General features: G+C 54.8%; 56 protein-coding genes and 2 pseudogenes (2 of these 58 running past the window's edge). 23 read left to right on the top strand and 35 right to left on the bottom strand.

The window, feature by feature from the left end; genetic code table 11:
• On the bottom strand, positions 1-605 hold the 5' portion of the coding sequence (locus HB631_RS06715; RefSeq protein WP_213990380.1) for a 5-oxoprolinase subunit PxpA. 175 nt of this gene lie to the left of the window's left edge; the window shows 605 of its 780 coding nt (coding positions 1-605); the start codon lies at positions 603-605; the stop codon falls past the left edge of the window.
• A 150-nt stretch (positions 606-755) separates the two neighbouring features.
• Here HB631_RS06715 and pxpB point away from each other — a divergent pair, with 150 nt between their 5' ends.
• The 8 genes from pxpB to HB631_RS06675 all read left to right on the top strand — a co-directional run bounded on the left by pxpB (position 756) and on the right by HB631_RS06675 (position 8,704).
• Positions 756-1,481, top strand: coding sequence for a 5-oxoprolinase subunit PxpB (pxpB, locus tag HB631_RS06710; protein WP_213990379.1), 726 nt, complete (start codon positions 756-758; stop codon positions 1,479-1,481).
• On the top strand, positions 1,478-2,443 hold the full coding sequence (locus tag HB631_RS06705; protein ID WP_213990378.1) for a biotin-dependent carboxyltransferase family protein: 966 nt from the start codon (positions 1,478-1,480) through the stop codon (positions 2,441-2,443). Before pxpB ends, HB631_RS06705 begins: the two co-directional genes overlap by 4 nt.
• A 33-nt stretch (positions 2,444-2,476) precedes the next feature.
• On the top strand, positions 2,477-3,403 hold the full coding sequence (locus tag HB631_RS06700; protein WP_213990377.1) for a dihydrodipicolinate synthase family protein: 927 nt from the start codon (positions 2,477-2,479) through the stop codon (positions 3,401-3,403).
• Between the two features lie 128 nt (positions 3,404-3,531).
• Complete coding sequence (locus HB631_RS06695) at positions 3,532-4,704, top strand: Xaa-Pro peptidase family protein (RefSeq protein WP_213990376.1); 1,173 nt, start codon at positions 3,532-3,534, stop codon at positions 4,702-4,704.
• Positions 4,705-4,745: 41 nt separating this feature from the next.
• Positions 4,746-5,843, top strand: a complete 1,098-nt coding sequence (locus tag HB631_RS06690) for an ABC transporter substrate-binding protein (protein WP_213990375.1) — start codon at positions 4,746-4,748, stop codon at positions 5,841-5,843.
• Positions 5,840-7,000: an ABC transporter ATP-binding protein gene (locus HB631_RS06685; protein ID WP_213990374.1), complete on the top strand. Its 1,161-nt coding sequence runs from the start codon at positions 5,840-5,842 to the stop codon at positions 6,998-7,000. Before HB631_RS06690 ends, HB631_RS06685 begins: the two co-directional genes overlap by 4 nt.
• Complete coding sequence (locus HB631_RS06680) at positions 6,993-7,877, top strand: ABC transporter permease (RefSeq protein ID WP_213990373.1); 885 nt, start codon at positions 6,993-6,995, stop codon at positions 7,875-7,877. The genes HB631_RS06685 and HB631_RS06680 overlap by 8 nt, the downstream gene beginning before the upstream one ends.
• Positions 7,874-8,704, top strand: coding sequence for an ABC transporter permease (locus tag HB631_RS06675; protein ID WP_213990372.1), 831 nt, complete (start codon positions 7,874-7,876; stop codon positions 8,702-8,704). Before HB631_RS06680 ends, HB631_RS06675 begins: the two co-directional genes overlap by 4 nt.
• A 34-nt stretch (positions 8,705-8,738) precedes the next feature.
• Here the strand turns inward: HB631_RS06675 and HB631_RS06670 are convergent, their stop codons facing one another.
• Positions 8,739-9,644: an AraC family transcriptional regulator gene (locus HB631_RS06670; protein ID WP_213990371.1), complete on the bottom strand. Its 906-nt coding sequence runs from the start codon at positions 9,642-9,644 to the stop codon at positions 8,739-8,741.
• A 100-nt stretch (positions 9,645-9,744) separates the two neighbouring features.
• Here HB631_RS06670 and HB631_RS06665 point away from each other — a divergent pair, with 100 nt between their 5' ends.
• Positions 9,745-10,491 (top strand): SDR family oxidoreductase, encoded by a 747-nt coding sequence (locus HB631_RS06665; RefSeq protein WP_213990370.1) that lies wholly within the window; start codon positions 9,745-9,747, stop codon positions 10,489-10,491.
• A gap of 184 nt (positions 10,492-10,675) precedes the next feature.
• On the opposite strand, the gene HB631_RS06660 is transcribed toward HB631_RS06665, so the two are convergent.
• Positions 10,676-15,490 (bottom strand): ATP-dependent helicase, encoded by a 4,815-nt coding sequence (locus tag HB631_RS06660; RefSeq protein ID WP_213990369.1) that lies wholly within the window; start codon positions 15,488-15,490, stop codon positions 10,676-10,678.
• A 319-nt stretch (positions 15,491-15,809) separates the two neighbouring features.
• On the opposite strand from HB631_RS06660, the gene HB631_RS06655 reads away from it, so the two are divergent.
• The 3 genes from HB631_RS06655 (at position 15,810) to HB631_RS06645 (ending at position 18,902) form a co-directional block, all read left to right on the top strand.
• Positions 15,810-16,415, top strand: coding sequence for a TetR/AcrR family transcriptional regulator (locus HB631_RS06655; RefSeq protein ID WP_213990368.1), 606 nt, complete (start codon positions 15,810-15,812; stop codon positions 16,413-16,415).
• A 226-nt stretch (positions 16,416-16,641) separates the two neighbouring features.
• Positions 16,642-17,322 carry a type 1 glutamine amidotransferase domain-containing protein gene (locus HB631_RS06650; RefSeq protein WP_213990367.1) on the top strand — a complete coding sequence of 227 codons (681 nt, stop codon included), beginning with the start codon at positions 16,642-16,644 and terminating at the stop codon, positions 17,320-17,322.
• Between the two features lie 668 nt (positions 17,323-17,990).
• Entirely contained in the window at positions 17,991-18,902 is a 912-nt protein-coding gene (locus HB631_RS06645; RefSeq protein ID WP_213990366.1) for a manganese catalase family protein, read from the top strand.
• A gap of 61 nt (positions 18,903-18,963) precedes the next feature.
• On the opposite strand, the gene HB631_RS06640 is transcribed toward HB631_RS06645, so the two are convergent.
• Positions 18,964-19,290, bottom strand: coding sequence for a hypothetical protein (locus tag HB631_RS06640; protein ID WP_213990365.1), 327 nt, complete (start codon positions 19,288-19,290; stop codon positions 18,964-18,966).
• Positions 19,291-19,344: 54 nt separating this feature from the next.
• A pseudogene (locus HB631_RS06635) lies at positions 19,345-19,770 on the bottom strand (helix-turn-helix domain-containing protein).
• An 84-nt stretch (positions 19,771-19,854) separates the two neighbouring features.
• On the opposite strand from HB631_RS06635, the gene HB631_RS06630 reads away from it, so the two are divergent.
• Positions 19,855-20,796 carry an aromatic alcohol reductase gene (locus HB631_RS06630; protein WP_213990364.1) on the top strand — a complete coding sequence of 314 codons (942 nt, stop codon included), beginning with the start codon at positions 19,855-19,857 and terminating at the stop codon, positions 20,794-20,796.
• A gap of 115 nt (positions 20,797-20,911) precedes the next feature.
• Here the strand turns inward: HB631_RS06630 and HB631_RS06625 are convergent, their stop codons facing one another.
• Positions 20,912-22,150 (bottom strand): MFS transporter, encoded by a 1,239-nt coding sequence (locus tag HB631_RS06625; protein WP_213990363.1) that lies wholly within the window; start codon positions 22,148-22,150, stop codon positions 20,912-20,914.
• Positions 22,151-22,252: 102 nt separating this feature from the next.
• Here HB631_RS06625 and HB631_RS06620 point away from each other — a divergent pair, with 102 nt between their 5' ends.
• Positions 22,253-23,116, top strand: coding sequence for a LysR family transcriptional regulator (locus HB631_RS06620; RefSeq protein ID WP_213990362.1), 864 nt, complete (start codon positions 22,253-22,255; stop codon positions 23,114-23,116).
• Positions 23,117-23,140: 24 nt separating this feature from the next.
• Here the strand turns inward: HB631_RS06620 and HB631_RS06615 are convergent, their stop codons facing one another.
• The 5 genes from HB631_RS06615 to hpxD form a co-directional block, all read right to left on the bottom strand.
• Positions 23,141-23,527, bottom strand: a complete 387-nt coding sequence (locus HB631_RS06615; RefSeq protein WP_213990361.1) for a type II toxin-antitoxin system VapC family toxin — start codon at positions 23,525-23,527, stop codon at positions 23,141-23,143.
• Between the two features lie 136 nt (positions 23,528-23,663).
• Positions 23,664-23,825 carry a type II toxin-antitoxin system prevent-host-death family antitoxin gene (locus tag HB631_RS06610; protein WP_255556846.1) on the bottom strand — a complete coding sequence of 54 codons (162 nt, stop codon included), beginning with the start codon at positions 23,823-23,825 and terminating at the stop codon, positions 23,664-23,666.
• 177 nt (positions 23,826-24,002) lie between these two features.
• Complete coding sequence (locus tag HB631_RS06605; RefSeq protein WP_213990360.1) at positions 24,003-24,563, bottom strand: GNAT family N-acetyltransferase; 561 nt, start codon at positions 24,561-24,563, stop codon at positions 24,003-24,005.
• A gap of 190 nt (positions 24,564-24,753) precedes the next feature.
• The gene (locus HB631_RS06600) at positions 24,754-25,725 is read right to left on the bottom strand and encodes a PDR/VanB family oxidoreductase (RefSeq protein ID WP_213990359.1); all 972 of its coding nucleotides are present in this window, start codon (positions 25,723-25,725) and stop codon (positions 24,754-24,756) included.
• A gap of 16 nt (positions 25,726-25,741) precedes the next feature.
• Positions 25,742-26,776 carry an aromatic ring-hydroxylating dioxygenase subunit alpha gene (gene hpxD, locus HB631_RS06595; protein WP_213990358.1) on the bottom strand — a complete coding sequence of 345 codons (1,035 nt, stop codon included), beginning with the start codon at positions 26,774-26,776 and terminating at the stop codon, positions 25,742-25,744.
• 139 nt (positions 26,777-26,915) lie between these two features.
• On the opposite strand from hpxD, the gene HB631_RS06590 reads away from it, so the two are divergent.
• Positions 26,916-27,818 (top strand): LysR family transcriptional regulator, encoded by a 903-nt coding sequence (locus HB631_RS06590; protein ID WP_213990357.1) that lies wholly within the window; start codon positions 26,916-26,918, stop codon positions 27,816-27,818.
• A gap of 121 nt (positions 27,819-27,939) precedes the next feature.
• Complete coding sequence (locus HB631_RS06585; protein WP_213990356.1) at positions 27,940-28,434, top strand: DUF1198 family protein; 495 nt, start codon at positions 27,940-27,942, stop codon at positions 28,432-28,434.
• Between the two features lie 79 nt (positions 28,435-28,513).
• On the opposite strand, the gene HB631_RS06580 is transcribed toward HB631_RS06585, so the two are convergent.
• Positions 28,514-29,155 (bottom strand): glutathione S-transferase, encoded by a 642-nt coding sequence (locus HB631_RS06580; protein ID WP_213990355.1) that lies wholly within the window; start codon positions 29,153-29,155, stop codon positions 28,514-28,516.
• Between the two features lie 172 nt (positions 29,156-29,327).
• Between HB631_RS06580 and HB631_RS06575 the strand changes: the two genes are divergently transcribed.
• Positions 29,328-29,864 (top strand): TetR/AcrR family transcriptional regulator, encoded by a 537-nt coding sequence (locus HB631_RS06575; protein ID WP_213990354.1) that lies wholly within the window; start codon positions 29,328-29,330, stop codon positions 29,862-29,864.
• A 111-nt stretch (positions 29,865-29,975) separates the two neighbouring features.
• Here the strand turns inward: HB631_RS06575 and HB631_RS06570 are convergent, their stop codons facing one another.
• Positions 29,976-30,491, bottom strand: a complete 516-nt coding sequence (locus tag HB631_RS06570) for a cupin domain-containing protein (RefSeq protein WP_213990353.1) — start codon at positions 30,489-30,491, stop codon at positions 29,976-29,978.
• 303 nt (positions 30,492-30,794) lie between these two features.
• Here HB631_RS06570 and HB631_RS06565 point away from each other — a divergent pair, with 303 nt between their 5' ends.
• The 4 genes and pseudogenes from HB631_RS06565 to HB631_RS06550 all read left to right on the top strand — a co-directional run.
• Complete coding sequence (locus tag HB631_RS06565) at positions 30,795-31,559, top strand: alpha/beta hydrolase (protein WP_213990352.1); 765 nt, start codon at positions 30,795-30,797, stop codon at positions 31,557-31,559.
• A 30-nt stretch (positions 31,560-31,589) separates the two neighbouring features.
• A complete protein-coding gene (locus HB631_RS06560; protein WP_213990351.1) occupies positions 31,590-32,270 on the top strand; it encodes a heavy metal response regulator transcription factor in 681 nt (226 codons plus the stop codon).
• The gene (locus HB631_RS06555) at positions 32,267-33,676 is read left to right on the top strand and encodes a heavy metal sensor histidine kinase (RefSeq protein WP_213990350.1); all 1,410 of its coding nucleotides are present in this window, start codon (positions 32,267-32,269) and stop codon (positions 33,674-33,676) included. Before HB631_RS06560 ends, HB631_RS06555 begins: the two co-directional genes overlap by 4 nt.
• A 153-nt stretch (positions 33,677-33,829) precedes the next feature.
• Positions 33,830-33,946 (top strand): annotated as a pseudogene (locus tag HB631_RS06550) (hypothetical protein); the annotation flags it as partial.
• Positions 33,947-34,006: 60 nt separating this feature from the next.
• Here HB631_RS06550 and HB631_RS27225 read toward each other — a convergent pair.
• Positions 34,007-34,597, bottom strand: a complete 591-nt coding sequence (locus HB631_RS27225) for a TetR/AcrR family transcriptional regulator (RefSeq protein WP_213990349.1) — start codon at positions 34,595-34,597, stop codon at positions 34,007-34,009.
• Between the two features lie 111 nt (positions 34,598-34,708).
• Here HB631_RS27225 and HB631_RS06540 point away from each other — a divergent pair, with 111 nt between their 5' ends.
• Positions 34,709-35,449: a 3-oxoacyl-ACP reductase family protein gene (locus HB631_RS06540; protein ID WP_213990348.1), complete on the top strand. Its 741-nt coding sequence runs from the start codon at positions 34,709-34,711 to the stop codon at positions 35,447-35,449.
• Between the two features lie 133 nt (positions 35,450-35,582).
• Here HB631_RS06540 and HB631_RS06535 read toward each other — a convergent pair whose 3' ends face one another.
• Together HB631_RS06535 and HB631_RS06530 are read right to left on the bottom strand one after the other, a co-directional pair.
• Positions 35,583-36,668 carry a beta-propeller fold lactonase family protein gene (locus tag HB631_RS06535; protein WP_213990347.1) on the bottom strand — a complete coding sequence of 362 codons (1,086 nt, stop codon included), beginning with the start codon at positions 36,666-36,668 and terminating at the stop codon, positions 35,583-35,585.
• 289 nt (positions 36,669-36,957) lie between these two features.
• Positions 36,958-37,506, bottom strand: coding sequence for a DedA family protein (locus HB631_RS06530; protein ID WP_213990553.1), 549 nt, complete (start codon positions 37,504-37,506; stop codon positions 36,958-36,960).
• Between the two features lie 227 nt (positions 37,507-37,733).
• Between HB631_RS06530 and yajD the strand changes: the two genes are divergently transcribed.
• Positions 37,734-38,084, top strand: coding sequence for a YajD family HNH nuclease (gene yajD, locus HB631_RS06525; protein ID WP_213990346.1), 351 nt, complete (start codon positions 37,734-37,736; stop codon positions 38,082-38,084).
• On the opposite strand, the gene HB631_RS06520 is transcribed toward yajD, so the two are convergent.
• The 19 genes from HB631_RS06520 to sctT form a co-directional block, all read right to left on the bottom strand.
• Positions 38,085-38,771, bottom strand: coding sequence for a GntR family transcriptional regulator (locus tag HB631_RS06520; RefSeq protein ID WP_213990345.1), 687 nt, complete (start codon positions 38,769-38,771; stop codon positions 38,085-38,087).
• Between the two features lie 110 nt (positions 38,772-38,881).
• Positions 38,882-40,285 (bottom strand): glucuronate isomerase, encoded by a 1,404-nt coding sequence (gene uxaC / locus HB631_RS06515; RefSeq protein WP_213990344.1) that lies wholly within the window; start codon positions 40,283-40,285, stop codon positions 38,882-38,884.
• A gap of 102 nt (positions 40,286-40,387) precedes the next feature.
• Complete coding sequence (locus tag HB631_RS06510; protein WP_213990343.1) at positions 40,388-41,878, bottom strand: fructuronate reductase; 1,491 nt, start codon at positions 41,876-41,878, stop codon at positions 40,388-40,390.
• Between the two features lie 250 nt (positions 41,879-42,128).
• Complete coding sequence (locus HB631_RS06505) at positions 42,129-42,695, bottom strand: hypothetical protein (RefSeq protein WP_213990342.1); 567 nt, start codon at positions 42,693-42,695, stop codon at positions 42,129-42,131.
• Positions 42,696-42,726: 31 nt separating this feature from the next.
• Positions 42,727-42,981: a hypothetical protein gene (locus HB631_RS06500; RefSeq protein ID WP_213990341.1), complete on the bottom strand. Its 255-nt coding sequence runs from the start codon at positions 42,979-42,981 to the stop codon at positions 42,727-42,729.
• Positions 42,981-43,628: an HrpE/YscL family type III secretion apparatus protein gene (locus HB631_RS06495; RefSeq protein WP_213990340.1), complete on the bottom strand. Its 648-nt coding sequence runs from the start codon at positions 43,626-43,628 to the stop codon at positions 42,981-42,983. The genes HB631_RS06500 and HB631_RS06495 overlap by 1 nt, the downstream gene beginning before the upstream one ends.
• Positions 43,573-44,211 carry a type III secretion apparatus protein OrgA/MxiK gene (locus tag HB631_RS06490; RefSeq protein ID WP_213990339.1) on the bottom strand — a complete coding sequence of 213 codons (639 nt, stop codon included), beginning with the start codon at positions 44,209-44,211 and terminating at the stop codon, positions 43,573-43,575. The genes HB631_RS06495 and HB631_RS06490 overlap by 56 nt, the downstream gene beginning before the upstream one ends.
• Positions 44,192-44,950 carry an EscJ/YscJ/HrcJ family type III secretion inner membrane ring protein gene (locus tag HB631_RS06485; protein ID WP_213990338.1) on the bottom strand — a complete coding sequence of 253 codons (759 nt, stop codon included), beginning with the start codon at positions 44,948-44,950 and terminating at the stop codon, positions 44,192-44,194. Before HB631_RS06485 ends, HB631_RS06490 begins: the two co-directional genes overlap by 20 nt.
• The gene (gene sctI, locus HB631_RS06480) at positions 44,947-45,246 is read right to left on the bottom strand and encodes a type III secretion system inner rod subunit SctI (protein ID WP_213990337.1); all 300 of its coding nucleotides are present in this window, start codon (positions 45,244-45,246) and stop codon (positions 44,947-44,949) included. The genes HB631_RS06485 and sctI overlap by 4 nt, the downstream gene beginning before the upstream one ends.
• A gap of 110 nt (positions 45,247-45,356) precedes the next feature.
• Positions 45,357-45,581 carry a type III secretion system needle filament subunit SctF gene (gene sctF / locus HB631_RS06475; RefSeq protein ID WP_213990336.1) on the bottom strand — a complete coding sequence of 75 codons (225 nt, stop codon included), beginning with the start codon at positions 45,579-45,581 and terminating at the stop codon, positions 45,357-45,359.
• 22 nt (positions 45,582-45,603) lie between these two features.
• Positions 45,604-46,791, bottom strand: a complete 1,188-nt coding sequence (locus HB631_RS06470; RefSeq protein WP_213990335.1) for a PrgH/EprH family type III secretion apparatus protein — start codon at positions 46,789-46,791, stop codon at positions 45,604-45,606.
• A 488-nt stretch (positions 46,792-47,279) separates the two neighbouring features.
• The gene (locus HB631_RS06465; RefSeq protein ID WP_213990334.1) at positions 47,280-47,579 is read right to left on the bottom strand and encodes a phosphopantetheine-binding protein; all 300 of its coding nucleotides are present in this window, start codon (positions 47,577-47,579) and stop codon (positions 47,280-47,282) included.
• A gap of 67 nt (positions 47,580-47,646) precedes the next feature.
• Positions 47,647-50,595: a hypothetical protein gene (locus tag HB631_RS06460; RefSeq protein WP_213990333.1), complete on the bottom strand. Its 2,949-nt coding sequence runs from the start codon at positions 50,593-50,595 to the stop codon at positions 47,647-47,649.
• Between the two features lie 16 nt (positions 50,596-50,611).
• The gene (locus HB631_RS06455; RefSeq protein ID WP_213990332.1) at positions 50,612-51,649 is read right to left on the bottom strand and encodes an IpaD/SipD/SspD family type III secretion system needle tip protein; all 1,038 of its coding nucleotides are present in this window, start codon (positions 51,647-51,649) and stop codon (positions 50,612-50,614) included.
• Between the two features lie 45 nt (positions 51,650-51,694).
• A complete protein-coding gene (locus tag HB631_RS06450) occupies positions 51,695-52,834 on the bottom strand; it encodes an IpaC/SipC family type III secretion system effector (RefSeq protein WP_213990331.1) in 1,140 nt (379 codons plus the stop codon).
• Between the two features lie 12 nt (positions 52,835-52,846).
• Complete coding sequence (gene sctE / locus HB631_RS06445; RefSeq protein WP_213990330.1) at positions 52,847-54,463, bottom strand: type III secretion system translocon subunit SctE; 1,617 nt, start codon at positions 54,461-54,463, stop codon at positions 52,847-52,849.
• A gap of 170 nt (positions 54,464-54,633) precedes the next feature.
• Positions 54,634-55,188, bottom strand: a complete 555-nt coding sequence (gene sicA, locus HB631_RS06440) for a type III secretion system translocator chaperone SicA (protein ID WP_213990329.1) — start codon at positions 55,186-55,188, stop codon at positions 54,634-54,636.
• Positions 55,189-55,383: 195 nt separating this feature from the next.
• A complete protein-coding gene (locus HB631_RS06435; protein ID WP_213990328.1) occupies positions 55,384-56,430 on the bottom strand; it encodes an EscU/YscU/HrcU family type III secretion system export apparatus switch protein in 1,047 nt (348 codons plus the stop codon).
• A 35-nt stretch (positions 56,431-56,465) separates the two neighbouring features.
• A protein-coding gene (gene sctT, locus HB631_RS06430) for a type III secretion system export apparatus subunit SctT (RefSeq protein ID WP_213990327.1) crosses the window boundary here: on the bottom strand, positions 56,466-57,049 show its 3' portion. Its footprint extends 208 nt past the window's final position; 584 of the gene's 792 nt are visible here — the last part of the coding sequence; its start codon lies off the right edge, out of view; the stop codon is at positions 56,466-56,468.

The following is a 57,049-nucleotide window of genomic DNA, read 5'->3' as shown; positions in this document are numbered from 1 at the left end:
TCAATCATCCGCAATATCCGTTCACTGGCCATTACCGGATCGTGAAGCACGGCGCCAGGTAATTTCCGCGACAGCAGATTGCCGTTTTCAGCATACGCACGGTCAACATAGATCTCTCTTATCACCGGCAGGCCCACATTAAGCGCTGCCGTTTCCGTACACATGCCCGGCATGACAACCATGATTAAATCCTTGTCAACGAGATAAATCGCCTTGGCGACCGCCATGGCGAGATCGTCGTCTTCAGCCGCCATATTCCCTAACGCCCCGTGGGTTTTAACATGCCTCAGCCGCATACCCTGGCTTTCGGCCAGCGCTTTCAAAGCGCCTATCTGATATATCACCTGACGCTGTATCTGGAGAGGGCTGTCGCCGATTATCTGACGGCGGCCAAAACCAGGCAGATCAAAAAAACCCGGATGGGCCCCGACGCACACCCGCTTCTGAGAAGCATTGTTGAGCGTTATCGCCATGACATCGGGATCGCCGGCATGGAAACCGCAGGCAATATTGGCGGAAGTGACAATGTCAAGCATCAGCTCATCAGACCCCATATGCCAGGCCCCGTAACTTTCACCCAAGTCGCAGTTCAAATCGATTAACATCTGGCATTCACCTCAACTGTATAATTTTCATATCTATTTTTTCTAAGATAAGTTTTTTGTCTTGCACAATTATTGACAGCATGCCAATGGTATGCCAAATGTATTCCGACTACAAATAGCTTTATTCTATGTTGGGAACGTAAAGTGAAAATGGCCGACAATCCTGTTCGCTGGGAATTTCAGCCGGTCGCGGATCAGGCTGTTAATATTGATTTCGGCGAGCTGATAGATGAAGAAATCAATCTTCGAATAACGTCTCTGGCAGCCCAAATTAATAATAAACGGCTTAAGGGCGTGACGGCTTGTATTCCCACTTATCGTTCACTGACGGTGGCATATGACTCAGCGTTAGTCAGGCAGTCCCATTTAATTGAACGTTTGAAAGAACTGATAACGACAGTTAAGAGCGTGACAAAAACGCGTAAATGCTGGCATCTGCCGGTCTGTTATGGCGGCAAATACGGTGTTGACCTGCTGTCGTCGGCCCAAACCCTTGCGTTGGATCCCGATGAGCTTATCCGATTGCATACGGCAGCCTGCTACCGAATTTATATGATCGGATTTATGCCCGGTTTTGCCTACCTGGGCGGGCTTGATGCCAGACTTCACCTACCGAGGCGAACCATCCCAAGGCAAATCGTCCCGGCCGGCAGCATAAGCATCGGCGGCATACAGACAGCAGTGGGATCCGTGGCGGCGCCCAGCGGCTGGCATTTGCTTGGCCAAACCCCGGTCAAGAGTTTCGACCCGTTACGGGAACATCCTTTTCTTTTTACCGCCGGAGAATATATCGAGTTCTTTCCGATTAAAGAAACCGAGTATGTAAAACTCGTTGACGACAAAGGTTATATCCCCGACTGGCGCCAGCGGGCATGACGTACTTTGACGTTATCTCACCGGGACTGTTATCCACCCTTCAGGATGGCGGCCGTTTCGGATATGAAGATAAAGGCGTCCCGCCGTCGGGCGTGCTGGACGAGCTGAGTTTCGCTATTGCAAACGCTCTGGTGGGAAATCACCCCGGAACAGGGGCTATCGAATTCACCCTTACCGGCCCAACTCTGCGGCTCAGCGGTGACGCACACTGTTTCTTTTCGGTCACCGGCGATTTTAGCGTCACATTGAACGGCGCACCCTGCGCAACTTACCAAAATCACCGGATGCAGCCTGGGGATATTTTGTCGATTCCGCGCGTGATTTCCGGCGCCAGAGGCTATCTGTCCATTTCCGGCGGCTTTGATGTGCCGCCAGTTCTGGGCAGCGTTTCCACTCTTATGCGGGCGCAGTTGGGCGGTTTCGACGGGCAACCGCTGCACAAGGGCGACCGCCTTCCCATTGCCGCACAGCGGCATTTGATATGCCATGACGTCCGGGCTGAGCGGATTTTACCCCAAATGGAAAAGCGGGCCGTGAGAGTGGTGTGGGGACCTCAGGACGATTACTTCGGCGACGAAGCGCGGGCGTCCTTCCTCACCCAGACCTATAGCCTCTCACCACAATGCGATCGAATGGGATACCGCCTGAAAGGCACTCCATTGGTCCATGCAAAAGGCTTTAACATCATCTCCGATGCGATATGCGCCGGAAGCATTCAGATTCCGGGAGACGGCCAGCCCATTGTGGCCATGAACGATCGCCAGACCACCGGCGGCTACCCGAAGATTGCCACGGTGATCCGCGCGGATCTGGCCAGAATGGGTCAAATGAAACCGGGCGACCCCGTTCGATTTGAAGCGGTATCGGTAGAAAAAGCCGAGGATTTATGGCAGGGAAGGCAGAAGATTCTCGTACAAAAGCTGGCGGCGCTTAATAAAAAAGTCTTGGCGGCATGCCCGTAAACAGCGTGCGGGAGCACGAACGAGGAATGGCAAATGTCTGTAATCACAACTAAAACAAAGGGCGTTTTTGTTATTGCCGTGACGCCGTTTCAGCATGATGGAACGATCGATCCCGGCAGCATTGACAGTATGGTGGATTTCTATTTTGAAAAGGGCGCCGACGGGCTGACCATTCTCGGCATGATGGGAGAAGCGCCCAAGCTGACATTGGAAGAATCCTTGGCGGTCACCAGACTGACGTTGCGACGCGCGTCGGCCAAACCGGTTATCGTTGGCGTTTCCGCCCCCGGCCTGGCCGCCCTCGGAGAACTGTCCGGGAAAGTCATGGACATGGGCGCGGCGGGGATTATGGTCGCCCCGCCTTCCTCCCTGCGCACCGATGAACAGATCATCAATTATTACCGTAGCGTGATCGACACGGTCGGCACAGAGACTCCCGTGGTGCTGCAGGATTTTCCTCTTTCCACCGGCGTGCAGATTTCAACCAAAACCCTGGGGGTCATTTTTGACGCCCACCCGAACATTGTCATGCTAAAACACGAGGACTGGCCGGGCCTGCAAAAAATCAGCGACATCCGCCGGGCCGAAGCGCAGGGACAGCGTCCCGTATCGATTTTGTGCGGCAATGCCGGGGTTTTTCTGCCCGAAGAAATGCAGCGCGGAGCGGATGGCGCCATGACCGGTTTCGCCTATCCGGAAATGATGGTTGATGTGGTCCGGCTGATGAACGAGGGCAGGGTTGAAGAGGCCCATGATATTTTTGACGCTTACCTGCCGTTAATACGCTATGAACAGCAACCCGGCCTTGGCCTGGCGGTAAGAAAATACCTGCTGGCAAAACGTGGCGCTATTTCCAGCGCCGCACAGCGTCGACCGGAAATCATGCTGGGCGAGTCGGCTATTAACGAGATCGAGCGTCTGGTCTCCCGTCAGAATCGAAAGCTTACATTCCCGGCGTAAGGCGCATAAGCAATAAGCAGTCAGCAAGAAGCAGTCCTGAATGGTGGGTTATCCACGCCATGGTCAATAACACATCTACGCCGTTTCTATCTTATGTGGACAGGCTCGACGTTGCGGGAGAATGAACATTGAAAGACCGAATATTGCGTTTTGACCGTGAGGAATTCGACACTCGACAAAACAGACTCAGACAGCAAATGGAAAAGCAAAAGCTGGATGCCATTATTGTTTCGGCGCCGGAGAATATTTATTACCTGTCGGGGTATCAGACCAAGGCTGTATTTACCTTCCAGTTTCTTTTATTCCCGGTAAAAGGTCCGCTGGTATTGTTCACCAGGCAGATGGAAATAGCCAACGCTATCGCCGTCCATGCTGAAGGGGGCGTTTCCGATTATGAAGTTTATCAGGACGATCAGGATCCCATGGAAGCCGCTATCGGTTTTCTGCACCGGCATCTCTCTTCGGACGCCAGGGTCGGCCTGGAGCTGGCAAGCTGGTGCATGCCGGCCCAGCGCGCGCAGGCAATTACCCGCGGTTTTACCGCGGCGGAATGGGTTGATGTCTCGACGCTTATCGATAGGCTGCGCTTGGTTAAGTCACCTATTGAACTCATGGCGCTTGCAGAAGCCGGGCGTATTGGCGATGCCATCGCCGACCGAACGCTTGCGGCTATTGCCCCCGGCCGTACGGAGAATGATCTTGCCGCGGTGCTGTTGAGCGAAATGGTCAACCAAGGGTCGGAATACCCCGGCAGCTGGCCCAACGTGATGGTTGGCCAGCGTACCGGAAGAATTCATGCCGCCTGGGAGGGTATCGCCATTGGCCGTGACGATCATGTGATGGCTGAAATCACCGGAGTAAAGCTGCGCTATCACGCGCCGTCCTGTCGAACAATCCTAGTGGGCAATCCGTTACCGGCTGTTCGCCACGCGGCTGAAGTGCTCGAAAAGGCACAAAAAGCAGCCGTTGCAGCCGTTGAGGCCGGACGTCCCGCCCGAGTCATCAATCAGGCGGTGGAAGCGACGCTGGCGGCCCACGATCCCGGTTGTGTCGTTGCGCGCCGCTGCGGTTATTCACTGGGCATCGGCTTTCCCCCCTCCTGGGGCGCGCAATGGCAGTTGGGGCTGAACTCACTGGTGGAAGAGACATTGGAGGTGGGTATGGCATTCCATATCGTTCTGGTGGGGCATCTGCCGGAAGGGCGCGCCGTCAGTATCGGCTGTACGGTTGCGTTAGGAGAAAACGGCCCTGAGCGTCTCACCCGCGGCGGCGTGTTCTGGGCTGACGGCTCAATACACTAGTGAATCCCTGACATCATCACTGAATGAAGGATCCGTAAAAAATGAGTAAAAACAGTCGCTCTTCTCAGCGGGCCGGCGGACTCACCCGCCGCTCTTTCATTCTGGCTTCGGCGGCCATCCTGCCTGTCGCCGCCGGTCTTTCCCGCGTATCGCTGGCCGCGTCCGCCGGCGATACCCTGGTTGTCCGCACGAGCTCCGGCGGCAGCTATGGCGAGGCGATGGATCGCGCCATTTTTGCGCCTTTTACCAAAACCACCGGCATACGCATCATCAAGACCGCCAGTGATATGGCGCCGCTGATTGCTTCAGCTAAACAAGGCAAGCCCCTGGTTGACATTGTTGACACATCGGAAGGGCTGCTGCAAACCCTGGCCGCCAATGGCGTACTCAGTACTATTGACTATGGCAAATGTAAGCTTTTCACTGTCGAAGACATTGGCAAAGACGCAGCCAATCAATATATGGTGCGTCGAATGGTCTATGCGCGCGTGCTGGGTTATCGCAAAAACGCTTTTACCGGCGCCGTTCCCGCCAATTGGCCGGAGTTCTGGAACACAGAAAAGTTTCCCGGCGCCCGCGCCTTGCCCGGACTCGGCCTCGACATGCCTGACCTTGAATTTGCCCTGCTGGCCGACGGTGTACCGATTAACGAGATATACCCGATCAATATTGATCGTGCCTTAGCGGCCTATAGCCGGATTCGCGGCAAGATCCAGAGTTTTTATAATACCGACGCCATCTCGGCGAATTTGCTGTCCACCGGTGAAGTCGATATTGAACCCATCGCCAACGGCCGCATTCAATCGATGATTGATGAAGGAGGGGGTTACGCCATCGAATGGAACCAGCATATGAAGGTGCCCAGCGCCTACGCCATCCTTAAGGGAGCTGCAAATCTTGAGAACGCCTACCGTTTCCTCGATTTTGCCCTCTCGCCGCAGGTGCAGGCGGATTTTGCCAAAAAAATTCCTTATGGTCCGGTCAACAAAAAGGCATTTGATCTTATACCTGCCGATATCGCTGCAAAATTGCCGACCAATCCCGCCTGGAGCGACAAAGGGTTCATGCAGGACGTCAAATGGTGGGGAGAAAATAGTCAGCTTGTGACGAATAAATGGAATCAATGGGCATCGCAATGAGGGTAATAACCTCCGCCGCGGCAGTCCGGGCCGACGCGACCCGAGTGACCAAATCCGCCTCGGTACGTGTCGAAGGATTGAAAAAAGCCATTGGCGACGCCACCCTCCTCGCTAACGTCGATTTATATGTCAACGCCGGGGAGTTTGTGACGTTGCTTGGCGCATCCGGATCGGGTAAGACCTCAACATTAATGGCCATAGCCGGATTCCTGATGCCCGATGCCGGACGGATTACCGTCGGCGATCGCGATGTTACCCACGTCCCGCCCGGCCGAGAAAGGGATATGGGCATTGTCTTCCAGAATTATGCTTTATTCCCTCATATGACCGTGGCGCAAAATGTCGCCTATCCGCTGAAGGTTCGTCATCTGCCACGACAGCAAATCAAAGCGCGCGTCGCCAGGGTATTGGATCTGGTGCAGCTTACGCCCCTGGCCGATCGCAAGCCCGCTCGGCTTTCCGGCGGGCAGCAACAGCGGGTAGCGCTGGCGCGGGCGCTGGTTTTTGAGCCTTCAGTTCTGCTGATGGATGAACCCATGGGGGCACTGGATGTGCGCCTTAAAGAGGAACTGCAATGGGAAATTCGGCGACTGCAACGGGAAATCGGCGCGACGGTCATTTATGTCACTCATGATCAACATGAAGCCATGCTGCTTTCCGATCGCGTTGCCTTGATGCGCGACGGGCGGATTGAGCAGTATTCCACCGCCCAGGAACTCTATCAGCGTCCTGAAACCGTGTTCGCAGCCCGGTTTTTGGGAGATTCGAACCTGCTGAAAGGCCGCGTGAGCCATACCGGCGGCCCTGCGCTAGAAGTGGCAGGAAGACGCCTTCAGCTCCTGGCGGAACAGGTTGAGGGGAAAAACGATGGGACGTTATGTGCCGCGCTGCTGCGCCCGGAAGTTCTGTCCATACAGCCCGCGGATCTTCGCCAGGCGCTGCGACAGGGGTGTGGTATTGAAGGCACGGTCAAAGATTTGGCCTTTGTCGGCCAGTCAATACGCTATGAATTTGAATGCGAACTCATGGACGAGACGATGCTGATCCAGCAAGTCGCGCGTTCTGGCCATACCCGGCTTTCACCCGGCAGCCGTGCCGTCGTATCCTGGGATCCCAGGGATATTCATCTGATTAGAATGGACGGCAGCCGTGGCTGAGGTGAATATCGAGACAGCGCAAACGCCTCGCAAACGTTTAACGGCGCCGGATTTGCAATGGCTGGCACTAACGGTTGTTCTTCTGTTCATGCTGGTGACGTTCATTGCGCCGCTTTTGCAGGTGTTGTTTCTTAGCATAACCGATGATGGCGGGAATTTTACCTCTGCCATTTTGAAAGAAGTGGTTAAAAATAGCAGCTTGCGCCACATCATACTGCAGACGGTATGCACCGCCGCGGAGGTATCGGTCTGCTGCCTCGTCATCGGTTATCCGGCGGCGTATTACCTGTCACAGTTGAAAGGAAGAATGGCAACCCTGACCGGCATCGCCATCCTTTTCCCTTTTCTCACCAGCAGCCTGGTGCGCACCTTTGTTTTTATGGTCATCCTCGGCCGCACCGGTCTGCTGAATAGCCTGGTCAAGGCCCTGGGCATACCGGGGGCCCCCTTCAGACTCCTGTTTAACCAGACGGGTGTGGTCATCGGCATGACCTATGTCTTATTGCCCTATATGCTGCTGTCGCTCATCGGGACAATGCGCAAAATCGACCCTGTGCTGCTGAATGCGGCACGTAGCCTCGGCGCCGGCCCCACGACCATTTTCTTGAGCGTCTACCTGCCGCTCAGCCTGCCGGGGGTGGCTGCGGGAACGATTATTACCACCATTCTCGGTTTCGGCTACTTTGTGACGCCGGCGCTGATGGGCGGCCCGTCTGAAACCATGATTGCCCAACTTGTCGAGCAGCGCATCGCTGTCATGTACGATATGCACGGTGCGGCGGCTCTGTCCCTCATTATGCTGGCGATCGTGCTCGCGGTGTATGCCATTGGCGCCCGCTGGCTTGGCTTATCCAGGATGATGAGGCCGCACGGATGAAAACACGGCTCTCTCTTTCGAAAAGCGTCCTTTCAATCTATGCCTACGGCCTCATTATTCTGATGCTGATTCCGATGGCTGCGCTGGTACCCATATCATTTGGCGACAGCGCCACCATGTCGGCCCTGCCGGAACATTTCTCTTTGCGTTGGTATCGCGAGGTACTGGGTGGAAGCCAGTGGCGAGAGGCTTTCTCATGGAGTTTGATTACCTCCTGCCTGGCCACCCTGATGTCGACCGTTATCGGCTATTTGGGCGCCTATCTGCTGGTGCATTCCTCCAGCAAAATGAAAGGCGTGCTTGAGATAATCCTGTTGATGCCGGTTATGGTGCCCACCGTAATTGTTGCCTTTTCCACCTATATTCTTTCAAACTGGCTACCCGCTGAAAGCAACTGGTTATTGATCGCGGTGGGACAAGCGCTGCTGGGCCTGCCGATTGCCACGTTAATCATCGCCGCCGGCCTGCGCGATATTGACATCTCAATCATCAGGGCGGCTATAAGCCTCGGCGGCAAGCGACATCAGATTTTTCTATGGATTATTTTGCCAATGGCTCGTCACGGGATTGTCTCCGCTGCCGCCCTCAGCTTTCTTATCGCCTTCGATGAACTGCTGGTGGCGTTATTTTTGACAAAACCCGGCCTGGAAACGCTACCCTTGCGCATTTATGATGCCGTGACCTATGAACTGACCCCCGCCATTGCGGTTGTCAGCGTATTTCTGATGGCGTTGATTGCGCTGGCGCTGATTGTCGGGAATTGCCTGAAAAGCCGGGGGACAAGGGGCGTTCCGCCCGATGCTCAATTTATCGCGAGAGGCAAGTAAGCATCGCGCCCGTACCGTCTGTTAATCTGGCGGTTCAGGTCGCGGCCCGTCGCGACCGCACATACCTTGTAGGCGCCATCCCGACGTGGCGCGTGAACGCCACGCTGAAGGTACTGGCAGAACTGTAGCCGACGCGCTCCGCAATTTCGGCAATGCTACTCTCGTCGCGCCGTAGTAGATCCTTGGCCATCGCCATGCGCCAGGTGAGCAGGTAGTCCATGGGCGTCATGCCCACGGCGCGGCTGAAGCGCTCAAAGAACGCCGAGCGTGAAAGGGCCGCCTCCTTCGCCAGCTCCGCCACCGTCCAGGCGTGCGTCGGGCGCGCGTGCATTGCCCGGATCGAGGCCGCGAGCCGGCAATCAGCCAGCCCGTGCACCAGGCCGGGTGATGACGACGTTCCCGCCGTCGACCGCAGCGCTTCGATGAGCAGTACCTCCATCAGGCGCGCCAGCACGATCTCGCGCGCGGGCCGCTGCTCGCGCGTCTCTTCATCCACAAGCTGTACTAAAGTGGTCAGCCGGGGCTCGCCGCGAACATGCATGAGCTGTGGCAGCAGCGAGACCAGCAAAGCCGCGTCCGGAGAGCCGAAGCTGCAGTGACCCGCCAGCATACGGAAATCGGTCGGCCCCTCCTGGCGTCCGATTCTGAATTGGCCGGCGCCCAGCGCCGCGTGCAGCGTTTCGGCGTCCGCCGACGGGGGCTCAAGGCTGGACATCGCAACACCATAGACCGATGGGATGAGGGCGAAGTCCCCCGACCTGAGCCGGATGAGTTCATGTCCATCCACCGCGAGGCAGCACGCGCCCTCAAGGATCACGCAATAAAAAGGCTCGCCGGGATCAGAACGGCTGATGGCCCAAAGGCCTGCGCCGACCACCACTTTCGTGAACCCGGCGCCCGGCTGCAATAGTGTGACTACCTCCGCGAGGGGATCGATCATGCCGGACTCCTGCAAATGAAATATGGACTTTTGATTGTAGCGAGTACAAGACCTACCGTCTATCATCTGAATAACGTCAAACACAACGCAAGGAGTTTTCATGAAGACAGTCTTGATCACCGGTTGCTCGTCCGGTTTTGGCCTCGAAATCGCCCGTCATTTCCTTGAGCGCGGCTGGCAGGTTGTGGCCACCATGCGCGTACCCCACGATGATATTCTGCCGCCTTCCGAGCACCTTCGCGTGCTGGCCCTCGACGTGACCGATCCGGAGAGCATCCGCCGGGCCGTGGAGGCAGCGGGTCCCCTTGACGTGCTGGTGAACAATGCGGGCTTCGGCGCGGCGGCGCCCTTCGAATGCATGCCGATAGCGACAATGCGCGAACTGTTCGAGACCAATACCTTCGGCACCATGGCCTTGACCCAGGCGGTGCTGCCTCAATTCAGGCAGCGCAAGGCCGGCGTCGTGGTGAACGTCACGTCGAGCGTAACCTATAAGGCGCTGCCGCTGGTGGGTGTTTACCGGGCCAGCAAAGCGGCGGTGAACGCGTTCACCGAGTCGCTGGCCGCGGAGGTTGAGCAGTTCGGCGTACGGGTGCGACTGGTGCTGCCGGGGCGCTCGCCCGAGACACGCTTCGGCGACAACGCACGGCCGCATATGAAGGGCATCGATCACGAAGCCTATGCCGAGCTGGTGAAAAGCGTGTTTGCATCCATAGAAGGGCCAGGCCCGGTCACCCATTCAGAGGATGTGGCCAGGGCAGTCTGGCGGGCAGCCACCGACCCGGCCAGCCCGTTACATATTCCGGCCGGCGAGGACGCCGAGGCCTGGGCCGCCGAACATCGGTGAGTTGCCCGGACAAATGGCCATCCATCTTTTCCATAACGGCTCTCGTGAGCACCCGTTGCCGAAGAGCCGCACAGCAGCCACCGGATTGAGTGTTACAGAACTTGATGCCCGGACGGGCGACATCCCATAAAGACGGGATCGCCTGGCCCATCCTTACCAAACGCACCACCGGGGAACGCCCACCTCAACCATACCAGGCGTAGCCCTTGGGAACCCGGGAAAAGCCGGCCGCGGACAAGAACTCCGCCGCCGGGCTGGCGCCCGCCAGCTGGCCGTCCACATCCTCCAGTGTAAATCCCCGCCGACCCTCGCGCTTCAGCGCGCCGGCCAATGCGCGCAATCCGGCCGCAAGCCACCCGGCGGAGGCCGCATCATTTTTATCAAACGCCTCTTTTTTATCGAAAAAAGTCAGCAGCTGACGACCGCTCTGTCCCAGATAACCTATCAGTCTGCCGTTGCAAATGACCACCATGGCGCCGCTGCGCCGGGCAGGACGAATGCCGGAGCGGTGGGAGGGCCAGGGCGACAGCCAGCCGAAGGGATTGGCCGGATCGTAGGCTGACAGCGCCACCGCCACCGGTTCGTCGGGTGACGCCTGCGCCAATTCGCGCAGTCGCTCGATACAATCCTTATCGGCAAACTGCGCGGCGCCCAATCCGGCGATGAATCTCCCGCGCAGTACGCGACCCGCCTCTTCCATCCGCCGCAGCACCGGCGTGAGCGAGGGAAAGCCCCCCGGCACCTGTTCCGCCACGGCCACGCCGCGGCTTACCACGCCATAGCGGTCGAAGAGATTCTCCACCTGGGTCAGCGTTCTGACGGTGGGGTTGACCGGCTCGCCGGCCAGCAATGACCAGCGGCCGGCCAGGGCCGCATCGCCAAAGCGGGCACTCCTCGCCGACACGGATTTGGCCGGCTGCCACACCGGCACCCACCCCACCACCTGACGCCGATGGCGCAGGGGCCGGGCCGGACGAGAACGGGCGGGCGGGCGGGCGCCGGTCAGCATGCGCAGCGGCGACCAGGTGTCGCTGGTGACGCGGCCTTGCCAGGCGAGATCCCACAATGTCTCAGCCACATCTGTTGACGAGACCTCCGCCGTGATAGCCGGTTCCGTGCTCTCCCGTTCGAGAGCGTCCGCCAAACGCCCTTGGGCAAGGGCCGCCAGCTGACGGACAAAATAGGCGCCCCCATCCGCCAGCACGTCGAGCAAGGCATTTTGCAAGGCGGATGCGATTGGCTCGCCGGTTTCGTCATCCGCTATGTTGTCCATGATGGGCAGCGTTTCGCCGGCCAGCTCGCGCAGATGGAAGGAGACCAGCCCGTCATCGTCTCCCAGCGCGCCATGACCGGCCCAAAGCACTTCGCCGGTAGCGATAAGTTCATCCAGCATGGCCGGTCGATAGTCGTGCACACGGCCGGGCAAAATCTGGCGCTCCCATAAGGAAGCCGGTAAAACTACCCCCGCCAATTGCTCAATCACCCTGGCTACACCCTCGACGCCTTCAAATGCGCCCTGCCCCGTAAGCGGATCTTGAACCATCGCCGGCGCGGCGGCGTTAGCCAGTATGCCCTGCCGCTCCAGCACCAGCCGCACAAAAACCTCGTGTGACACCGGCCGGGTCGCTTCGCGCGCCGCCTGTAGAGAACGCGCCCGCAAACGACGGAATACCTCATCCCATACCCACCGGTGCCCGGCGCCGATCAACGCGCCGGGTTCTGTTTCCCGCCCTTCCTCTTCCCGGTCCCATTCCCTCGCGATATTGCAGGGCAAAATCCTGCCCTGATCCCTCAGGCGCTCCAGTTGCTCATTGACCACGGCCACGCCCAGCCCAAAACGGGCAGCCATCTGCGCCGAGGTAAAAGGTGCGTGGGTACGGGCATAACGGCTGAGCAGCTCGCGCAAAGGAGCGTCCGCTGCCTGCAAAAATGCGGCCGGAATGCCCGGGGGCAACGCTACCCCCAGCGCGTCGCGCAAGCGGGCGGCATCTTCTATGCCGGCCCAACGCCATTCATCGGCTATGCGTAAGGGAATGATCCGCGCGGACGCTTCCAGCTGCGCCAGATAATCACCGGGTTCCTCGCCGGCCAGACGTGCCGCGATCTCCGATGACGACAACGGACCCAGCTCACGCAGCAGATCCACCAGCCCCTCCGCGCCCTTCACCCGGCTGCCCGAGGCGATGCGCTGCAACTCTTGTTCCACCCGTTCCATCACCAGGGGATCGAGCAACTCGCCTAAATCCACCTGTCCCAAGAGTTCGCCCAGCAAACCGCTGTCCAGCGAGAACACCGATGCCCGGCGTTCAGCCAAGGGCACATCCCCCTGATACATGAATTCCCCCACGTAGCCGAACAGCAAATCGGCCGCAAACGGCGACGGGATCTCGGTGGTAACCTCCAGCAGCCGCACCCCGCCGTCATTCAGCCGTTGCATCAGCGCCTGCAATGCGGTGAGGTCGTAAACATCCTGCAAACACTCCCTGGCGGTCTCGATAATAAGCGGAAAATCGTCATGCTCCCGGGCAATCTCCAGCAGCTGACCGGCGCGCAGGCGCTGTTGCCACAGGGGCGAGCGCTTGCCGGGGCGGCGGCGCGGCAACAGCAAGGCGCGCGCCGCGCATTCGCGAAAGCGGGCGACAAACAGCGACGACTGCCCTACCGCATCGGTGACGATTTGCGGCAGCGCCAACGAATCGAAAACAAACAGTTCCGCGCCGGGAAGGCGGCCGACGCCGTCCGGTATGCGAATAATGATACCGTCATCGCTGGCGACGACGGAGGGGTCGATTTTCAAACGCCGGTAGATGCGCGCGGCGATAGCCAGCGCCCAGGGCGCATGGACGCGCTGTCCGTAGGAAGAATGCAGCATCACTCGCCAGTCGCCGTTCTCATCGCGGCAGCGTTCAATCACCAGTGTCTGGTCGGTGGGCAGCACATCGGTGGCTTCCCGCTGCTCAGCCACCAGCTGCACCAGATTATTGATGGCGTTTTCGTCCAACCCGGCGGCCATGAGACGCGCCGCCAACGGGCTGCTCCCATTGAGCGGGTCCCGCTTGCCCCCCGTAGCCGCCTCAACCTCGCGCAGGAAAACGCCGATGGCTTCCCCCAGCTCCGCCGGCCGGCCGGCGTTGTCGCCATGCCAAAACGGCAGCCGGGCCGAGCGTCCCGGCGCCGGGATCACCACCACCTGATCGTGGGTGATCTGCTGGATTCGCCAAGAGGTGGCGCCCAGCGTAATCACGTCGTTGACCCGCGACTCGTAAACCATCTCCTCGTCGAGCTCGCCCACCCGGCGCGCGCCCCGTTGCTCCTCACCTTCGGGCAAGACCACGCTGAACATACCGCGATCCGGTATCGTACCGCCGCTGATGACCGCCAACTGCTGCGCACCCGGACGGGCGGTCAGCGTGCCGCTCGTGCGATCCCACACCAGGCGCGGGCGGAATTCGCCAAACGCTTCCGACGGGTAGCGGCCCGCCAGCATATCCAGGGTTGCATCGAAAGCGCTGCGGGGCAAAGCGCGAAACGGATCCGCCCGGCGCACCCTGGCATACCAATCATCGATATTAAGCGGTTCCATCGCCACGGCGGCAACGGTTTGCTGCGCCAGCACGTCAAGGGGATTGCGCGGCGGCGCCACCGATTCCAACCGCCCTGCCAGCATGCGTTCCACCGTCACGGCGGCGTCGATCAAATCGCGCCGGGTACGGGGATAAAACACCCCGGTGGAAACGCCGCCCACCTGATGGCCGGCCCGCCCCACCCGCTGCAACGCGCTCGCCACTGAGGGCGGCGCGCCAACCTGGATGACCTGATCCACCAACCCCATGTCGATGCCGAGTTCAAGGCTGGAAGTGGCCACCACGCAGCGCAGTTCCCCTGATTTAAGCGCGATTTCAATCTCCGCCCGCTGCTCTTTCGACACCGAGCCATGGTGGGAGCGGGCAACGGTGGGCGGCTCGCCGGTGGAGCGCTTTTCGGTGCTGCCCGAGGAGGAGAGATAATGCGTGGGCGGTTCTTCCGGCCGGGGCGAGGCGGCGCAACATTCGGCATAGCGTTCATTGAGGCGCGCCGTCAGCCTTTCCGCCAGCCCGCGGGAATTGGTAAATACGATGGTTGACCGGCAGGCGAGAATCTGTTCAAGGATGCTGGCCTCCACATGAGGCCAAATCGACCCCGGGCGCCCGGGTGCTTTGGTCTCCGGCGAGATATCTCCCTGAGCCGGTATATCGGTCATATCCTCCACCGGCACGACGATCTTCACCTCGAGAGGCCGGCTCGCCGCGGGGTTAACCACCGTAACCGGAAGCGCGCCGCCCAAAAAACGGGCTACGCGCTCTACCGGGCGCACCGTTGCCGACAGGCCGATGCGCGCAGCGGGCCCGGGCAGCAATGCGTCCAGCCGCTCCAGGCTCAGCGTCAGGTGCGAACCGCGTTTGGAACCGGCCACCGCATGAATCTCGTCGATAATTACCGTGGTCACGCCGCGTAAAGTTTCGCGCGCCTTGGAGGTCAACATCAGATACAGCGACTCGGGCGTGGTGATCAGAATATCCGGCGGTCGTCTCAGCAGGCCGGCGCGTTCAGCGGCGGGCGTATCACCGGTGCGCATACCCACCGTCAGCTCCACTCTGGGATCGCCACGCTGCCTTCTTATAGCGTTGACGCCATCCAGCGGCACGCTCAGATTGCGCCGCACATCGGCGCCCAGCGCCTTGATGGGCGAGATGTAAACCACCCGGGTGGCGGTTTGGCGCGGGCGGTCAGGATTGCGTTCGCGTTCCCGGAACAGCCCGTCGATGGCGTGCAAAAAGGCCGCCAGCGTCTTGCCCGAACCGGTGGGCGCGATGACCAGCGTACAGTCGCCTGCCCCGATCGCCGCCCAGGCGGCCTGTTGCGCGGGCGTTGGGGCCGCGAACGTCGAAGCGAACCAGTCCCGGGTGGCGGGCTGGAACCGACTAAGGGGATTCGGAGGAGCCTGTTCTGGCTTTCCCATCGATTATGAGTACCTGATGGCGCTGTATTGAACGCATGTCGGGGCGTAATGCGCGCAGGGCGACTCTTGTTCAAACGACGGCGAACCGATATTTTTCATGGCGACGGGATCCTTATTAAGGCCGAAGAGCCAACCGTGCCGGTGACTTGCCTTCAGGGGCCGGCAGGCAGCGGTCAACGCCGGCGAGCAATGAATAATAGCTTAGCACCATTGCCGCCCTGGCGTTTTTCCGCCGTCAGGCGATCCTTCCTAAGAAAGGCTATGGAAAAGATCTTTAAACACACTAGACGACTGGTCTATTCGCTGCTAAATTAGCGCTATGACGACTGTAAACACTACCGAGACTTCCGATGTCCGCGAAAAGATTCTTGCCACAGGCCGGCAAATCATGGCCGGTAAGGGATTTTCGGCCGTCGGTTTGAACGAAATCCTGGCCACTGCCGGTGTCCCGAAGGGATCTTTTTACCATTACTTTAGCTCGAAGGATGCCTTCGGCGAGGCGATGCTGGAGGACTATTTCGCGGATTATCTGGCTGACCTGGATGCTACGCTTGGCCAGTCCGGCCTGACCATGGCGCAGCGTCTGATGAATTATTGGCAAAGCTGGCAGGAGACGCAGTCTTTTTTCGACTGCCAGGGCAAATGCCTCGCGGTAAAGCTTGGCGCGGAAGTGGCGGATTTATCGGAAGCCATGCGACTGGCGCTTAAGCGCGGCACAGCGGGTATTATCTCCCGCCTGGCACTGGCTATTGAAGCCGGCGTGGCGGAAGGATCGCTTTCTATTGACGATACTCCTGAACGCGTGGCGCAGAGTCTTTATCAGTTATGGTTGGGGACCAGCGTGATGGTCAAGATTGTCCGCGGCAGACAGCCCTTTGAGGCAACCATGACGACGACTCGGCAACTTCTCCATCTTTCCCCATAACGATGAGGAATTGACAACGGCGCCATCTTTCTCAAGATCCATGGGAAATCGACAACGGCTCGGTCTTTCACCTGATCCAGGGGAATTGGCAACGGCTTTATCGTTCCCTTGACCCAGGGGAACGTTTGCCGCACACACTTCCCTGGAAGTGCTTTTTTGTAGCGCACACAGAGACGACCGGTCTACTCAGACTAAACTTACCACTCGCGCCTTAGAGGAAAACGACATGAAAATCCTGATGGTTCTGACTTCCCATGACCAACTTGGCAACACCGGCCGTAAGACGGGCTTCTGGCTGGAAGAGCTGGCCGCCCCCTACTATGCGTTTAAAGATGCCGGCGCGGAAATCGTGCTGGCCTCGCCCAAGGGCGGCCAGCCGCCCCTTGATCCCAAGAGCAACGAGCCGTCCTTCCAGACCGATCTTACCCGCCGCTTCGAGTCCGATGCAGCGGCGAATGCGCAACTCGCCGCCACCGTGCGCCTGGACAGCGTCACCCAGGCGGATTTCGACACGGTGTTCTATCCTGGCGGTCACGGTCCGCTGTGGGATCTCGCCGAAGATCCGCATTCCATTGAACTTATACAGTCCTTTGTCGCGGCAGGTAAGCCCATTGCCCTGGTCTGCCACGCGCCGGGCGTTCTTCGTCACGCCAAGACACCAGCCGACAAGCCGCTGGTGGAGGGCAAGAAAGTCACAGGGTTCACCAACACCGAAGAAGCCGCCGTCGGTCTCACCGATATCGTGCCGTTCCTGGTGGAAGACGAACTCAAGGCCAAAGGCGGCATCTATTTCAAGTCCGATGATTGGGCATCCTATGTCGTCAGGGACGGTCTTCTGATCACCGGCCAAAACCCCGGCTCCTCGGCCGCCGCCGCGGCCCTCTTGCTGACACAGCTTGTTGATTAGCATTCGGGAAGCACGGGCGGGAGGATTCCCGCCCTTGCGGTGAACAACATTACATCGCCACGCTTTTAATGCGAAAATACAAGGTGATAAGGAAACTATAAAATTTGCCGGCAGTTATATATGAAACCAGAATGTCGCGTCATGGAATGTTTTTAATAAACGGATTTTTCCCGCTTCGCTTTAATATCCCGACTCTTTATTTCTACTGTGGCAGAGGTATTTACCATCGCTAGCTGAACAGTTAAAATATGTCAATTCCGGGTTTAAATGTGGCTTATTAGCGAGATAAATTGCCCGAAAAAATATCGTTGAAAAGAAGGCTTAATGAGTTTGCAATTATTTTATGATGAGCTAACTTTAGTTAAGCAACAGACGCATTAAGGGCATAGCAGCCTTGACAATGAAAATAAAGGAACGACATTCTTATTTCCTTCTGAAGATTAATCTTATCAATTGTTTAATAGCATTAACTTAATAAAAATATTAATACTCTTTAATGGGAGCATGCATACCTTTAAATCGTTAAACCCCTACCAAATTTCGACGTTAAAATTATTTTGTCGGGCAATACGTCGCGACGCTTTGTCGAACGTCAGAGAATAAGTAAAAAGTCAGGATAAAACGGCACGCAATTGCCGAACCAGTCATTTTTCATTTTGGAGATAGCAATGTTTAGACATGTAAAACAGCTGCAGTATACCGTCCGCGTCGCGCATCCCAACCCAGGGCTGGCGAATCTTCTCCTTGAGCAATTTGGCGGTCCTCAAGGTGAACTGGCGGCTGCATGCCGTTATTTTACCCAAGGTCTCGCGGATGAGGATGCGGGCCGCAAGGACCTGCTGATGGATATCGCCACCGAAGAGCTGAGCCATCTTGAAATTATCGGTACCCTGGTGGGGATGTTGAATAAAGGCGCCAAAGGCGATCTTGCCGAAGGCACTGAACAGGAAGGCGAGCTGTACCGTTCATTAACCGGGCATGGCAATAGCAGCCATACCACGGCGCTATTATACGGCGGCGGGCCGGCATTGACCAATTCCGCCGGCGCACCCTGGACCGCCGCCTATATTGATACCATCGGCGAGGTGACCGCGGATTTACGATCCAATATCGCGGCGGAAGCCCGTGCCAAGATTATCTATGAACGCCTGATTAACCTGACGGATGACCCCGGGGTTAAAGACGCGCTGGGATTTCTTATGACCCGTGAAGTCGCTCATCAGATTTCGTTTGAGAAGGCGCTTTATTCCATTCGCAACAATTTCCCCCCCGGCAAGCTGCCGCCGATTGAGAAATATGCCACCACCTACTTCAATATGTCCGAAGGCGGCGAGGTCAGAGGCAGTTGGAACTCCGACGAGAACTTCAACTACGTGGCTGAACCGGCGCCGGCGGTTGATGGCGGCGACGGCGGCGCCAGCGTGACGTTACCAAAAAAACAGCAGGCCAACCTGGATAATCTCGCGCTTCGCACGGCATCCGATCCGACGGTAAATCCCATCACCGGCGCGGAAATCGGTGCGGTACCGCCCATTGAAAATGAAGCGGCTGAGAAGGGTAAAGCAGCGAAGAAGAAATAACGCAATGGCCGGTTTACCCTTTGCGATTTATTGCTTTGGGTAAACCCTTGTCCGATCTCAGCTATGTGCTTTTACGGATCACCTCAGCTTTTTGAGTCGCCTCATAAGCAAGGCGGTACTCCTCGATCCCTTCGACGAATGTCGATTTACGCTCCCTCCATCCCGTAAGCGCACGTAATTTGTCCGACGAGACCCATTGCCAGAAGTTGGCAAGAGCGTGCACCGAATACATCGGCAGTTCCTCACTCGTGGGAACGAACTCCACCGTCAGTCCGTAGGACTTCGCTAAGGCTTCGCCAATCTCTTGCGCAGTCTCGTACATTATGTTGGAAATATTGAATGCCTGTTGGGCCACCTCGGCTCGCTTCGGATGCTCGGCAAGCGCCACATAAGCCTCGGCGCAGTCATCGACATGCAGACAATAACCTTTGAGACCGGCTCCTTATTCATCCTCCTTTCCGAGCCGCTTGGCCGTGAAACCATCGCGGGACTGGCGAAAAGCAGCCGAATTTTCAATGATCCAGTTCCAAAGCGGCAGCATATTCAGCAACATACCTTCTCCCAGCCGGGTCAGCCCGTATTCTACCCGTGGATGAGGTTTTTTTTGCTGGTAATCATGGCGACTGATAAGGCCATCCCGTTCAAGATGGCGCAGCGTCAGGGTCAGCATTCTCTGCGTAACATCGGGTAATGCCCGTAACAGCTCAGCATGACGTAACGTCCCACGTGTTCCCAAGGCATATAGCACGCCCAGCGACCAGCGGTTACCGGCATGGGCAAGAATTTCCCGTTTCAGATGGTCATCTTAATCGCTAAGCGCATCACAAATAGCGGAAAATTGTGCTATTTGCGCCTCACTCATCTTCATTCACCCTCCCGGTATCATGTGTGTACCTAATTGCTGCCTTCGTTTCCTGCTGGCAGGATGTGGCCACATCTACAGGAGGATACTATGAACGGTACCATTACGCGTCAATGGCGAAATATTCTGGTTCTCGGTGCCGGAGAACTGGGTATGGCAATGATTGACGCTTTTGTAAAAGAGCGGGAACAGCATCCCGATATCAGTTTAACCGTATTGTTGCGCCCGGCATCGTTAAAAGATGACGGCCCGGCAAATCAGGCCCGTCTGCAACGGCTGGCGGCCTGGGGCGTAGAGGTCATTAACGCGGATTTCAGTCAGCAAACCGCTGAAGAACTGGCTCAACGCTTCACCCCCTATGACGCCATCATTAATTGCAGTGGTTTTGTCGGCGGAGCCGGGACTCAGCTTAAAATTACCCAGGCGGTGCTCGCCGCCGGCGTGGACCGTTATTTTCCCTGGCAGTTTGGCGTGGATTACGATCGGATCGGTTTGGGAAGCGGACAGCCCGTATGGGATGAACAGCTGGCCGTACGTGAAATGTTACGCGCCCAGCGCCAAACCCACTGGGTCATCGTTTCCACGGGCATGTTCACCAGCTACCTTTTTGAACCCGGCTTCGGGCTGGTGGATATGCCCCGGCATAAGGTTCATGCCCCGGGTGATGCCGACTTTTCGCTGACGCTTACCACGCCGGGGGATATCGGCATCCTGACGGCGAAGATATTTTTCCATCAGCCCGTTATCGAAGATGAAGTGGTGTATATCGCAGGGGACACCATTACTTACCACGGGCTGACCACATTGCTGGCCCAGCATTATCAGCGTCCATTCACCCTTGAGGTGCATAGCCATGCTGACCTGCGGCAGGCGACGAAAGCCGCGCCAAGCGATGTGGCGGCGGCCTACCGGCTCGCCTTTGCGCGGCCGGACGGCGTGGCCTGGCGAAAAGAAGAGAGTTATAACGCCCGCCACGGGTTTCGGGTTACCGATGTAAAGCAATGGCTGGAAAACAACAAACCGGCAGATTGATATGCGGCTATCGGCTTGCCGGTAGCCCGATGAAAAGCCCGCGCCGTAAATCCATTGTGATTCCTCGCGCCGTCTTTTACTGGATTGATAGTGTTTAGTACTGATTGGCGCCGGGTTAATGGATTTTGGGCAAGGTTGTCGCCACATAAAACGACGCGAAAGCCGCCACGGTAAACATCAATAGGGTAAAGAGGACAGCCCCAGCCGCGAGACCGGTCACGTCAATCAGATAACCGGTAGCTACCGGCAGTATGCCCGCCGGAATATAGCCGCCGATATTCAGCAAAGAATTGGCTTTAGCACGGTGCTTGTTTTCGATTTTTGTCGCTATGAGTGTCAGTCCGGCCAACTGCCCCAATCCTTGGCCCACACCGGCCATCAGCGCCGCTAGTATGAGCAGGGACGCGATGGATTCATACACGGCAACACCCATGGCGATCATCGATAGTCCGGTTCCCGCCAACCCAAATAGGAAAATGGTCCTGATGGAGAGCCGCTTGACGGCAAACTGAACCCCCGCAGCGGTGAAAAACATGAGGCACGCCGCGCCGCCTGAAATAAGCGGACTTTGAACATGCAACAGACCGGACAATAACGAAGGGCCGAGGGAAAGGACAAAGGACGTGGCGGTAATGCCCGGCCCGAATACGGCGATGCCCAGAAAAATATCCCGGCGGTGCTCCCGTTTCACTGACGGTAAACGCAGCCGCACTTCCCGCAACTCTTCCCGCGTGTGATGCAACGACGGTAAAGGCATCAAGACCAGAATTAATAATGCAGTGGACAACAGTATGAATTCCACGCTGAAAACAATGATTATCGGACTCTTCGTCAACGTTGCCGTCAAGCCGGACAGCATGGGTCCCAATCCGGCGCCCAGAACCATAGCAACCGAAGCCGCCAGAGAAGCCTGCCGTTTGCGCGCCGCACCCCCCACGTCAACCACCATCGCCATGCCCGCCGAGACGATGGTTCCCACGGCTACGCCGGTTAAAAAGCGGGCGAGGATCAGAACGGATATAGACGTCGCGGCGGCAAATAACATACAGGCGGACATCGCCACCAGAATACCAGGAACAAGAATCGGTTTCCTGCCCCAGCGATCCGACAACTGACCGGCAACCAGCAGCGCGATTAAGAGGCCTGCAATGTAGGCGGCAAAAATAACGCTGAGCGTTCCGGATGAGAAGGCTAATTCCTTCTGCCAGCTTACATAGAGCGGTGTGGCTGAATTGGAAAGGATAAAAACCGCGGTCACCATCCAAGCGGCCAAAGGTATTTTCCAGGCGCCGATCGTCTTGATAAGGGGACGTTCGATTTCAACACTGGCGGAAATTCTATTAGATGAATTCATTTCATTCCTCTGGTAGGGTGATTTTCAGTGTTTGTTATTTTCTCATCAGAAGAACTTATGCAATACTTCCCAATAGCTCACATCACATGGGAGAAAACGCACATGTTCAATTGGGAAGATCTTCGTTATTTCGCCGTTTTCGCCAGGGAGAAATCCCTATCCGCCGCGGCGCGCAGGCTGGGTGTGGATCACGCCACCATTGCGAGAAGGATCACTTCCATTGAAGAGGCGTTACAGCTAAAGCTGGTAGAGAGGCGGCCTCGGGCCTATTACCTGACTGAGGAGGGAGAGCGCATCGCGGAGTTGGGGGCCCGCATGGAGACCGAATCATTTTCAGTGCAACGGGCCGCCTTGGCGGGGCAAAAAAGCATCAGCGGCGATGTGCATGTTAGTGCGCCGCCGCTGATGGCGGCAGTGCTTATCGCCCCCCATTTAGCGCAGTTGCGTACCTGCTACCCGGACCTGAGGCTGCATCTTTCCGGCGACACGCGCAACGTGTCGTTGTTAAGGCGTGAGGCCGATATCGCCATTCGGTTAAGCCGGCCGGTGGATGATGAGGTCGTGGTCCGCAAGCTCGGCACCATCACCTTCTCCCTCTATGCGGCCAAAAGTGTGCTCGTTGCGCAAGACACTGAAACAGCAGGCTTTATCGTCTATGACGACAGCATGGAGGGATCGCCCCAGCAGGACTGGCTGAACATACAAAGCGGGGGATCGCGTATCATTATGCGCAGCAATGATTTGACCATCCAGGCCGCCGCCGCCCGTGCGGGATTGGGAATAGCAGCCTTACCGGACTACCTGGCCGGCCAGGATGAACAGCTCGTCCGGGTAGCGCACAAGGGAAAAAAGTTGGAAAGGGAAGTATGGATTGCCTTACACAGTGATTTACGTAAGACGCCGAGGATCCAGGCCGCAACGAAATTTTTGGTGGGATGCCTGACTGAACGACTGAAATCTGAATAAAAAATAAAAAGCATGAGCCCCTTTTTAGACACACTCAACAATGTTGATATAATTTGAGCAGTGTTTAATGATGATGCCATCGTTAGTGATAAAGTTCAGATTTTCCGCCTTAGCCTGGGCGACCAGAAGACGATCGAACGGATTTTTATGCATGTCCGGCAAGCAGCTGATACCGCAAGCATGTCTAGAATTCATCGCCAGTTCGATATAACCCGCTGCCAGCAAGCCCTCTGCCAATGCTTCGGCATCAATGTTGAAATCGGGTTTATTCAAATCGGTTTTGATGGCGATTTCCTGGATAGATACCGGGGAGAAGTACAAACGGTTCTTTTCATTCGATAGGATATCTATAACCTTGCTGTTCAATCGCTCAGGCTCTCCCGCCGCCCAAATCAAGGCATGGGTATCCAAGAGGTAATCCGCAAAAAACGACTTTTTTGATCATCCTTTTTTGTCGTTTGTCGGCATTCTTACTTCCCATAAAACATGTCAGAAATATCGTCACTGTTCAGATCGTTAAAATTGTCAGGAATCGAGATTTTCCCCTTCATAAAGCCAAGCCTGGGCGTTTTTCCGCAGTCGACAATGGGACAATTTTGGCCATAGGCTTACCGTTGCGAGCTATCACATAGGTTTCCCCCGTTTCTTGTACCTTAGAGATAATCTTGGAAAGATGCGTTTTTGCATCATGGAGATTTACCTTTCGCATCACTACCCCCTTGAAATTGATGGCAAATCAGCGTCATGAAAAAAGTTGGTCAACTTATGTTAATCTAATTGGTCGAATTTTATTAGCCAATACAAAACGGACTTGATACGGTCCCCAGAGCGGATGATTGTAAACAGCCCTTGGATGGTCAGCGTATTGAATATCTTTCCTATGGTGTCATAACGCCGTATAAAGATAGATATGGGTGTCATCCATAAGGCCATGGCCGTCGAGGCGCTCATTGGACAGAATGGCTTCGCGCTTGAAACCGCAACGCAGCGCCACGGCGGCGCTACGAATATTCTTTCCCGCGGTTCTAATTTCCAACCGGTTCGCTTTAAAAACACTAAGGGCCAGGTTTCGAACCAATATGCACGCTTGAGTCATCAATCCTCTGCCCAATACGTCGGTTGCAAGCCAATACCCTATTTCATAATAGGGGATTTGCGGATTACGAATAAAGAGACTGATACAGCCCAATAGCTTTTGACTTTCGAGACTAATGATGAGGAATTTGTATTCATTACTATCGTTTGCAAAATTTTCTATCGCTTCCCGCATATTTTCCCGAACGTTATTAAGGCTATTTTTTCTTGATGTCCATAAAAGGAAATCATGATGCAGTTCATTGAAATGACTTATCAATATGTGCATTTGTTCAACTCTGCCCATTGAAGGTTCAATGAGTTGAACGGCGTCATTACGAAGAGACTCAATCGGCAAATCCGTGATTTTCATAACAATAGCCGTCCTGTTTACAAACCTATCAACGCAAAATAGTCCATTCAAAGGCACAAGAAAAGTAAAAAAACGGCAAAAGGGATGGGTAACAGGACTCCGGGCTTCAGGGAAGTCACTATAACCCCCGGCGGCAAGCTGGCTTTCAGAAAATGTTCAACATAACCCTTCAACTCTGCTCTGGCTCTATTCACAAATCAATAACCAGGTTGCCGGTCAGGCTGCGGGAACAGCAGAGCGTTATCTGCTGCCTGTCGCCGGTCTTTTCCGTCTCCGTCTGCACGGTATCGCGATGATCCGCTTTCCCTTCCAGGACCGGCGTCAGGCAAGAGCCGCAAATGCCCATTTCGCAGGACAGGGGCACCTCGACGCCATTCTCTTGCAGCACGGCTGCTATGGTTTTGTGTGGGGGAATGTTAAAAGACATCCCGCTGGATTTCAGCGTGACGGTAAAATCACTCTCTATCTGGGTGCAAGGTATATTATTACACGCAAGGGGGTGGAATGATTCAGAGTGAATGTCGTCAGCCTGCCAGCCGCTATCCAGCGCAGCCTGGCGTATATGCGACATAAACGTCTCAGGGCCGCACACATAAAGTTTTCTCCCTGCCGCAGGCTGCGTCAACCCTTCAGGCAACGTTGTCCGGGGTGATATGCCCTCCCGGCCCGACCCGATATGGCAATGGCCATAGGCGAAATTATTCCCCAGCCTTTCCCGGAATATTACGTGGCTCCGTTGTTTTACATAGTAGTGCAGTTCAAAGGGTTTCTTAAGGCGCTCCAGCTCTTCCGCCATCGCCAGCAGAGGCGTCAAACCGATCCCGCCGGCGATGAGCAGGAAGCTGTCAGCGGGAGCCAGGGGAAAGAGATTTCTGGGTGGTGAAATCTCCATCTTTTGTCCTAACCGGAGTTCCTTATGCAAATAACGCGAGCCTCCGCGTGAATCGCGCTCATTTTTGACGCATATCAGATAGTGATCCGTTCCGCCCGGACGCCCCGTCAGGGAATATTGCCGTATCAGCCCATTAGCCAGATGAAGATCGATATGAGCTCCCGCTTCCCAGGCGGGCAGAGTTTTACCCTCTTCCGGGGTAAGCCTGATAGCGATACAGTGCTCACCCTGGCGTGAGAGCGCATCAACGAAAACGGTAAGCCTTTCCATTCAATTTCCTTTTAAATCAAACCAGGAAAAATTCGCCGAAACCGAGTTTTTTAAGCCCGCGCCGGTAGGCGATGGAGCTTCTGTCCGCGGGGATATGCGCCTCGAGCGCCAGGTCGAGAGGCAGGCGCTCCGGCCGTTGGGTCTCCACCATCAGCCGATCTTCTTCGAAAACCCGATGGTTAAACGCATGCACATCTTCCACCGGCACATGAAGATCGAAGTTACGGGCGATGGGAGCGAACATTCGGGTCTTTCTGGCTGAAACCGGCGAGGCCGCGTTCATAATGACCAGCCTTGACTCGCCGGGAAAATGTATGGTCAGCGTGGCGGTGAACGGCAGATGCATGTCAAAATGACGCAGCCATTGGAAGCCCTCGGGTCCGCGATGATCGGCGCTGGCGGGGTAATTCCCCACCGTACTCCAGTAATCAACGGAGAAACCGTATGGGGTTTCAACAGGGGCATAATCCGGGACTTCCTGATTGTTCGGGTCGGCAAAGGTGTCGGTATGGATCCAGGCAAAGTGGGCGACATCCAAAAAGCCTTCTACCTGTCGTCCGGCAAAACCCGCCACATCGAAAGGGGGACAGACGATTTGCTGAAAACCGGCGTCCTCCCAATGGGGCATGGACGGCAAGGCGGCATCACCGGTTTCCGCCGACGCTAAGCAGGTCCATATCAGCCCGTAACGCTCCTGAACCGGGAAGGTGGCAAGGTGGAGTTTTGCCGGAATAGTTTGGCCGGGACTGGAGGGGATTCGGTTGCAGCGGCCGTCTTCACCAAAACGCAGCCCATGATAGGGGCAAATAATGCCTTCATCATCGTTAAATCCCAGCGTCAGCGGCACGCCGCGGTGCGGGCAGACGTCCCTGGCGACAACGCATTGCCCTTTTATGCGGTATATGACCAATTGCTCATCCAGCAAGGTCGCCTTTTGCGGCGCATTTCCGACATCGCAGGCGCGCGCCACGGGATACCAATAGCCGGCAAGCCGCAGCCAGTCGTCAGGGTCGAAGCTGCAGTGAGGAGGGGGCGCTATTTTATTCATCATCCGGTTCCTCTAAGACGCTCACAAAAATTCACTGATAATGCATTGCCCTTGCATTTACATTGTGGATACACTCGGGTGTTGCAGTCCATAACAGATTTTTAACCTTTGCTCTGCAAAAAACAGAACAGGAGCGATGCCATTGGATCCATTCTCCCGATTTGCTCTCTATTTTGCGGAGGTCGCCCGCAGCGGCAGCTTGCGTAATGCCTCTGAAAAACTTCACGTTTCCGCCTCGGCGATCAATCGACAGATCCTTAACGCCGAGGAAGAAATGGGCGTGTTGCTGTTTGAACGATTGCATTCCGGCTTGCGATTGACATCCGCCGGGGAACTGCTTTGCGATGATCTAGCCCGCTGGCGGCGTGAATATAAACGTACCCGCGAACGTTTCGATGAGCTACAGGGGCTCAAGCGGGGCCATGTTTCCCTTGCGCTGATACAGGCGCTCAGTGAAGGAATAATCGCCAGAAAACTGGCGGAGATTGCACTGGAATATCCGTGGCTGACGATGGATATCAGCGTAAATGACAGCCGGGACATCAGCCGGCGCGTGGCGGATGCGGAAGTGGATTTCGCCATTATGCTGGATCCGGTGGAACATCATGGGCTGGAGGTGAAAGCTTTTATTGAGATACCCATCGGCATCGTGATCTCGCCAAACCATCCCCTGGCTTCCCACAAAACGCTGTCAATCAGCCAAATGTCGGAATACCGGCATATCATGCCGGCCGCCCCGCTGACCGTGCACGACCGAATACACCTCCTCTACAAAAGGCACAGCATCACGCCCGAGGCGGGGATCATGTGTAACGATATCCGGTTGATTAAATCTTTTATTCGCGAGTCGTCGGGTATCGGCGTCCTCAGCAGATTGGATGTAATAACCGAGGTTGAAAGTGGCGATCTGTTGTTTATTCCCATCCAGGGAAAACCAGTGCGTCCCTTGACCCTGGCGCTTTGCGTCGCCCCGCAGCGTCAGCTGTCGCGTGCCGCGCAAATGATGATCCAGAAGTTGGCGATGACGCTGGATGAGATGGCGTGAATAAAGTTGACAATGACGCTGGAACAGATGGTGCGATTAAAGACAACCTTCTCTTAACGCCGCTGTTTTCTCTTCTATGGTTTACCCTTATGATAGGGTTTGGTTTGTTTAAGGACGCCTCATGATCTGGCTAATACTGGCGACATTGGTTGTCGTTTTTCTTATCGGCTTTCGCATAGTGAATTCCGACTCGCGCCGGGCGTCGCAGGCGTTGACCAAGCGGCTGAACATTGAGCCGGTCTATGTGGAATCCATGATAAGCCAAATGGGAAAAACCGCCGGCGGCGAGTTCGTCAGCTATTTGCTGCAAAACAGCGAAGCCCATATCGGCAACGCGGCGGGCGTACTGCTGATTTACCAAACCTGTATTGTCGATGAGTCCGAGGAGAGCCTGGTGTTCTGGCACTCAGTGCTGGGCAAAGCACGGCTGCCCACCGAGCTGACCCATAAGCACGTGCGTTTGGCGCTCTCTTTTTTGCGTGAGCTGGAGCCTGAAGCCAATGAATTCGCCGCTTTTCGCCAACGCTATAACGCGCGTTTTACCGCCATTTCCGACATGGGCCCTGCCGCCAACAGCAATGTGTTTTATATGGACGGGGCATCCCCCAAGCATTGAGTTGCTGCATGGGAATGGGCGAGCGATCCCATATCGGCTCGCATAACGTCATAATAACGCCGTTCACCTCTCTACAGGTTCAGGCGTTGGCCACGCTTGGACGTTGATACATGCGCTCCTTCCATTCCAACAGCGCACCGTACTCCTCCGGTACCGGAATATCGGCATAGCGGGCAAACAACAACCCCCCCAAGACGGTGGTGTCGGCCATGGAAAAAGTGTCTCCGGCAATGAACGGTTGCGTCCGCAGTACCCTATCGAAATAGCGCAACCCGGCCTCCGCCTGCTCGCGATACATCCGGCCCCAGTGATTACGGCCCTCCCATTCAGGACGCTTATAGGCTTGCAAGACGGTGCCAAGACCGGGCGTGGCATGGTGGAAATAGATGCCGATGGCATCGATAAGTTCGGATTCGGCGCGCTTTTGCATCATGTGTATGACCGCCTTCTCCCGCGCCGTCCTGCCGGTGAGGGTCGGATTCCCCTCAAGATTGTCCAGATACTCGGTGATGGCGGTGCATTCAGAAATAGTCGTGCCGTCATCCAATTCAAGCACCGGCACCGTACCTGTGGGGTTGATGGCGAGAAACGCAGGCTGTTTATGCTCGGCGGCGATAAGGTCTATCTTGATAAACTCTACCCGTGAAAGCAGATCTTTCTCGCCGAGCACAATGCGGACGCGCAGTGGATTGGGGAAACCCGGGGTGTCGTAAATTTTCATGTTGTTCATCCTGTAAAGAAACGCAAGGAAGGAATTAAAGACGATAGCGCATATGAATCTATCGATAGATAGACAATAGGGCTTGCTATTATTTCCGTCAACATTTATTAATCGTTGCATGAATCAAAGGGAGAGCACAGACATGGGCAATGCGGACACAAGGGGAAAGATCATGGCGATTGCGCGCTTGATGGTTCAGGCCAACGGTTATACCGCCTTGAGCTTTCGCGACATTGCCGGCGCCGTGGGGGTGAAAAGTTCAAGCGTTCACTATCACTTCCCCACCAAGGGGTCGCTGGGGGCGGAACTTGCGCGGCGATATACGCAGGAAATGAATGATTATCTTGAACAGGCTCTCACTGAAAGTCTGGACGCGGGAGCCTTTATGGCCCGTTATACGGACGTGTTCCGCGCCGCGCTGGCCAACGAAAATCGGATGTGCATGTGCGGCATTATGGCCGCGGAGCATGATGAGCTGCCGCCGGAAGTACAACATGAAGTCGCGCGGTTTTCCGAGATCAATGTGTTATGGCTGGCCCGCGCGTTGGCGCTTTTTCGCAAGGAAGAACCAACGGCAAAGCTTCAGTCCCATGCCCTTGCCATCTACGCCGCCGTGGAAGGCGCACAGCTTGTCGCCCGCAGCCGCAGCGACATCAAGGTCTATGACCAAACCATTGACGCCTTCCGTGCCGGCGGACTGCTGCCTTGATATGCCGGCCAGGCCGGGCATTAAGGCTAACCTCTCCTGGCCATGATTTCATTATCAGGCAGGCCCCTTATCCGGATGTCCGGCGGCCGGCATAGCTATACAGTCTTATCATCATGATGCAGGCAGATCGCCATACTCTCCGGGTTGAACATCCGGCAAGCCATCGTGCTCGCCAAACGCCTGCTCCGGCGGCGATAGCCAGCGATCTTTGCGCGTCAGTTCATACTGCGGATTTTTCGGGTAATGAATTTTGTTTTCCGGCTTGGACGCTTCACCCACCACCAATAAGTGCACCTCACGGTCGCTGTTATTAATAAAGGTATGACAGATACCGGTCCCGGCGGGGAGCCCCACCGCATCGCCCGGCGAGAGTTGATGCATATAGCCGTTAATCCAGACATGGGGTAACCCTTCCAGCACATAGATAAACTCCTCCTCCGCGCTTTCAGCATGAGGATAGCTGGTTCGGTGTCCCGGCGGCAGCCGTTCATGATTAATGCCGATGCGGGTCAATCCCAACGCACGGCCCAGCGGGGCTTCAATGCACATCGGCTCATCGCTGTCCTCATAGGATTTTGCGTCTTTAGCCTCTAGTTCGGTCCAGTGTTTGATAAATTCAGGGCGCATCAGTTCGTGCTCCTTTGCTCTTAGGCCACGGATGTGACGATGTGGATGGATAAAATCGCTCATGCCTGCCCATAAAAATAGTCGCGCCGGAAGATAAATGCTATGCAGCGTTGGCTCCATCGCCATGCCCATGGCCTATAAAATACTGGGTTCAAGGAGATACAACGATGAAGTCTGAGTGCGCCTCGGCCCGGGTCTGTCATTTTTTTGTAATAACCTGGTCATGGTCCTGTTGGAGGCCCGCCCGTAATCTGAGTAACGTGTTCGAGACTATTCATTAACGTTACCCACTAAGGATTCGCCATGACCATCAAACGTACCGCCTTATCCCTGATATGCTCCGCCCTGCTGCTAGGGGCGGGAACCGCATCCGCCCTGGCCGCGCCCATTAAAAATATCGTGCTGGTGCACGGCGCTTTTGTTGACGGCGCCGGCTGGCAGCCGGTCTATAACCGCCTCACCAAGGACGGCTATCACGTTACCCTGGTGCAGGAACCGCTGACCTCGTTTACCGATGACGTGGCGGCCACCAAACGCATCCTCGACCAGCAGGACGGCCCGACGGTGCTGGTGGGCCATAGCTATGGCGGCGCCATCATTACCGAGGCAGGCAATGACCCCCATGTCGCCGCCCTGGTGTATATCGCCGCCCATGCCCTGGATGCCGGGGAAACGGAAGCCAGCAACGGCAAAAAGCTGCCGAACACCGCGCATCCGTTTGTCAAAACGCCGGACGGCTATTTATATATTGACCGCAAGAATTTCCCGGCGGATTTTGCCGCCGACCTGCCGCCGGCGGTGGCGCGTTTTGAAGCCGACTCGCAAATACTCACCTCCGCCTCGGTATTTACCGCCAACATCCCCGACCCGGCGTGGAAAGTGAAGCCCAGCTGGTATATGGTGGCCCAGGCCGACAAAATAATCAGTCCTGATCTGGAACGCATGTATGCCAAGCGGGCCCACAGCACCACGGTGGAAGTGAAAGGCGCCAGCCATTCGGTCTATCGCTCCCACCCGGCGGAAGTAGCCCGCCTGATTGAAAACGCGGCGCAGAATGCCCTAAAATAATTATTCCCTCCCCTCACAGGTGGCCGGCCCATGCAAAGGATCCTGATCATTGAAGACGAGCCCAAGGCCGGCGAGTATATGCGTTCCGGCTTAACCGAGGCCGGTTACGTTGCCGACGTGGCCGCCGACGGTATCACCGGACTGCATATGGCCCGTGAATTTGAATTCGACCTGATTTTACTGGATGTCATGCTGCCGGATATGGACGGCTGGCAAGTGATGGCCGCGCTGAAAAATCATGATGTCGCCACGCCAGTGCTGTTTTTGACGGCGCGCGGCACGCTGGAGGACCGGCTCAAGGGCCTTGCCTCCGGCGCGGAGGATTATCTGGTCAAACCCTTTTCGTTTGCCGAACTGCTTGCCCGTGTCCGTATCGTGCTGCGGCGCGGCGGGAGGGAACCCCAGCCCGACCTGCTGGAACTGGCCGGCCTGCGGATGGACGTGCCTAAACGCCGCGTGGAGCGCGACGGCGTGCGTCTGGCGCTGACCAATAAGGAGTTTAATCTGCTGCATCTGTTTTTGACCCATCGGGGGCAGGTTCTGTCCCGCGCGCTCATCGCCTCCAGGGTATGGGACATGAATTTCGACAGCGACACCAACGTGGTGGATGTGGCGGTGCGCCGCCTGCGGCAAAAAATCGATGAGCCTTTTGCCCAACGCTTGCTCCATACCGTCCACGGCGTGGGCTACCGCTGCGATGACGAAGCATGAGGCGCCTTTCGCTCACCGCCGATTTAGCCATTATCCTGGCGCTGCTGACGCTGACGGTCATGACCGCCGTGGGCCTTATCATGTACCGCACGCTGGAGCGGCAACTGATCGTGCGCGACGACGGCGCGCTGATTACCCGCGTCGATCAGATTCGCACATTGCTGCACGATGAGGATGTGCTGGATCTTATCCATAACAAGCCGCAGCTGTTCGCCAATATGCTGGGCAATACCGAATCGCTGCTGGTGCTGCGCTTCCCCGGCAAGACGCCGCTTATCGAAGTCAATCCCGGCCATTCACCGGTGCCGGATATCGCCGCCGTGCCCGCCGACGGCAAACTTTCCCTGGCCGCGGTGCATCATCGGCTTGAGGGCGATATTCCCTTTATTTATACCGCCGCCCAGGCCGAGACCACCCGTCCGCCATACCGGCTTGAAATCATCACCGGCCGCCTGATGATGGAACGCACGCATATGCTGGCGTCGTATCGCCGTCAGATTTTCGCCGTGGTGGCCGGCGCGTCGTTGCTGACGATGCTGCTGGCGGGGCTGGTGGCTCGTCGCGGACTGCTGCCGCTCCATCGCCTCGCCGCCCAGACCGGGCGTATCGGCAGTAAGAATCTGTCGATACGCATTGATAGCGAGGACGCGCCCCCTGAACTCAAGGCGCTGATAGACGCCTTCAATCTGATGCTGGACCGGCTGGAGCTGAGCTTCACACAGCTCAGCCAGGTATCGGCGGATATGGCCCACGACCTGCGCACCCCCATCGCCACCCTGATGGGCCAGACAGAAGTGGCCCTTAGCCGTCCGCGCCCGGCGGAACAGTATACCCAGCTGCTGGGCTCCAATTTTGAGGAGTTGGGGCGCCTGTCGAAAATGATCGAGAATATGCTGTTCCTGGCTCGCGCCGAACAGGCCGGACATGCCATCGATCGCGCCTGGCTGGATATCAGTGACGAGTTCGCCACCCTGAACGACTATTTCGACGGACCGGCACAGGAACGCGATTTGCGGCTGGCATTCAGCGGCGACGGACAAATCTATGCCGATCCCCAATTGCTGCGCCGGGCGCTGGCCAATCTGCTGGCGAACGCCATACAGTATGCCGATGCGGGCACCACGGTGACCATCAGCGCGGAACGCCGTGCCGAGGATATCGTTTTAAGCGTCGGCAACCGTGGGCCGGATATCGCGACGGAGCACCTGGAACGCCTGTTCGAGCGTTTTTACCGCGCCGAGGCCTCCCGCACCACCGCCACCCAGGCCAGCGGTCTGGGGCTTGCCATCGTGCGCGGCATCATGACCCTGCATCAGGGCGGTTGGCGGGCCATCAGCGCGGCGGGACAGACCTGTTTCCAATTGACGTTCCCCCACGGCGGACGGCGGCGCCTTGACGATAAATAGTTACCACCCGCCCTACCGGCCGTGGGATAAGCAAGCAGCATAAAATAAGAGATAATCCCTGAAAAGACATTTTCCAGGCTCTATAGACCGCTGTTCCAGGATTCGTTTTAAAAATAAATTAAGTATAATAATTCAACAGACCGGATTGCGAGATCTCAAAAAAACCTGTTTTATAACCTGCTTACCGAGCATCTGGAAGAGATGCTTCCCATCATCTATACACCGGTGGTCGGTGAAGCGTGCGAGCAATTTTCCGATATTTATCGCCGGACCAGCCCGGCTTGGGTACCGGTGATAAAGTTTGATGACATAGTGCCCGGTCACCCCCGATTAAGCCGGCCACAGGGCCATGGCCATGTCCGCCACCGCATCCAGGGTCTCAAAGCCGGCGCCGTCGCGGGCCTGAATCGACAATCCCTGCTGAATGCCGACATACATCCGCGCCAGCGCGGACGTATCGATTCCCTCCGGCAGTTCGCCCTCCCGCACCCCCTGCTCCAGGCGGGCGGCCAGCTTATCAATGCCCTGCTGGCGCAGACGCATCACCCTCTGTCCCAACCGGGCATTACCTTCGCTGGCGACGGTTGACAGCGTCACCATACAGCCCAAGGGGGCATCTTCGCGCGTCAGGACCTTTGCGGAGCATTTTAGCCACTGCCGCACCCCTTCGCGCGCGCTGGGGGCGCTGTCCAGCGGCGACCATAACAGCGGCGCGATATGCTCTTCGTAATAAGCGACCGCCTCCAGATAGAGATCCTCTTTATTGCCGAAGGCGGCATACAAACTCGGCGAGTTGATCCCCATCGCCAGGTAAAGATCCGCCATCGATGTGGCGGTATATCCTTTTTGCCAAAACAGCTCCATCGCCGTGACCAATGCCCGCTGCCTGTCGAAACTTCGTGGACGTCCTCTTACAACCATGGACCCGCTCTCATTAATTTTGTGCCAATCGATATAATAATCCTGTTGACCCCGGGAGACAATTACGTTTACTGTAATTGTGTATCGATCAACACACAAATAGGAAACACTATGAATTCTCTAAAAGATAAGCGTGCGCTGGTGACCGGCGCCAGCCGCGGATTGGGCAAGGCCATGGCGTTGTCCCTGGCGCGGGCCGGCGCCGATGTGGCGATAACCTATGAAAAATCCGCTGATAAAGCCCGACAGGTGGTAGAGGAAATCGAGGCGCTGGGCCATAAGGCAGTGGCCATCCAGGCCGACAGCGCGTCCCCCGAGGCGGTGCGCGGCGCGGTAAGCCAAACCGTTGCCGCACTGGGGGGCCTTGATATTCTGGTGAATAACGCAGGCATCGCTCGCGGCGGTATGCTGGAAGAGTTGTCGCTGGAAGACCTCGACGCAATGATTAACGTCAATATACGCGGATTGGTAATCGCTACCCAGGCCGCTCTGCCCCATCTCGGCACCGGCGGTCGCATCATCAATATCGGCAGTTGCCTGGCGGAACGCGTTCCCATGGCGGGCATCAGCGTTTATGCCATGACCAAATCGGCGCTGCTGGCATTAACTCGCGGACTGGCGCGGGATTTGGGTCCCAAAGGCATTACCGTCAATCTGGTGCATCCCGGCCCCACCGACAGCGATATGAACCCCGCTGACGGTGAAGGCGCCGAAACCCAGCGCCAGTTTATCGCCCTGGGCCACTACGGCAAACCCGACGACGTCGCGGCCGCCGTGACGTTCCTGGCCGGCCCCGCGGCGCAGCATATCACCGGTACCGGCATCAACGTCGACGGCGGCATCAACGCCTGAAACACGTCGCGAAAAAGGCCGTCCACCCGGCCCCTTCCTCGCGATCCAGCGACATCTGTCCGGCTCAGCGGCCCGGTGATGTCCGCTGTGAAAGGGCATAACGTTTCAAAACGGATAAAATCCGGCCTTGATATCAGTTAAACGTCACCGTCTCTATCCAATTGGGGCCTTTCCCCACCGGATATTGGCCGATGGCGCTAAGATTCCCCGTGGCTTTATCGATCCGATAGACGCTCATTTGCGTGGATAGCTGCCCCACCGCCAGCAAATAACGCCCCGAGGGATCGATGGCGAAGCCCCGCGGCTGTTTCTCGGTAGGCCAGGTCCCGCTGCGCGTAAGTTTGCCGCTGGCCTGGTCTACGCGAAATTGCGCCAGGGTGCTGGAGGTACGCTCCGAGGCAAAAAGGTAACGTCCGTCGGGAGTAAGATGCACATCCGCGCCCCAGGGTTTATCCCCCTTAAAATCCGCCGGCACGATGGAGACGGTTTGCACCGGTTTGACGGTATCGCTGTGTCGATTGAACGCCAGCACATGTAATTTACCGTCCAGCTCGTCAATCAAATAGACAAACCGATGGCCGGGAGAAAAGACAAAATGACGGGGACCGGATTTTTCCGGCAGCTTATACGCCGGGGCCTTATCCTCCGTTAAACGGCCGCTTTTGGCATCAAACTTTAGCCGTAACCAGGCATCGGAGCCGAGGACCGAGGCAAAAACATAACGATTATCCGGCGCGTTTCTGATGGCGTGTGCCATGGGACCGGTGGGTATCACCTGCTGTACGTTCCCTACCAGGCCATCCGGCCCGATGGGGTTCACCGCCAGGAGATTGCCGCCATAAGACGCGGAAAACAGATAGCGCCCGGTGGCATCCGTCGAGATATACGCCATGCTCTCCGCCAAAGGGGAGGCTTTGACCTGCGTCAGGTGGCCGTCGGCGGGATCAATGCTGAAGCTCAGCACCTGATAGGGCTTGGAGCGCAGCGCGGCATAGAGGTGATGTTTATCCGGCGAGAGCGCCATGGGCATCACGGTTGCTCCCGCCGGCTGAGTCGCCTCTTTTGTCAGTGAGCCGCTTTTTTCATCGAGCCGATAGACCGAAATATCGCCGCTGTCCGCATTGGATATATAGGCGAATGTCGCCGCCTGCGCCGTACCGCCCAGGGCCGCTAAAACGATCAGGCCGATACGGCTGTAATGATAAAAAGAATTTCGCATATTTTTGGTCATCCCCGGCAATTAGCGTTATAAGGCGAATGGGAATACATGCCAGAATCCGTGAGTTCAAATCCATTGATGATATTCGGAAAAACGTGTAAGGCGTTTTACAGGAAGTAAGGCAGCAGTATAAGAAACGGCAATGGTGCGGGCAGCGGTCAAAAGCCCAGAATTGTATCCATTGCTTACGGTATTTTTGGGCGAGTGTATAGACCGGTGAGAATTGAATCACAAAAAAAACCAGTGACTGCTTCCCGCCCTGATTTGGCTGGGTTTAAAGCGGCTTTTGCTAAGACCGGCGCTGCTTGAGATAGTAGCGAATTGTTCTGGGGAGCAGCCAGACCACGACCACCACCGCCAACAGGAAAAAGGCGTATTTCAGGTGATGATCGACCTTGGCCAGCCACGGCGCGACCATTTGGCCCCCAAGGTAGCCCAGGGTGACAAAAATCAGGGCCCACAGCACGGCGCCGATAACATTAAAGATAATGAACTTGAGGGGCGAAAGTCTGCTGGCGCCAATCATCAGCGGGCCCACCAGGCGAAACCCATACATAAACCGCACCCCCATCACAAACAATAACGGATGCCGCAGAATCAGCCTATTGGCGCGCTGGATATTGGGCTGGGCCTTTTTGAAGCGCTTTAATAAACCCGTACCGTACCGGCGGCCGATAAAATAGAGCAGCATATCCCCGGTGGTTCCCCCCAGGGCGGCGACCGCCGCGACATACCAAAAATGAAGCAGCCCGTCGTGGGCCAACAGACCGCCGAGCAACGTCACCGTCTCTCCCTCGGCCAGGCAACCGATGAATAACGCCCAATAGCCGTAGAGCATGATAAAATGAGTAATATGCAAGGTATTCGATTTCCTGTAAATCCGCTACTGCCAGCCGGCATTCCTACCGGAAGAGTACTGTTATTACAGCATAGTTCCTGTCGCCGGGCTTACCAGATTCCACGAGGATTTCATCGCGGCGCCACGGGTTAAAACATGGTAATTCGCCCTGTTTTGGCGTTAGTATAACTCTATATCCTTTGTACTTGGCTTAGAACAGGTTCCGTATGGCATATATACCCAAAAACTACGCGCGGCTCGAGAATGACTACCGTGAAAAGGCGCTGAAGCTTTTTCCCTGGGTTTGCGGACGCTGCACCCGTGAATTCGTCTACTCCAATCTGCGCGAACTCACCGTGCATCATATCGATCACGATCATAGCAACAATCCGGCGGACGGGAGTAATTGGGAACTGTTATGCCTCTATTGCCATGATCACGAACATTCGAAATATACCGAGGCGGATCAGTACGGTACCACGGTGGTGGCCGGAGAGGATGCGCAAAAGGATATAGGGGTGGCCACCCATAACCCTTTCGCTGATTTGAAAACGCTGCTGGACAAGAAAAACCGTTAACTACTTATCTTCGAACCAATCGCTGTTTTGTTGGGCGATGGGGGTGATGGTATAGATAATCGCTTGTAAGTGATCGCCCATGGCCTTTTCCGCCCTATCGGGGTCCCGGTCCCGGATGCCGTTGAAAATCTGATAATGCTGATCAATCAGGCTCTGGGGCGGCGAAATCGCACCGAGGCTTAAAAAGCGGACCCGATCCATGGTGGCCTTAATGGACTCAATGATTTCCCAGGCCAGAGCGCAATCGGTTATTTCCGTCAGCAGCCGGTGAAAATCGTCGTCCAGGTCGAAAAATTCACCCATTTGCCGATTCTGCGCCGCCAGCTCCTGGCGGTGTAAATTATGCTCCAGCATCATCACATGTTCTTCCGTCCGATCGGATGCCGCCCGGCGCACAATGCCGCACTCCAGCGCCTGGCGGATAAAACGGGCGTCCGCCACCCGTTTAGCGGATATACGCATGACAAAGGTCCCGCGCTGCGGCAAAATTTGCACCAGTCCGGCTTCCGCCAGCTTGATAAAAGCTTCCCGCACCGGCTGGCGGGAGACATCAAAACGGGTGGCCGTCTCTTTTTCGGACAAAAGCTTGCCCGGAGGAATAACGCACTCGACGATATCCTTGCGCAGCAGCCGATAAATTTGCTGATTTACCGGCTCGTTATTATTGAATGGAATTAATGTATCCATGCGAGCGTTTTCTTCTCCTGCAAAACTCACCAACGTTATCCGATATAATACCTGCTCCCGGTAGATTAGTCTCTTGCTTGCCGCAGCTCTATTCTAATAGGTAAATTCTGCTAAAATTGGAAATAGTCCCGGGCATTGTTATAACAAACATTTTCCGTGAGTCGTTTGAGTAATTTCATATCATGGGGAATTTCCCCGTCGGTAACCCAAAGCCCGATCAAATTACAGAAAATTCGCCGGAAATAATCATGACGGGGATAAGAAACAAAGCTGCGTGAATCCGTCAACATGCCGACGAAATTCATCAGCAACCCCTGATCCGCCAGGGTGGTCAATTGCCTGACCATACCCCTGCGGGTATCGTTGAACCACCAGCCGGACCCGAACTGCATGGGCGATCTTACCGTCCCGGGCCTTTGGAAATTTGCCAATGCCGAAGCGACCACGTCGTTTTGCGCCGGATCCAAATTATAAAGGATGGTTTTCGGTAAACTTTCCCGCTGATCCATGGCATCCAACAAAGCATTGAGCTGCTGTGCAATATCTGACTGCGAACAAAGGGAATCACAGCCAATATTGGCCCCCAGCTCTTTGAAGCGACGGGTGTTATTATTGCGCAAGGCGCCAAAATGAATTTGCATGGCCCAATGGCGTCTGGTATATGCCCCGGCCAACGCCAGCAATACCGCGGATTGAAATTGGATTTTCTCGGTTGGGGTCAACGACAGACCGCGGCATTTTTTAGCCAATAATGCGTCCAGGGTCTTTTCATCGGCGGCAAGATAGTTCACCTCCGTCAAGCCATGATCCGCAAGGCGACCGCCGTGTTGATGGAAATACTCCACCCGGTTTTCCAGCGCCGTGGTGAAATCGCTGAATCGGCTGATATCCTTACCGGTGAGTTGTTCCATCGCCGCGACAAAATGAATAAAGGCTTCGCCCTCGGCGTCCAAAGCCGCATCGGGCCGGAAGGTGGGCAGGACTTTACAAGGGAACGCGTCGTCGGCGCGGATGGCGTCATGGTATTCCAGCGTATCGGTGGGTGCATCCGTGGTGCAAATCACCGCGACGTTGGATTGACGGATAAGACCCTTGGGGGAAAATTCCGGCCGTTGCAATAACAGATTGCACTGATCCCAGATACGCCGCCAATTATCGCCGTTCAAGGTTTCAGTGATGCCGAAATAACACTTCAGCTCCAGATGCGTCCAATGATAAAGCGGATTACCGATGCAGGAATCCAGGGTTTCCGCCCAGGCCTGGAATTTTTCCACCGCCGGCGCGTTACCGGTTATTTTCTCTTCCGCTACGCCATTGGCCCGCATGGCGCGCCATTTGTAATGATCCCCTTCCAGCCATAAATCCGTGATGGTGGCAAAAGGTTTGTTTTCGGCAATCGTCCGCGGATCCAGATGGCAGTGGTAGTCGATAATAGGCTGATGGGCGGCGTACTGATGATAGATCTCGCGCGCGACCTCGTTGGTTAACATGAAATCTTTACCAATGAATTCCATAACGCCTTCTCATGAAAGGAGTGCAAATCAACATCAAAGAGGAGTGGCCCGACAAAAAGGCGTTGGCCGTTTCGTCGGGTCGTTGGTGGGGTAAGGGGCCGATTAAGCTTTATCGCCGCCGCCCGCAACGTTGCTTACCGCCTGTTTTGCGCCGTGGGTTTTAATCAGCGCATAGGCATCACAAACGCTTTTGACGAAAAGTTCATTGGCCGGCAGCTCGTCGCCGAACACGCTGGATAAAGAGAGCAGCGCCTTGACCCGCTCATTGCCGTCGGCGGAAGACTTCACCAGTTGAGCCAGCTTGTCCTTTTGGGGATCGCTGATATCGATGGCATTGCCCTGGTCGTCCACGCCGCCGACATACCGCATCCAGCCCGCAACCCCCAGCGCCAGCAGCGGGAAAGGCGTGCCTTGCGACAAATGAAAGCGGATGGAGTCCAACATGCGCTGCGGCAGTTTCAGGGTGCCGTCCATGGCGATTTGCCAGGTGCGGTGTTTCAGGCCGGTGTTGCGATAACGGGCCAGCAACGACTCGGCATAGGCGTTCAAATCCACGCCCTCGGTATGCAGGGTCGGCGCCTGTTCGTTAAGCATTAGCTGACGCGCGGCGCGGACATAATGTTCATCCTCCATACAGGCGTCGATGTACTGATAACCCGCCAGATAACCCAAATAGGCCAAAAAGGAGTGGCTGCCGTTGAGCATGCGAAGCTTCATTTCCTCATAGGGCAACACATCGGCCACCAGCTCCGCCCCGGCCTTTTCCCATTCCGGCCGGCCGGCAACAAAATTATCCTCTATAACCCATTGCCTGAACGGCTCGCAGGCAATCCCGGCCGCATCCGTCATGCCGCCCAGCAGGTCGGTAATTTTTTCCTGGCTGGCGGGGGTCATGGCCGGCACGATCCGGTCCACCATGGTGCACGGGAAACTGACGTTCTGTTCAATCCACGCCGCCAGTCCGGCATCGCCGGCTTTTGCCAACGCCAGCACCACATTGCGGGTTACATGGCCGTTATTCGGCATATTGTCGCAGGACATGACGGAAAACGGCGGCAATCCCTTTTCACGGCGAATACGCAGCGCCTCGATAATCACGCCCGGGGCCGATTGAGGCTGCCGGGGATGATTGATGTCATGCTGTATCAGCGGGTTTTCTTTATCAATGGAGGCGGTGGACGGCAGGTAGCAGTAGCCTTTTTCGGTCACGGTTAATGAAACAATGGCGATATCCGGCTGCGCCATGGCCTCCAGCACCCGATCGATGCCGTCCACGGTACCGTGCAGCGCCTGGCGCACAACGCCCACCACCCGACCGTTCCAATGGTCGGCATTCATTTCGCATACGGAATACAGTAAATCTTGCTGCTTGATCGCCGCGATTTGCTGCTCGCCGCCGATGAGGTTAACCTCGCAGTATCCCCAGTCGCTGCCGTGCTCGGACGCCAGCAGATCGGCGAACACCGCCTGATGGGCCCGATGGAAGGCGCCGAATCCCAGATGAAGGATACGGATTTTCAGTTTGTCGCGATCGTAGGTCGGGATGGTTACCCGGCCGGCCAGGTGTTTTAACGTATTGGTTGTCAGTTGCACTTTATTGTCCTGCGTAGTCAGATTGATAACCCATTAATGTCTACTACCATACAAGTATCGATGTTAGCATTATTTGAGGCAAGTCACAGTTTTCGCTCATTAAGCGATTTTTACCACTGTGAGAGTATCATGGGAGGCACAAACGGCGCACCTGACAACAGTTTAACGGAAAGTATAGACAACCCCGGCGTCTAAGCCGCTATTCGCTGATAAACCGGGGTTGTGGAACTGGGTATTTGTATTGAGGGAATTATCTGATATTAAGAACATCGGTGGCGCAATGCAGATAACCGTTCAGCGCGCGGTTCCATAACTGCATGTCCCCTGCCCCGGCGCTGCCCTGCGATGTCAAAACATAAGCCGGGTTATAGACCGGCTTGCCGATATCCTGTACCTGACCGCACAGCGCGGCCAATTGTTGTTTATTGCTGAAGCGCCCGTTAATCGCCCGCCAAAACGCCTGCTGCTGATCGTTATTAATGGATTTCAGCGCTTCTCCCAGCATCGAGGAGTGCGCCTGCCTGGCCTGGTCCGTATCCACGCGCAGCGCGTCGAAATAGGAATAGGTCCCCGCCAGGGCGAAGAGCAGCACCCCGTCATTCAGGTTATTGGCCTTGATGCAGCTGACCATGCCCTGATACAGCACCGGCGGGGTAAGGGTGTTGTTCACAGAGGCTCGAGGCAAGCACCCCGGATTGGCGACCTGGTTTAAATAGGTGCCGCGGGGGGTTTCTTTTTGAGTGGATTTCAAGGGCGAAGACGCACAGCCGGTCAGGATCAACATCACCGCTATTGTCGCCAGGGCACGGACATTCATTGCTTGCCCTCCTTTTTATATATTGCCGATATTAAAACCATTCTTTCTTCCACTCGTCCCACATGTCGTCTTTTTTCATCACCATATCCCTCGTGATTTGTTTCATTAATAACCCCCTGCATAATTCGAGATTATCCGATTCATCGACATTATCCTGTGTGACCGCGCTCCCGGCTTCGAGTTTTCGCATCTCGGCCTGGACGCGCTGTTCGAGGCTGACCACCGCAGACTCATCCGCCGCTGAATTCAGCGGACGGTTTCCCACCTGTTGAACCGATACCGTCATTATTTGTCTTCCCCTTGGTCCCGGTTATCGCCGGGCGAAAATTGTAAAAAAATCTGGTTAAGCTTGAACAGGGCCGATTCGCTAAGCTCCCGACATTGTTCCGGCAATGTATCCATTAAAACAAGGCGCTGCATACCGGCAGCCATAAACGCATCGGCGTCGAACTCAGCCAATTGATCGCCATATTTCATCACAAACCGGCAATCGTCATGGTAGGCCAGGGCGAATTTACCCGGCCACACCGAGGCCAGCTTCTGCTTAAGGGCGACATGGGATTTACGGGCCGCCTCCGGAATCAGCAGTTCGAGGACGTCTGGAGAGGACGTTTCGGGTAATGCCGCCAGCCACTCCTCCACCAATTCAAGCAAAATGTCCGGATGGTTTAACGCGGAGGACAGCAGTTGCCGGGCATGTTCGTTGATACGGTGCTGCAAATCCACGGCCAGTTGCCGCTCCTGCGCCAAAAAGCGGGCGACCAAGGCGGCCGAGGCCAATAAGCCTTCCTGATAACCTTCGCTGAATGCCTGATGACCTATAGCGTCCGCTTCTTCCTGTGCTTGTTTCACCAGTTTACTGGCTTGGCGGCGCGCGTCATGTAAAACATCGAGGCTTTGGCGTTGCCGCTTTAGCTGCGCCCGCGTGATCACAATACCGCCTAAACTCGGCGGCATCCGGCGTATCGGGATTTCTCTTGGCATATTGAAAGGCAAGCTTAATTAATAACGGATTGGGGGATAATCGCACCCAGGCATTATCATCCCGGTCCGGATCGGGTGGAAATAACAGGGAAATACGCTGCCGGATTGCTTCCGGCAACGGCTGTCCGCAGACGGCAAGCTCGTATTTTCCCCAGGCTAATAAGGTTTGCAGCTCCCATGACGATGTGGTTATGGCGGCGGCGGAATTCACAATGTTCAGTTGCGCAAAACGCCGTAGCCAAACCGGCAGGGACAGTAATCGGCCTTGCCGGGTCAGCGCCGCCCGATGACGTTGGCAGGCTGTCAATAACGCGACCTGGGGCAATAAACGCCACTGGTGAACAAAATGCGAGACCAAACCGATCTCCGGCAAAACCGGACGCTCGGTAGACCAGCCATGGGCCTCGATGATCATGTCGTTGATAATGGAACGCTGGCGGACGTCGGTAAATCCCGGTTTCAGCGCCAAACGTTGCGGATGCATCCACGACAGCGGATCAAATAATATCGTATCAAGGGGCGTTGTTTTCATCAGCGGCGATCCGATTCGGTTGCGGTGTGTTTGCCTTGCGCCAGTAAACCAGGCCAAAAGCCAGGACAATCAACAACAATACGCCCCCCGCTATAGAGATTATGCCGCTGAATCCCCCGCTCTTGCCCCCCCGGTTTTCCATGGGCGGCTGGTGCTGCAAGGCAGGCGGTTTGGAAAGCACCACGGAAATATTGTCGTACTCCACCTGATTAAAACTGTTTTTCAGAAAACGTTTAATGTCGCTTATCAGCAGCGAGGGATCGGCATCGGCCCGATAGCTTACCAGCGCCGACAGATGTATCGGCGCCGAGGCCCGGCCGGTCTCACCGGAGTCAATATCGTAGCTGACGTGCACCCTGCCGGACAGCACGCCGTCCATGGTCTGGAGAGATTGCTCCAACCGCTGTTCTATGGCCGAATAGAGCCGGGCTTTTTCGGCCCGCGGCGACGATACCAGCGAGTCGCTGGGAAACAGCTGCGCGATTTCCATGCGCGGACGCGACGGAAGGCCGTGAATTTTCAGCAAATCCACCGCCGCGGGAATATCCCCTTTCTGAACGCTGATGCTATAGCCGGTTTTTCCTTTATCGGACTTGGCCGCTTCAATATTATTCCGTTGCAAGGTGGCGATAATTTCGTTGGCCTGCTGCTGATCCAGCTCTTTGAGCAAGGGTTCATCTTTACAGGCTGTCAGGGCCAAAACCAGCAGCGGGGCAAGCAATAACGGCACATTTCTCATGATGAACGAAGCAGCGTTTCCGCTGTGGCGACTATTTTACGGGCCGCGGTGCCGATAAAAGCCACGGTATTGCTGTATATCAGCATCGACTTTTGAATTAATCCTATGGCCGCGGGATCGGCCAGATTTTCAGGGCTCATCATTTTGGTGATATTCCGCTTTTCGGCGTTAATGTCGGCGGTGGTTGTGGCCAAGCTCTCCTTCATAATATCGTTGAGGGAGGTCACTTCGCCGATCCCCGGGCTGATATCCACGGAATGGCTGGGATTGACCTTGGTGATGCTGTTCAAAGACATACTCTTTCCTTACTATTTGATACTGTTTCAACTACCGCCGGACAATTACCGCTGGGAAATACGGAATGCGTGTCCCACGCTCAGGCTATAATCAATGAGAGTGAATAGAGCTAAAATTTCGATAATATTAATGAATCGAGATCGGCTATCTTCTTGATGGCGGTTGCGCTCAAACTCTGGACGATGCTGTATTCATTGAGAACAGCCTGATATTGCGCCAGGGCCGTCGGGTTGGACGGGTCTCCCGTAGCCACCGCCAGCGCGTCCTGAACGGCTATATTCGCATCCCTGACCCTAGGCTCCAGCGCATCATAAATTTGTGTTATTGAACCCATAATAAATCCCTCGTTAAGTTGATTACGGTTTAGGAAAATACCAGTGACCGGGCGTCATTTTGACGTAGCCAAGATGCCCGTATTTAAACGATTTCCCTTTCAGCCAATCATCCTTCAGCTCCACGGCGAATTGCACATAATGCCCATTCCAGCGGCGCTCATACTCTTCAACAAAAGAACGCACTCGTTGGCGTTCGCCGTCGTTTAAAGCGCCGGTAATGACAAACGTCACGCTATCGGCGTTATCTATGCGCGTATAGGGCACGGCGAGTTTTTTAATGCCTTCTTCCGCCGCGGTGGCGACCGCCCGATCGTCGATATTGCCGAGTTGAACATCCTGCGCATAAGGTAATTGCTTCATTAATTCCTCATGCAAAACACTCTTTTCCGATTCTTCCAGCGAATTTCTTTGCCGGCTTATCAACAATACCGGTTGTCCAGGTTGTTCGAGACTGAACTGGTGAAGCTTCAGGAAAGGGTAATTCATTCCAAGCCAACGCTCGATGCGCTGCGCCTCCTCCTGATAACTGGCGACATTCACCGATTGAGACGATTTGCCCCGTGCCATGGATTGACGTCCCCAGGAGGCGTCCCGTTCATCCGTCGCCAGCACATACATCGTGCCGTCGCGTCCGGGAAGTATCCGGTACTTTTCCGGCTCATTGCTCAGTTGATCCGTCAGCGCCGTGATTTCACGCTGCTGGACATCCCATTTTCCCAGAAATACCACCAGGAAAAACGCAATGATTGCTGTGCTGGCCACGGCGGCTATAATCCAACGGGTGCGATTTGCACCACGCAAGGGAACGGGTTCGGGTGTCTTTTCGGCCTGAAAATTCAGGATTTCCTCCGACCAGTTTTCATTCCCTTTCCGTATGGCCAGCATCAGGCTGCCAACCGTATAGGCCCGATTGGTTTCCATTATGAGATCCCGCGCCTCGGAATTGTCCAATACGCGTAAAATCGCGACCTCGCCGGTAGCCGGCGCGGTGATGATTTCAAAATTGACGCGTTCACCCTCCACCAGTAACAGCACGCTGTCCTCGGGAAATGAGGGTAACGAGCCGGAATCCAGCTCATCCCCCCCCGCCGCGATAAACAAGGTTTTACCGGCGGAAAGATGATATTCACATCCTTTTAATATCCCATTCAGTAATCGGACGGCTATAACGTCATGGGGATTGACCAATCTATCTTGTTCTGTATACATATTAAGATTTTATTAGCATTCCATGGGATCATGATGAAATGGAGTATAATCTGTTTCCCCACACCACTTCATGATGAAAATCTGATAAAGTATCCCCAATAATAATGGCGCAGAATAATTTCATTCTTGAACGTTTTCGCGCTGCTCACCAAAATCTATCGTATACTTTCTTTAAGATATCAAGAATTTTTGCAGGCACCCCTCGAATTCTCAAAGACGTTCACGTTTTTCCGGCGCCTAATTATATGAAGGAGTAGCATAGCTAGCATTCTAAATGAATATTAACAGGATAGACTTCAACATCTCTATAATCATACTTCATTTAGGTAATGAAACGTCTATTTTCATAGGCCGCCGCTTATGATATATGCCGCCAGCGTAAAAAATACCGCTGATGAATATCATTGAATCAATAACCCCCCGCCGTGCCCATTGACTGACATTTTGCCACGGGGGAAATTCAAATTGACGATAGCATTAAAGATTTATTATTCAGCGGTTATGGAATTCCCGAGCATTTGTTTCTCAATAATATGGGCCTTGACGATCTGATAAAGATCGCCGACCGTTTCCATAGCAAGCATCTCTTTTTCTGAAAGATTAACGCCGAACGTTTCCGAAATGCCGATTTCAATTTCAACCAGATCCAGTGAATCAACATACAACTCATTAACCAAATTAAAGTGATCCTGAATTTCACTGTCCTGACGGCCTAATCTATAGGCTAACATGGCATGCAAGCGCTTGCTGATGGGATCAACGGAATGCGTCGCTAATGTATCGTTCATACTATTTTCACCTCGCGAGTTAACCTGTTCGGAAAAAGGCCACCGCCCTATAGCGGTAAGCCGTTTTTTAACTCTTGCTGTTTTGTTTTATACCGTTGCCTCGGGGTTTAAAAGCGGCCAGGCGTTTTGACGTATAATCCTTTTCGCCATTGGACAGCGTTGGCAACGCTTCCGGCAATTCATTCATCGGCACATAATTAATTACGCCCGAGTTGCCATGGGTATGGTTCGCTCGCCGAAGACCTTGTGCAGAGAGTACCGTTGGTTGAAACGATACCGCCGGCTGGGGATTAATCGGTGCGGTAGTCAGCCTATCCCCCTGCACGGCAGGCTTGTCATTGTCCATTGCTTCTCCGATGCCGGACTGTGGCATATTTTGTGCCTGATTCCCGGAATGTGCCTGATCCCGAAAATGTGCCTTATCGAGGGATGTGGCTGAGCCGGTTGTCGGTGCCAAATGCTTATCGTCAACCGAAGGTTGAACAGGGTCGGTCATCGGTCGAACAAGGTCGGCCAGGGGTTTAACCGGGTCAGTCAAAGCTTGAGCTTGGCCAGCCAGGGGTTTAACCCGGTCAATCAAATCTTGAGCTTGGCCAGTCAGCGGCAAATCCCGCGCTGGCGTTCGGACCAGCGATGCGGCAAATTGCGCTGGTTTAGTCGCCGCCGGTTGCGAATAAATAACCGTGGAACGCGTCACATCGCTCTCTATAGTGCTCAGAGTAGCGCTCAGAGTAGCGCTCAGAGTAGTGCTTTGGGCAACAGCAGCGGCAGCCTTATCAACTAACGATGCCCGGCTGGCTCCTGCCTCGGTCTGTATGCCTTCGTCCCGGAGATTATATGCGTCCAGACGGGGCGAAGAATCATTCGTTTCACTCGCTTTCAGCCGGTTCCTTGCGGCGATCAAATCGACTTTTTCTTCGTTGAGCGGCGCGAAATGCCTCACGACCGGCTGTTTGCGAGGTAATTGCGATAGCTGTCTGCCCTGGTTGGTAAGCATTACCGGCTGCGACTCGTCCACTGGCCGGGAAACTTTCTGGGCGGTGCCTGTCATGGCGACCTGCGGGACAGGCTTATCGTTAGACACGGCCGCATCGCTGCCGGACAGCGGCACATGATGCAGCTGGGCATTCTCTATCCTTGAGGCGCTTGCCTGCGGGACATGCGTAACCCTACCCGCGGCCGCATCGCTACCGGACAGCGGCACATGATGCAGCTGGGCATGCTCTATCCTTGAGGCGCTTGCCTGCGGGACATGCGTAACCCTACCCGCGGCCGCATCGCTGCCGGACAGCGGCACATGATGCAGATGGGCATGCTCTATCCTTGAGGCGCTTGCCTGCGGGACATGCGTAACCCTACCCACGGTCGCATCGCTGCCGGACAGCGGCACATGATGCACCTGGGCATGCTCTATCCTTGAGGCGCCTACCTGCGGGACATGTTTATCGCCAAACACGACGTTACTGACGCCTGTCCGCTGCAAATCCAGGCCAGATACCCGCATCAGCGACGCGACTAATTGTGCGCCTTGGAAAATTACCGGGCGCGAGCCGATAATGTTGGACGCTAGCCCATAGACTTGCCGACTTGAAGACGCTTCCGATTGAGGGTTATGCCTCACATTATCAGTCTGGGTGCCGATGGAAGCCGTCTGCGGCTGCGGACCGACCGGGTCGGCCTGGGTGCCGATGGAAGCCGTCTGCGGCTGCGGACGGGCCGGGTCGGCCTGGATGCCGATGGAAGCTGGCTGCGGACGGGTCTGGCCCTTAAAATAAGCGGACGCGGGTTTTGGGAAGTCGTTCGTCCTGTACTGAGTGCCTTGACCGCCTACATAATAGGTGGTGCGATTCAAATGGATGCTGTTGTCGTTAGCGTGAATGGTAATGTTGTAAGTATTGCCCGCCGTAGACGCACCTTTGTCGTCTTGCTTGTGGACAAAGACAGGTTCGCCACCCTCGACCCCTGCAGAGGCCGGTTCCAGCCTGGGGTCATTGTCCGTAAACACCTCAGCCGATGGCGGCGGATCAACCTTGGTTAAATCAATATCCCTTAATAAATTCGGCAGCTTCAATACCATATTGATAGCGGCGCAGACATTGTCTATCTTCGCGCTTTTGTGATGCTCAATGCCCTTAAAGACAGCGTCCCATTGAGCCAGGGCGGCACTGTCGAACAGATCGCCAATTTTATGGGCTTGCTCCTCAGTTAGTTTTTTGCCTAATTTTTGCTCGATGTAAGAGCGGATAAAGGGGTTCGCGCCTGATGTGCGTAAAGCATGGCCGGCGGCCAGTGGCCCTTCGCCGACAATTTCCGACAAGGCGGCCACCAGCTGATTTTCCAGGTCCAATACCTTGAAATAGGCTTTTTGCCTGCTCGAATGGCGTGTGCCGAAGATGGACTTGTCATCCAGCTTGTCCGCACTTATTTTGTTGATCAGTTGCGCCATGACTTTATTGACGGTTTTCATCGATTCAGGGTTTGGCGCGGCCTGATAAGCCAGTGAGTAGACGGTGGCGATGCGTTTTAAACGGGTAAGAACAATGTCATTGTTACAGGCCTTGAACCATCCTTGTAGACCCTTGTGTTGACCTGGAGCGGCAAAAAACAATTCCAAACTGGTCTTTTCGAAATTATGCTTAAAATCATCGAGATCGATTTGAGGTGAAGGCAGTTTGCCCTCATCCATTGCGGAGTCGATAAATCCGCCGGTGCTGGACTCTCTGTCATCGCCAGTCTTATCAATTTCATGAGCATTATCAGCACTTTCTTCGCCATCTGAAAAAATGTTGCTAAGGGAGAGCGATCTACCGCGGGAAGCGTTGCCAGCCTTCGTGGTTTTGTTTGCGCCACTGAAAGAATTGGCACGAATCGGCCTGTTACCGGATACAGTGTTTCCTGGAAAATTACGGGCTCTCGTCAGATTGCGCGCTAGAGCAGGCTTAGGCGAAACATCAAAAAGGTTTTTACCAAAGGTTTCCCGTAAAGCGCCCGTTGTTGTCATGCCAATTGTGGTCATCGTTTTTCACCTTTTGCTAAAAAGAGGCAAGAATTTGTCTAATTGAATCAGCCAAGGAAGTTATTAATGAACTGAACATTTTAACCGCGGTGTCGTAAACCCCTTGAGCACTGCCATACCTGTTGGAAAGAGATTGCAGAGTGGTATTCACTGTCGTGACCTGTCCATCAAAACCGCTTTTCCAGGCGCTTAATTGAAAAGCGGATATGGAGCCTGAATTCTTCATTTCCTCGAGATTATTACGTATGTCTTTTAACGCGGTGAGGTCCACCCTTACCACATAACCGCTACCTGAACTTTCCACGCAATGGTCGGGTAATCCCAATTCCGTCGCCCACTTTTTCGCATCTTCCTGTGTCGCGGTGCCGGAGACCGGATAAAGAACGCCTTTATCCCCGCTGGAATATGAATTGATTAATACATTCATTTTTTCCAACAGCTCAGGGTTGAGTTCGTGGGTGGTATTGCCTTTATCATCCGTATGAGGTGTAAAGTAAGAGAACACTCCGCTATTTATGGCTTGGAAATCCCGGTAGAAAGTTTCAAACTTTTTAATGACATTCTGGTATACGTCCAGATATTGTGCCTTAATCGTATCGAGACCTTCTTCGGTTAACCTACAAAGCTCCGTATAGCTCATGGCCGCTCGTTCCGCCAGCGCTTTCATTTGGTCGGTATCAACACCAGGGCTTAGGCTTTTTGAGTCCAGGTCAAGGGCTAAGTGGCCAAGGCTGCTTAGCTTATCCACACCAGACTTGAAGTCTAACAGCCATTCCTCATCAAGCTTGATGGGTGCCGTTGAAAGGGATTTCACGGATTGGACTATTTTATTGCCTTTATCATCGACGTCGATGATACCCGCCGAGGCCAGATCGGATATCACACCGGCGCGCAGTGAATCTTTTTTTGCGGAATCCTTTCCATATTTATTAACTGGGGCGGAAGTCGACGATGCGTCAAGCTCCGGTTCGACGGCGTATTTGACTGTGTCGTTGTATATCAGAGGTAACGTGCTCACGGCTACCGATGCTGAAGAGAGAGTGCTATTACCCATGGTCTTTATACTCCGCGCCGCGCTCGCCGGCGGCGCTTGTCGTTGTTATACGGATTTGCCGGCTATCATGCCTGCGGTATCGATATGGGCCCGTTGAATATCCGCTAATTTTTGCAGGATGGTTTGCAACAAATTTTCGAATTCACGGGCATTGGAATTGCTGCTTTCCACCCCGCCGGCGGCGGCCTGTCCCGCCTGCTGCTGCAGATGCTGCTGAGCATTCTCGTTGGCCTGGTTAACCTGGGTCTGGCCGGACATGATGCCCTGGATGGGATGGTTGAGCTGGCCGAGCGCCAGGCCTTTGTTTCTGTTATTCTCCGCCGTGAGGGATTTATCTTTCAGGTCACGTTCAAGATCGTTAATCTCTTTTTGTCTCGTGTTAAGGCCGGCGCCCTCTTTGTTATGCCCTTGGTGGCTGTCCGAGACCGTCGGATTGTCCGGCTTGAGGGCGGTATCTTGGCCATCGGTGGTATGCAGCCGAGAAGGCCGGGCATTAATGTCTGTTTCAAGGGGTTTGGTTTGGCCTTTGGTCAGGTCCAGTCGGTTTTTTCCCAGGTCGAACTGTTTTTGATGAATGGTTGGTTGATCATATTTCACCATTTCCCGTTCCTGGTTCAGGCCTTTACGTTGCATACCGAAACTTGCGCCGGCAACCACAACACCCAGTCCCGCCTGGCCGAAAGCGCCTTGAAGGGCGGCCAATCCCGCGTTGCGCATCGCATCTGCGACGCCAATCGCCGTGTCGCCCTGCATGGTAAGCATGGCGGATTTATTCATCTTTTCCGCGATGACACCTTTTTGAGTCGACTCTAAAAGCCTGGCGATGAGATCGGCGATCAGGCTGATGTTCAACTTACCGACGTCAAACTCTTTAGCGCTGTCCTTCTTCACGCCGCCCTCGGAGAGTCGCGACAAATCCCGCATAACATCCGGCTGCGCCAACAGTTTTTCTACCTCGGACTGCAGCTCTTTGACCGGCATGTACGCAGCGCTGCTGGGCTTTCTTAGCGTGATGGCGGTACCCAAACCATGCAGAGAATCCAACATGTTGTCGGTGATGACTTGAGCGTAAGACTGCCCGGCGTCCAAGGGTTTGCGGCGAACCTCTTCCTTCTCGATAAGGGCGGCTTCTGTGGAAAATCTTTCCAGTGAGTAATTATTTCCATCAACTTTCATATTCATCATTTATTTCCTGTTTTAAGCTATAGAATTTTTAAGAATGCTATTAGCGGTCATGCCGTTTTTATTCAGCCCCGCCGTAAGGATGGTCATAAGCTGCTGTTCCTGCTGTGAAGATTTGCTGAATTCATCCATAAGCGATCGCAGCATTTCATTGATTTGCTTCATAACTTCCGTGGACATGGTGAAGCTGGCCAGCAGCTTCTGCATGTTGTTTGTGATGGCGCCGTTCGCCACCCCGCCGGCGGATTGAATGATTTCCGAGCCCAGTTCCGTGCTGATGGCAGTCTTGTTGAGCCTATTGATGTAGAGTTTCATCGCCTCTTTATCCGACGCTAATCCCACCTTTTCCAAAATACGTTTTACAGCGTTCCTCACCATGGTATTTACCGACGTCAGGGCACTTTTCAACAGTGCGGGAATCAAATCCTTCAACGCCTCAATTACCATTTTGCCCAATACGGTGGCGGCCACTTTCCCGGCTGCCGCTCTGCCCACTATCACAACGGCGATAATCAGCGCCGCGGCAATCAACGTACCGACAATGCCGCCGATCATGTTGGCGGTCGCGCTATCTACCCCAAGTCTTTCAAGCATCTTGGCAATGCCTTTGCTCAACGCATCGACAATGGGCTTGATGATGTTTTCCATCAGCGGACTTAATGCTTTCTCCATAAAAGAAACGCCGGTTATCGCTTTGCCGATGGCATCGGCGGCCATCAGCGCCAACCCCACAGCGGCAAAAGCCAGGCTGGCTCCCCCGGTAAATATTGCCCCGATGACGCTCACCAGTGTTATCAAACCGCCGAGAATTTTACCGATGCAGCCCATTGCTTTATTCAGGGCTTCTTGTTTGCGCACCTGTTCGGCATGTTTGTCGGCATTCAATTTTTGCGCCCGCTGCTCGCTTTCCTGCGTGCGCTGTAAAAACTCCCGATCGTTTTCCAGCTTTTTCCCGTTGGCCTCATTCATCAGCTTCATCAATGAATTGATTAATAAAATCATGATTGCCATGGTATTGCGCAATTGTCCCTGCATCTCCTCCATAACCGAAGACGCCGCATTAGGTATCCCTTTCAATTTATCGAGTAAATCATCCAATTCAGCGGTGGCGTCAAAGGCGGCCTGGTAGGATTCCATGGCTTTCCCTTCCGCCAGCGCACGCTGCTTCGTTGCCTCGGACAGCGCATTTTCGGCCGAGTCCAATCGGCTCAGGGCTGAGGCATATTCCGGGTCCTCAGGGGAAAGCTGGCTCAACAGATTTTTGGCCTGTTCAAAATCCTGTTGTTTTTCGGCAAGCTGCATTTCGGCGATGTCCAATAATGCCAAGTCCGCGTTGGCGGCTTCGATGGCCACCGTGCTTTGGTCCAATTTCTGCTGGAATTGCAGCGCCAATGCCTCGCCGGCCTGTTTGATGGACAAGCTTTGCGCCTGCATCATTTCCAGACGGTTGGTCAGCTGTTTTAGTGAACTCTGATTCAGCAGTGACTTGATATTACCGATAAGCAAGGTAAACATGGCGCCGCCGTTAAGCTTTATATCCGCACTCGCCGATGCTTGCGGTTCTTTCAACTGCGGCGCGGCGCTGTTGGCCAAAGGCGCGGTTGACATTCTGGTGGCCTTATCGCTGCTCATAACAGCCAATAAATCCTCCGCCGCCTTTTGCGATTCGTTGAAAAGCGACCGCGATTTTTCCTGAGAAATATGCGTCTTGTTAAATAAATCGGTTTTAACGACCTCATCATTTTTAGCGGGTGCTACTGGAATATTAACCCGACTACTATCACGGGAACTGATGGCATCCGTCATATACGCTCCTTATGCTCCGTAACAACCTCTTTTATTGCCTCTGCAACGGAATCGTTAACTGAATTGTTAACGAATTCCTTTTCTTCACCGCTCTTATTGAGCTGTTCCAAATAGGCATTGGCCTTTATGCGGAATATTTCTTCCTGGCTATGCTTCGCCACTAATTCAAAGCATTGTTTCGCTTTATTGGCTTTTTGCATCAACAGCTGACATTGTCCGCTAAAAAATACCGGCCGGTAGTCATTCTGCGCCAGGGAAAAGGCCACGGCATAAATATCCGCCGCTTTCTGGAATTGCTTTTGCAATTGATATACCGCGGCTAATCCCATGTAATAATCGGGATTATAAAAATCATAAATGCAGAGAAAGCGGAAAAAAGTCGCGGCCTCGTCCAATTGGCCTTTATTATAAAAATCATAGGCGTGGGCATAAAGCCCTTCCATCATTTCATCGGGCAACTCATGCACGTCCTTTAAGGTTGCTCCGCTACTTACCGCATTCCACAGCATTGCCGCCATTTGATCATCACTGACATTATCATTTACGCTCATTTATAACTCCTGAAAATGCCACCATCGATTATGAAGGTGACTCGATTGAAACATGATTACATTGGCATTACTTTCAACTATCGCTTACCCATATAACGGTGGGGCGAGAATTTTTATCCAGGTGAATGTGATTGGCATCAAAATATTAAGAAAATTTCATTGAATTATTTAAAATACCCTCTCTCTTTAAAAATATTAATGATATTCTTCATTTCGCCAGGCATCCTCCACTTCTTTAAGCCAAGTTAATAAACGCATGACTTCATCAAGCTCTTCCAGCCTGATAAAAGAATGCATTCGATGAGTTTTATAAATCTTTCTGGCCAGCTTGATATCACGCACCACGGGAACGCCGACTTCTTCGGCGTAATGTCTGACCGCTAATGCACGCTGATTGCATTCCAAGACGGATATAAAGGGAGCCGGCACGATATCCGGGTTGAAATAGATTCCGATGGCAATGTGCGTCGGGTTAGCTATTATAAACTGGGAGCTTTTGATATCAGACTTTGTTTGTTCAGAAAGTATTTCCATATGCAGCTGACGCCGCCGTGACTTAATCTCCGGATTGCCGTCCTGCTCCTTCATTTCCCTTTTGACCTCCTGCTTATCCATTTTCAATTCTTTTAGATGCAGGAAATAATCCGCGATGGCATCCAGGATCGAAACGAGGATGAGACAGACCAGGCAGGTCAACACCAGCGATAACAGCAGTTCTCTCCAGATGTAAACGATGCTGGCGCCAGAGCCATAAACTTGAGAAAAGAGCAGGTGTTTATTGTTATGCCAGGTTATAACAATAGCGAGGGCAAAACTTGCAAAGTATAAAAGCGCTTTAACCGCATCCTTAATGGTCCGCATGCTGAATATTTTCTTGATGCCTTTAGTGGGATTCAACGCGTTGAAATTCAGCTTCAGCGCCTTGGTGGCAAGGACAAAGCCGGTTTGAATCAGCGTGGGCAGCGCCGAGGTCACCAGGCATATCAGCAAAATAGGGAGTATCAGTTTTAATGCCAAAATGATGATAGCGGTGCTGTAGGCTTTAATATTTAATTCAAAATTGACGGCGATCAGATTACGGTACAGTGCCATCAGCTCTGCCAAAGAGCTCACGGACGTCAGCCAAAGAATACCGCATAGCAACATGCAGGCCACTAAAAGATCGCGGGGTTTAAAGGTTTGGCCTTTCTGCGAGGCGTCTTTTAGACGTTTCGGGGTCGGTTTTTCAGTTTTATTCGACATCGGGTTTCCTGCGGCTGGGCATTATACGGGGAAGATCAGCTAATAGATGAACTCATTACATCTTTTAACAGCCAAATATTGAAATGATCGCCCTGGGGCCATAACGCCCTGAATGCATCGGGCAAAACCGGAGAAAAGTAAAGTATGAGAATAAAGAATGCAATTAAGCTTTTAATGGTTAATGAGATTGAAAAAGCATTCATTTGCGGCGCAAAACGCGACAGTAACCCCAGCAGCATTTCCGACAGCAGTAACGCGGCTACTACCGGGCTGGCTAATATCATCATTTTTGTCACCAGATAGGATAATAAACCCATTACCGGCGCCACCGGCGGCGAGCAGGATAAAAAGGGATCGCATAGCTGATAGCTGCGTTTAAAACCTTCCATCATCAGCGTCAGCCCGCCGCCAAACAGGAATAACGCGCCGGCAAAAAGATTGAATAGATTGGCCAGTTCCGACGTATCCACGCCGCTCATGGGATCAAGGGTGCTGCTGATGGTCGCGCCGCGCTGGTTATCAATAACGCTGCCGATGGCATGCATAATCCAGAACGGCAACGCGAACGCGATACCCAGAATGAGGCCGATAAACGCTTCTTGAGCCAGAATTTTGATGA

Origin of the sequence: Sodalis sp. dw_96 (genome assembly GCF_018449575.1) — a bacterium.
Classification (GTDB): Bacteria; Pseudomonadota; Gammaproteobacteria; order Enterobacterales; family Enterobacteriaceae; genus Acerihabitans.
The sequence above is the reverse complement of the archived record's forward strand: the minus strand, read 5'-3'. Positions and strand labels throughout refer to the sequence as shown.

What these genes read in the sequence shown, in the direction of transcription:
- HB631_RS06530 (WP_213990553.1), bottom strand. Translation starts at nt 37,506, where the DNA reads ATGCTCTACGGCTATTGGGCGTTATTCATCGGTTGCCTGGCCGAGGGA.
- HB631_RS06540 (WP_213990348.1), top strand. Translation starts at nt 34,709, where the DNA reads ATGAATTCTCTAAAAGATAAGCGTGCGCTGGTGACCGGCGCCAGCCGC.
- HB631_RS06700 (WP_213990377.1), top strand. Translation starts at nt 2,477, where the DNA reads ATGTCTGTAATCACAACTAAAACAAAGGGCGTTTTTGTTATTGCCGTG.
- HB631_RS06565 (WP_213990352.1), top strand. Translation starts at nt 30,795, where the DNA reads ATGACCATCAAACGTACCGCCTTATCCCTGATATGCTCCGCCCTGCTG.
- hpxD (WP_213990358.1), bottom strand. Translation starts at nt 26,776, where the DNA reads ATGATGAATAAAATAGCGCCCCCTCCTCACTGCAGCTTCGACCCTGAC.
- HB631_RS06705 (WP_213990378.1), top strand. Translation starts at nt 1,478, where the DNA reads ATGACGTACTTTGACGTTATCTCACCGGGACTGTTATCCACCCTTCAG.
- HB631_RS06675 (WP_213990372.1), top strand. Translation starts at nt 7,874, where the DNA reads ATGAAAACACGGCTCTCTCTTTCGAAAAGCGTCCTTTCAATCTATGCC.
- HB631_RS06690 (WP_213990375.1), top strand. Translation starts at nt 4,746, where the DNA reads ATGAGTAAAAACAGTCGCTCTTCTCAGCGGGCCGGCGGACTCACCCGC.
- HB631_RS06535 (WP_213990347.1), bottom strand. Translation starts at nt 36,668, where the DNA reads ATGCGAAATTCTTTTTATCATTACAGCCGTATCGGCCTGATCGTTTTA.
- HB631_RS06685 (WP_213990374.1), top strand. Translation starts at nt 5,840, where the DNA reads ATGAGGGTAATAACCTCCGCCGCGGCAGTCCGGGCCGACGCGACCCGA.
- HB631_RS06660 (WP_213990369.1), bottom strand. Translation starts at nt 15,490, where the DNA reads ATGGGAAAGCCAGAACAGGCTCCTCCGAATCCCCTTAGTCGGTTCCAG.
- HB631_RS06450 (WP_213990331.1), bottom strand. Translation starts at nt 52,834, where the DNA reads ATGATGAATATGAAAGTTGATGGAAATAATTACTCACTGGAAAGATTT.
- HB631_RS06500 (WP_213990341.1), bottom strand. Translation starts at nt 42,981, where the DNA reads ATGACGGTATCGGTTCAACAGGTGGGAAACCGTCCGCTGAATTCAGCG.
- HB631_RS06560 (WP_213990351.1), top strand. Translation starts at nt 31,590, where the DNA reads ATGCAAAGGATCCTGATCATTGAAGACGAGCCCAAGGCCGGCGAGTAT.
- HB631_RS06470 (WP_213990335.1), bottom strand. Translation starts at nt 46,791, where the DNA reads ATGTATACAGAACAAGATAGATTGGTCAATCCCCATGACGTTATAGCC.
- pxpB (WP_213990379.1), top strand. Translation starts at nt 756, where the DNA reads ATGGCCGACAATCCTGTTCGCTGGGAATTTCAGCCGGTCGCGGATCAG.
- uxaC (WP_213990344.1), bottom strand. Translation starts at nt 40,285, where the DNA reads ATGGAATTCATTGGTAAAGATTTCATGTTAACCAACGAGGTCGCGCGC.
- HB631_RS06605 (WP_213990360.1), bottom strand. Translation starts at nt 24,563, where the DNA reads ATGAAAATCACGGATTTGCCGATTGAGTCTCTTCGTAATGACGCCGTT.
- HB631_RS06435 (WP_213990328.1), bottom strand. Translation starts at nt 56,430, where the DNA reads ATGTCGAATAAAACTGAAAAACCGACCCCGAAACGTCTAAAAGACGCC.
- HB631_RS06665 (WP_213990370.1), top strand. Translation starts at nt 9,745, where the DNA reads ATGAAGACAGTCTTGATCACCGGTTGCTCGTCCGGTTTTGGCCTCGAA.
- HB631_RS06625 (WP_213990363.1), bottom strand. Translation starts at nt 22,150, where the DNA reads ATGAATTCATCTAATAGAATTTCCGCCAGTGTTGAAATCGAACGTCCC.
- HB631_RS27225 (WP_213990349.1), bottom strand. Translation starts at nt 34,597, where the DNA reads ATGGTTGTAAGAGGACGTCCACGAAGTTTCGACAGGCAGCGGGCATTG.
- HB631_RS06645 (WP_213990366.1), top strand. Translation starts at nt 17,991, where the DNA reads ATGTTTAGACATGTAAAACAGCTGCAGTATACCGTCCGCGTCGCGCAT.
- HB631_RS06485 (WP_213990338.1), bottom strand. Translation starts at nt 44,950, where the DNA reads ATGAGAAATGTGCCGTTATTGCTTGCCCCGCTGCTGGTTTTGGCCCTG.
- HB631_RS06555 (WP_213990350.1), top strand. Translation starts at nt 32,267, where the DNA reads ATGAGGCGCCTTTCGCTCACCGCCGATTTAGCCATTATCCTGGCGCTG.
- HB631_RS06610 (WP_255556846.1), bottom strand. Translation starts at nt 23,825, where the DNA reads ATGCGAAAGGTAAATCTCCATGATGCAAAAACGCATCTTTCCAAGATT.
- sctE (WP_213990330.1), bottom strand. Translation starts at nt 54,463, where the DNA reads ATGAGCAGCGATAAGGCCACCAGAATGTCAACCGCGCCTTTGGCCAAC.
- HB631_RS06505 (WP_213990342.1), bottom strand. Translation starts at nt 42,695, where the DNA reads ATGAATGTCCGTGCCCTGGCGACAATAGCGGTGATGTTGATCCTGACC.
- HB631_RS06580 (WP_213990355.1), bottom strand. Translation starts at nt 29,155, where the DNA reads ATGAAAATTTACGACACCCCGGGTTTCCCCAATCCACTGCGCGTCCGC.
- HB631_RS06520 (WP_213990345.1), bottom strand. Translation starts at nt 38,771, where the DNA reads ATGGATACATTAATTCCATTCAATAATAACGAGCCGGTAAATCAGCAA.
- HB631_RS06670 (WP_213990371.1), bottom strand. Translation starts at nt 9,644, where the DNA reads ATGATCGATCCCCTCGCGGAGGTAGTCACACTATTGCAGCCGGGCGCC.
- HB631_RS06655 (WP_213990368.1), top strand. Translation starts at nt 15,810, where the DNA reads ATGACGACTGTAAACACTACCGAGACTTCCGATGTCCGCGAAAAGATT.
- HB631_RS06455 (WP_213990332.1), bottom strand. Translation starts at nt 51,649, where the DNA reads ATGGGTAATAGCACTCTCTCTTCAGCATCGGTAGCCGTGAGCACGTTA.
- HB631_RS06650 (WP_213990367.1), top strand. Translation starts at nt 16,642, where the DNA reads ATGAAAATCCTGATGGTTCTGACTTCCCATGACCAACTTGGCAACACC.
- HB631_RS06465 (WP_213990334.1), bottom strand. Translation starts at nt 47,579, where the DNA reads ATGAACGATACATTAGCGACGCATTCCGTTGATCCCATCAGCAAGCGC.
- sicA (WP_213990329.1), bottom strand. Translation starts at nt 55,188, where the DNA reads ATGAGCGTAAATGATAATGTCAGTGATGATCAAATGGCGGCAATGCTG.
- HB631_RS06585 (WP_213990356.1), top strand. Translation starts at nt 27,940, where the DNA reads ATGATCTGGCTAATACTGGCGACATTGGTTGTCGTTTTTCTTATCGGC.
- yajD (WP_213990346.1), top strand. Translation starts at nt 37,734, where the DNA reads ATGGCATATATACCCAAAAACTACGCGCGGCTCGAGAATGACTACCGT.
- HB631_RS06460 (WP_213990333.1), bottom strand. Translation starts at nt 50,595, where the DNA reads ATGACCACAATTGGCATGACAACAACGGGCGCTTTACGGGAAACCTTT.
- HB631_RS06600 (WP_213990359.1), bottom strand. Translation starts at nt 25,725, where the DNA reads ATGGAAAGGCTTACCGTTTTCGTTGATGCGCTCTCACGCCAGGGTGAG.
- sctF (WP_213990336.1), bottom strand. Translation starts at nt 45,581, where the DNA reads ATGGGTTCAATAACACAAATTTATGATGCGCTGGAGCCTAGGGTCAGG.
- HB631_RS06620 (WP_213990362.1), top strand. Translation starts at nt 22,253, where the DNA reads ATGTTCAATTGGGAAGATCTTCGTTATTTCGCCGTTTTCGCCAGGGAG.
- HB631_RS06490 (WP_213990339.1), bottom strand. Translation starts at nt 44,211, where the DNA reads ATGAAAACAACGCCCCTTGATACGATATTATTTGATCCGCTGTCGTGG.
- HB631_RS06575 (WP_213990354.1), top strand. Translation starts at nt 29,328, where the DNA reads ATGGCGATTGCGCGCTTGATGGTTCAGGCCAACGGTTATACCGCCTTG.
- HB631_RS06630 (WP_213990364.1), top strand. Translation starts at nt 19,855, where the DNA reads ATGAACGGTACCATTACGCGTCAATGGCGAAATATTCTGGTTCTCGGT.
- HB631_RS06570 (WP_213990353.1), bottom strand. Translation starts at nt 30,491, where the DNA reads ATGCGCCCTGAATTTATCAAACACTGGACCGAACTAGAGGCTAAAGAC.
- sctI (WP_213990337.1), bottom strand. Translation starts at nt 45,246, where the DNA reads ATGTCTTTGAACAGCATCACCAAGGTCAATCCCAGCCATTCCGTGGAT.